Here is a 55282-nt window from a genome sequence, read left to right as displayed (position 1 = left end):
CGCCGATCTGCTGCTGCGAACCGCGCTCCAGCAGCTCGATGAACGGGTCGCCCGCGATCTGCGCGGAGAACCGCGTGCAGCGCTGGCACAGCACGCACCGCTCGCGGTCGAGCAGGACCTGGGTGGAGATCGGGATCGGCTTGGGGAACGTCCGCTTGTGCTCGTGGAACCGGGAGTCCGCGCGGCCGTGCGCCAACGCCTGGTTCTGCAGCGGGCACTCGCCGCCCTTGTCGCAGATCGGGCAGTCCAGCGGGTGGTTGATGAGCAGCAGCTCCATCACGCCCTGCTGCGCCTTGTCCGCCACCGGCGAGCTCAGCTGGGTCTTGACGACCATGCCGTCGGCGACCGTCATGGTGCAGGAGGCCTGCGGCTTCGGCATCGGCCGGCCGCCCATCTCCACCTCGACCAGGCACTGCCGGCAGGCGCCCGCGGGCTCCAGCAACGGGTGGTCGCAGAAGCGCGGGATGACGGTGCCGAGCCGCTCCGCGGTGCGGATCAGCAGCTCGCCCTTGGGCGCGACGACCTCCACGCCGTCGATGACGAGCTTCACGTGGCCCTCGGGGACCACGAGCTCGGCTTTCTGTTCAGGGGCGGTGGCTTCGATTGTCATGCGCTAGCTCCCGCCAACACGGTGCCCGACTCATTCTTGGGTGAGTTCTGGTCGCACAAGGCCAGGAACTCGTGCTTGAAGTACTTGATGCCGCTGGTGATCGGGCTGACCGCGCCGTCACCGAGGGCGCAGAACGAGCGGCCCAGGATGTTGTCGCAGACGTCCAGCAGCGTGTCGATGTCGCCTGCCGTGCCGTTGCCCGCGACCATCCGCTGGAGGATCTGCACGAGCCAGTAGGTGCCCTCGCGGCACGGCGTGCACTTGCCGCACGACTCGTGCTTGTAGAACTCGGTCCACTTCATGACCGCCCAGGGCACGGACACCGTCTCGTTGAAGATCTGCAACGCGGTGGTGCCGAGCATCGAGCCCGCCTCGGCCGCGCCCTCGAAGTCCAGCGGCACGTCCAGGTGGTCGGCGGTGAACAGCGGGGTGGACGAGCCGCCCGGCGTCCAGAACTTCAGCGGGACGCCGTCCTTCATGCCGCCCGCCAGGTCGAGCAGCTCCCGCAGCGTGACGCCCATCGGCGCCTCGTACTGGCCGGGGCGCTCCACGTGACCGGACAGCGAGAAGATCTTCGGGCCCGGCGAGCGCTCGCGGCCCATGGTGCGGAACCAGTCCGCGCCGCCGTTGACGATGTAGGGCACGCTGGCGATCGTCTCGACGTTGTTCACCACGGTCGGCGAGGCGTACAGGCCCGCGGTCGCCGGGAACGGCGGCTTGAGCCGGGGCTGGCCGCGCTTGCCCTCCAGCGAGTCCAGCAGCGCCGTCTCCTCGCCGCAGATGTAGGCGCCCGCGCCGGCGTGCACCACCACGTCGAGGTCGAAGCCCGAGCCGAGGATGTCCTTGCCCAGGTAGCCCGCCTCGTACGCCTCGCGCACGGCCGCGTGCAGCCGGCGGATCACGTGCAGCACCTCGCCGCGCACGTAGATCGCGGCGAAGTTCGCCCGGATCGCGTACGAGGTGATGATGATGCCCTCGATCAGCGAGTGCGGGTCCGCCATCATCAGCGGGATGTCCTTGCAGGTGCCCGGCTCGCCCTCGTCGGCGTTGATGACGAGGTAGTGCGGCTTGCCGTCGCCCTGCGGGATGAAGCCCCACTTCATGCCGGTGGGGAAGCCCGCGCCGCCGCGACCGCGCAGCCCGGAGTCCTTGCACTGCTGGATCAGCTGGTCCGGGTGCGCCTTGAGCGCCTTGCGCAGCGCCGTGTACCCCTCCAGCTGTTCGTAGGTCTTCAGCGTCCACGAGCGCGGCGACAGCCAGCGCTTCGTCAGGACGGGAGTCAGGTTGTCGACCACGTCAGCTCCCCCTACCTACTTCTTCTCCGGCAGTGGCGGGAACTCCGCGTTGTCCGGCATGGCCGGCGCGGTCCACCCGCGTTCCGCGGCGACCTTGGCCCCGCGCACCGTCTCCGGCGCGGCCGACGGGCCGTCCAGGTCCGCGTCGCGGCCCTCGAAGAACCCGGCCAGCTGGAGCTCGGCCTGGCGGAAGTCGGTCAACGGCGCGCCGCGCGTCGGGTGGGGCTTGTCCCCCGCCTGCAACGACTTCACCAGCTCCAGCGCGCCGTCGGGCGTCTGGTTGTCGAAGTACTCGTAGTTGACCTGGAGCACCGGGCCGAGGTCGCAGGCCGCCAGGCACTCGGCGTGCTCCAGCGTGATCGAGCCCGGCGTGCCCGGCTCGCCCGCGGTCTCCTCGTGGCCGACGTCGAGGTGGTCCTTGAGCTTGGCGTAGATCGCGTCACCGCCGAGCGCCGCGCACAGCGTGTTCGTGCAGACGCTGACCAGGTGCTCGCCGCACGGGCGGCGCTTGTACATGGTGTAGAACGTCGCGACCGCGCTGACCTCGGCGTTGGTCAGGTCGAGCTGGCCGGCGCAGAAGGTGATCCCCGCCTGGCTGACGTACCCCTCGACCGACTGCACCAGGTGCAGCATCGGCAGCAGCGCCGACCGCGCCTGCGGGTAGCGGGCGATGATCGCCTGCGCCTTCGCCGCGATCGACTCGTCGAACACGCTGGTGTCGACCGCGTTCTCGGTCACCAGCCGGTGGGTCTCGACGGGGTCCAGCGGCGAGGCCGCGTAGACCTCTTCGGAAGTGCTCATCGGTCACAACCACCCATCACCGGGTCGATAGAGGCCACCGACGCGATGACGTCGGCGACCATGCCGCCCTCGCACATCGCGGGCATCGACTGGAGGTTCACGAAGCTGGGTTCGCGCACGTGCACGCGCATCGGGCGGGTGCCGCCGTCGGAGACGATGTGGTAGCCCAGCTCGCCGCGCGGCGACTCGATCGGCACGTACACCTGGCCCGCCGGGACCGCGAAGCCCTCGGTGACCAGCTTGAAGTGGTGGATCAGGGACTCCATGGACTGGCCCATGATCTTGCGCACGTGCTCCAGCGAGTTGCCCATGCCGTCCGCGCCGATGGTCAGCTGCGCGGGCCAGGCGATCTTGGCGTCGGAGACCATGACCGGGCCGGGCGTCAGGTTGTCCACGGCCTGCCGCACGATCCGCAGCGACTGGTGCATCTCCTCCAGCCGCAGCAGGTAGCGGGCGTAGGAGTCGGCGGCGTTCGACGTGGGCACGTCGAACTCGTAGTTCTCGTAGCCGCAGTAGGGCTCGACCTTGCGCAGGTCCCACGGCAGGCCCGCGGAGCGCAGGATCGGGCCGGTGATGCCCAGCGCGAGGCACGCGTCCACCGGCAGGTAGCCGACGCCCGCGAGCCGGTTGCGCCAGATCGGCTGGCCGGACAGCAGCTTGTCGTAGTCGGGCAGCCGGGAGTCCATCACCTTGATGAAGTCCTTGATCTTCTGCTCGGCGCCCTCGGGCAGGTCCTGCGCCAGGCCGCCGGGCCGGATGAACGCGTGGTTCATCCGCAGACCGGTCAGGAACTCCAGCAGGTGCAGGACCTCCTCGCGCTCGCGGAAGCCCGCGGTCATGCCGGTCAGCGCGCCCAGCTCCATGCCGCCGGTGGCCAGCGCCACCAGGTGCGAGCTGATCCGGTTGAGCTCCATGAGCAGCACGCGGATCGTCTGCGCCCGCTGCGGGACGGTCACGCCGAGCAGCTTCTCGACCGCCATGCAGTACGCGGCCTCGTTGTGCAGCGGGGCCAGGTAGTCCATGCGCGTCACGAACGTGACGCCCTGGGTCCAGTTGCGGTACTCGACGTTCTTCTCGATGCCGGTGTGCAGGTAGCCGATGACGCTGCGGGCCTGGGTGACCGTCTCGCCCTCCAGCTCCAGCACCAGGCGCAGCACGCCGTGCGTGGAGGGGTGCTGCGGACCCAGGTTCATGACGATGCGCTCGTCACCCGCGGCCTCGGCCAGCACCTCGTCCCAGTCGCCGCCGGTCACCGTGTAGACGGTGCCCTCGGTCGTCTGGCGGGAACCCGCGTACGCGTCGGGGTTCGACGTCGTGCGGTTGGCGTCGTGGGAGTCGCTGCCTTGGGAAACGCTGTCGCGGCCGGCTGTGCCCGATCCTGCTGTGCCCGATCCTGTTGGGCCCGATCCTGTTGGGCCCGATCCTGTTGGGCCGGTGGCGGTGCCGGTGGTCACGTCGGAAAGTCGCTCGGTCATGAGTAGGACCGCCTCTGGTCTGGCGGGGGGATCTCCGCGCCCTTGTACTCCACCGGGATGCCGCCGAGCGGGTAGTCCTTGCGCTGCGGGTGGCCGTCCCAGTCGTCCGGCATGAGGATCCGGGTGAGCCCCGGGTGGCCGTCGTAGACGATGCCGAACATGTCCCAGGTCTCGCGCTCCTGCCAGTCCGCGGTCGGGTAGACCGAGACCACGCTGGGGATGTGCGCGTCGTCCACGTCGACCGCGACCTCCAGCCGGATGCGCCGGCGGTAGGTCATCGACGTCAGGTGGTACACCGAGTGCAGCCGCTGCGCCGCGTCGACGCCGTAGTCCACACCGGACACGGAGCTGCACAGCTCGAAGCGCAGCGCCGGGTCGTCGCGCAGGATCCGCGCCACCTCGACCAGGTTGTCCCGGCGCAGGTAGAACGTGATCTCGCCGCGGTCGACGGTGATCTGCTGCACGGTGTCGGCGGGCAGGCCCTGCTCCCGGATCGCGGCCAGCAGCTCGTCGGCGACCTCGTCGAACCAGCCGCCGTAGGGCCGCTCGGACGGCGCGGCGACGTGGGCGGGCAGCCGCAGGCCGCCGAAGCCGGAGGTGTCGCCGGAGCCGGAGATGCCGAACATGCCCTCGCGCGCCTTGCCCGCGACCATGCCGCCGCGCGCGAGGTACTCCTCGTGCTGGGCCTCGTTCATGCTCGCCGAGCTGAGCGCCTCGTCGTTGCCCGGAGTGCCGGCGCCAGGGGTCTGGTCGACCTCTTTGTTCCCGCCCGAGCCGGTCTCATTTGGGCTGGTCTCATTTGGCATTGCCGCTCACTTCTTCGCAAAGCGCTCGGAGGACGGGATCAGCGCCGTCTGGTGGCCCTGCTCGGCCAGCAACGCGGCCCGGTTCGCTCCGAGCGGCTCGTCCATGATCTTCGCGTGGATCTTGAGGATCGCGTCGATCAGCATCTCCGGCCGCGGCGGGCAGCCCGGCAGGTACATGTCGACCGGCACGACGTGGTCCACGCCCTGCACGACCGCGTAGTTGTTGAACATGCCGCCGCTGGAGGCGCACACGCCCATGGCCAGCACCCAGCGCGGCTCGGGCATCTGGTCGTAGATCTGCCGCAGCACCGGCGCCATCTTGTTGGTCACCCGGCCCGCGACGATCATCAGGTCGGCCTGGCGCGGCGAGGCGCGGAAGACCTCCATGCCGAACCGCGCGAGGTCGTAGCGCGGGCCGCCGGTGGTCATCATCTCGATCGCGCAGCAGGCCAGGCCGAAGGTGGCGGGCCACAGCGAGGACTTGCGGGTCCAGTTGACCAGCTTCTCCACGCTGGCGAGCAGGATGCCGTTCGGGAGCTTCTCTTCGAGACCCACTTCGATCTTCCCCCTCAGTTCCAGTCGAGGCCGCCGCGACGCCACACGTAGGCGTACGCGAAGCCGACCGTCGCGACGAACAGGGCGATCTCCACCAGGCCGAACAGGCCGAGCCGGTCCGCGGAGACCGCGAAGGGGTAGAGGAACACCATTTCGATGTCGAACAGGATGAACAGCATCGCCGTGAGGTAGTAGGCGACCGGCATCCGGCCACCGCCCACCACGGGGTGCGGCGACGGCTCGATGCCGCACTCGTAGGCGTCGAGCTTCGCGCGGTTGTAGCGGCGGGGACCGATGTACGGAGCGGCCGTCACCGAGAACAGCGCGAAGGCCCCGGCGAGGACGAACATCAATACGAGGGGGAGGTAAGGGTCCAGCACTCTCCGTCGTCCTTTCCTCGCTGTCGCGGTGGTGGTGCACCGCCGACCGTTGCGCACCCTAAAGGGTGTTCTTGCGGCCTCCGGAGGTTAGGCGGGCCTAACAATCCGCAGGTCGCTTGTGAAACACTTCACAAGGCATCTCAGCCGGTTGTGAACTGATTCACAAGACCTGCGGCTCAGTGTAGAACGTCACACAGCGGCGTCACGGGCACCCCCGACATAGGCTGTGACCAGGCCTTTTGCCACGCAGATCAACAGTTGGGCGACCCGTCCGTGAACGGGGGCACACCGAAAACGAAACAGCGCCGTCCCGGAGGACGGCGCTGCGTCGTTTAGCGGAGCCGTTTTAGGCCGTTGGGGCCAACTTCGTCGCGGCGGTGATGATGCGGTCGAACGAGTCGCCGTCCTTGGGGTCGTAAAGCCCCGCGAGCAGCTTCAGGACCAGCTTCATCAGGGTCTTGCGCGGCAGCCCGTACTTGGTCGCGGTGCGCATGACGGTGGGGTTGCCGATGAGCTTGCTGAACACGTTGCCGAGGCGGTAGTAGCTGCCCAGGGCCTGTTCGATGCGCACCGGGTAGCCGTGCAGCGCGCGTTCACGGCTCGCGCCCTGGCGGGCCAGCGCCTGCACCACGGTCTCCGCCGCGATCCGGGCCGACTCCATGGCGTAACCGATGCCCTCGCCGTTGAACGGGTTGACCATGCCGCCCGCGTCACCGACCAGCAGCAGGCCGTCGCGGTAGTGCGGCTTGCGGTTCAGGCCCATGGGCAGGGCCGCGCCGCCGATCTTGCCGGTGGCGTTCTCCTCGCGGAAACCCCACTCCTCGGGGGTGCCGTCGAGCCAGCTCTTGAGCAGCGCGCGGTAGTCCGTGGTGCCGTAGGCCTTGGAGGTGCTGAGGATGCCGAGGCCGACGTTCACCGTGCCGTCGCCCATGCCGAAGATCCAGCCGTAGCCGGGCAGCAGCACGTCGTTGGCCCGGTCCCACAGCTCCAGGTGCGACTCCAGGTAGTCGTCCTTGGTGCGGGGGCTGGCGTAGTAGCGGCGGACCGCGACGCCCATCGGCTTGGCGTCGTCCTTCTGGATGCCGACGCTGAGGGCCAGGCGCGCGCTCACGCCGTCGCAGGCCAGCACGAGCGGGGCGCGGTAGGTGACCGGGGTCTTGTCCGGGCCCTGCTTGGCCTCGACGCCGACGACCCGGCCGTTCTCCACGAGGGCACCGGTGACGGTGGTCTGCTGGTGCATCCGGGCGCCCGCCGAGACGGCGGTCTGCGCCAGCATCTCGTCGAAGTCCTGCCGCGGCCGGACCAGGCCGTAGGGCGGGAACGTGGCCAGCTCGGGCCAGTCGAGTTCGAGCGTGACGCCGCCGCCGACCACCCGCAGGCCGCGGTTGTGCAGCCAGCCGGCTTCCTCGCGGGTGTCGATGCCCAGGTCGATGAGCTGCTTGACCCCGCGCGGGGTCAGGCCGTCGCCGCACACCTTCTCGCGGGGGAAGGTGCTCTTCTCCAGCAGCACCACGTCCAGGCCCGCGCGTGCCAGGTAGGTGGCCGCGGTGGAACCCGCGGGCCCCGCCCCGACCACGATCACCTCGGCGTCCTCGCCTGCCTTGCGGCGGCTTGGAGTCGTCATCCCCGCTCCTTGTGCCCGTGTTCACAAAGTCCGGCGCGAGTCTACTTGCGCGTTGCTGAGGACTTGGCCGGCGCGAGGACCGGGCGGTCCCGGTGACTCAGGCGGGTGGGGCGGGCTTGGTGCCGCGGTGCAGGGCGACCATGCCGCCGGTGAGGTTCATCCAGGCGACGTCCTCCCAGCCGGCGCGGGCCACGATCTCGCCGAGTGCGCGCTGGTCGGGCCAGGTGCGCATGGACTCGGCGAGGTAGGAGTACGCGGCCGGGTTGGAGGACACGAACCGGGCGATGAGCGGGAGGAGGCGCAGCAGGTAGCGCATGTAGACGAAGCGGAACGGGCGGAACGCGGGCGTGGAGACCTCGCACACCACGAGCCGTCCGCCGGGCTTGACCACGCGGGCCATCTCGCGCAGGGCGGCCTCGGTGTCGTTGAAGTTGCGCAGGCCGAAGGACACCGTGACGGCGTCGAAGGAGTCGTCGGCGAACGGCAGGCGCAGGGCGTCGGCGGCGACCTTGGGCACGGGCCGGTGCGCGCCGCCCAGCAGCATCCCCAGGGAGAAGTCGGCCGCCACGCACCAGGCGCCCGAGGCCGCGTACTCGACCGTCGACACCGCCGTGCCGGCCGCCAGGTCGAGCACCTTCTCGCCGGACTTGGCGTCCAGCACCCGCCTGCTCCACTCCCGCCAGCGCCGGTCGAACCCCAGGGTCATGACCGAGTTCGTCCGGTCGTAGCCCTTGGCCACGCCGTCGAACATCTCGGCGACCTCGCGGGGGTTCTTGTCCAGACCTGCACGCGACATGCGGGCAGCCTAACTCCCACCCTCCCCACCCCGCCGCCGCGCGTGTCCTCCCCCCAGACCCCGCGAGTCGAACCCTCAAGACCCGCGAGTCCCACGTTCAGGTCCCGCGTGTCGAACGTTCAGGACCCCCGAGTTCAACGCTCAGGATCGGCTGCCGATGCGCGAATGTTGAATTCGGAGGACCTGGAGGTTCGACTCGCGGGTCGCGGAGGTTCGACTCGCGGGACCTGGAGGTTCGACTCGCGTGGGGGTCAGGTGGCGCGGAGGGCGGTGAGCATGCCGGTCACGGCGGTGTGCCAGGGGTATTGCTCGGCGCGGGCCCTGGCGGCGGAGCGGCGGGTCGGCTCGGGGTGGTCCAGCAGGGTGGTCACGGCGCCGGCGAACGCCGGGGCGTGGTCGGGCACGGCGGCGCCGCAGTCCGGGTGGACGATCTCCCGCAGCGCCGAGGAGGCGGAGACGATCACGGGCGTGCCGGAGGCCAGGGCCTCCAGGGCGGCCAGGCCGAACGTCTCGTGCGGGCCGGGGGCCAGCGAGACGTCGGCGGTGGCCAGGAGGGTCGCCACCTCGCCGCGGCCGGACAGGAAGCCCAGGAAGGTGACGGGGAGGCCGGCGGCACGGCGTTCCAGCGCCTCGCGGCGGGGCCCGTCACCGGCGATGACCAGCCGCACGTTGTGCCCGGACGCGTGCAGCTCGGCCGCCGTGTCCACGCTGCGCTCGACGTGCTTCTCCGGCGACAACCGCCCGCAGTGCACGAGCAGCGCGTCGGCGCCCTGCGCGAGCGACGCCCGCAACGACCGGTCGTGCCTGGTCGGCGTGAACGTGCGCAGGTCGACGCCCAGCGGCACGCGGACGACGTTGCGCGCCCCGATCCGGTCGAACTCCTCCCGCGCGAACTCCGTCGTGCACACGACCGTGTCGTAGGACGCGGCCATCCGCGCGTTCGCCCAGTCCGCACCCCGCCGAGCCAACGCCCTCGGCAGCAGGAACTGCTCCAGCAGCCGGTCCAGCCGCTCGTGCGAGATCACCACGCTCGGCACGCCGCGCGCCGCCGCCCACCGGCCCATCCCGCGCAACGTCAGCCGGTCCGACACCTCCAGCCGGTCGGGTGACAGGTGGTCCAGCAACGCGCGCACGCGCCACGGGTCCACCGCCCGGTACCCGCCGGTGCCGGGGATGCGCGGCGCGGGCAGCGTGATGCGCCGCACGCCCGGCGACAGCTCCTCGTCGGCGTGCGCGGCACCGGGCACGACCAGCGTGACCTGGTGACCGCTCGCCGCGTAACCGCTGCCGAGGTGGTGCAACGCCGTGCGCAGGCCACCGGACCGCGGGCCGTAGAAGTTGGCCAGCTGCACGATCCTCATGCGTGCACGTTCCACGCGCGCCCGATCCTGGATGCCCGCCCGATCCTCACGCCTGCACGATCCTCACGCCTGCCCGGACCCTCATGCCTGCCCGGACCCTCGTGCCTGCCCGGACCCTCGTGCCTGCCCGGACCCTCGTGCCTGCCCGGATCCTCATGCCGCACGGCGCACCGGAACGTCGAGCACGGCCGCGTAGTGGCCGAGCAGTTCGTCGCACACGGCCGACCAGGTCCGCCCGCGCACCCACCGCCTGGCCGCGTGGCCGAACTGCCGGCGGCGCAGCGGGTCGCCCAGCTCCACCACCGCCCGCCGGAGCTGCGCGTCGTCGGCGAACAGGTAGCCGGTGTTGGGTTGCACCAGGTCACGCGGCCCGCCCGCGTCCGGCGCGACCACCGGCACACCACTGGCCAACGCCTCCTGCACCGCCTGGCAGAACGTCTCGTGCGGCCCGGTGTGCACGAACACGTCCAGGCTCGCGTAGGCCGCGGCCAGGTCCGCGCCGCTCTTGAACCCGAGGAACGCGGCGCCGGGCAGGTCCCGCCGCAACCGCGCCTCCTCCGGCCCCTCCCCGACCACGACCAGCCGCACGCCGGGCAGGTCGGCGAGCGCGGCCAGCCGGTCCACCCGCTTCTCCGGCGACAACCGGCCGACGTACCCGACCAGCAGCTCACCGCCCGGCGCCAGTGAGGCGCGCAACGCGTCGTCCCGGCGGGAAGGGTGGAACAGCTCCACGTCCACACCCCGCCCCCACCGGTGCACGCGCGGCACGCCGTGCTCTCGGAGCGCGTCGACGGCCCACGTCGACGGCGCGAGCGTGCGGTCGGCCTGGGCGTGCAGCCGACGCGTCCACCGCCAGGCGGCACGGGCGGTGAGGCCGAGGCCGTAGTGACCGGCGAACCCGGCGATGTCGGTCTGGTAGACCGCGACGGTCGGGATGCCCAGCCTGCGCGCCGCGGACAGCCCGCGCGCGCCCATCACGAACGGGCTGGCCAGGTGCACGACGTCGGGCCGGAACTCGGCCAACGCGGTCAGCACCTTGCGCGTGGGCACCCCGACGGGCAGCGAGCTGAACCTCGGCAGGTCCACCGACGGCACGCGCACGACCGGCGTGCCGCGGTGGTGGTCGGCACCCGCGCCGGGCGCGACGACCAACGCCTGGTGGCCGTGCGCCCTCAGGTGCTCCAAGACCCGCAGGACGGAGTTGGTCACGCCGTTGACCTGGGGCAGAAAGCTCTCGGTGACGATCGCTACGCGCACGCCGATCACCATGCGGTGCCAAGGACACGGCGGCGTGACACTTCCGCGAACGCACGCCGAACTCCTCGCGTCGCGGTTGACGTTGGCCCCGGGTTCACCTGGAGTATGTGACGCGGTCACTCTGTGCGCCGACACTAGGTCGGCATGACCGTCTTGTCGTCCCGACCCGCGCAGCCCGTCGATCCCGGCCTGGTGTCGATCGCGCTGGAGATAGCGGGGCGACTCGCCAACGACGCGTCCGACGTCATCATGGCGACCGCGGGCCGCGGCGCGCGACCCGACGACGAGGCGTCGCCGTTCGACTGGGTGACCGACACCGACCGGACGTTGGAGCGGCACACGCGGCGGGTGCTGACGGCCGAGTTCCCCGACATCCCGGTGTTCTGCGAGGACACCGATTCCGACGTGGTGAGCGACGCGGAGTTCCGCTGGGTCGTGGACCCGGTCGACGGCACCGCGAACTACGTCGCCGGTGTGCCGTGGTGCGCGTACAGCCTCGCGCTGGTCGACCGGTGGGGGCCGGTCGTCGGGGTGGTCGCGGACCCGTACCGGGCCCAGATCTACGCCGCGGCACGGGGGCGCGGGATGCGGGCGAACGGCACGCCGGTGCGGCTGGGCGGCCAGGCGGTGAGCTCGATCGTGTGCACGGAGATGACGCGGACCGGCCCGTGGCCGGGGATGGGCGGGTTCATCTCCCGGGCGGCGGTGGCGGGCACGGGCGTGCGCGTGCTGGGTTCGAAGGCCCTGGCGGTGGCCCAGGTGGCCCTCGGCCACGCCGCGGCCGCGGTGCTGGACAGCTACCACGAGTGGGACGTGGCCGGCGCGGTGGCGCTGGCGGTCGAGTCGGGCGCCGCGGTGCTGGACCGCCGGGGCGAGGACGACCCGTTGCCGGTGGACGGCCTGCTGGTGGCCATGCCGGAGGTGGCGGAGGAAGTCCTGGCCTGGTGGCAGGCCGCGACGTCCCAGGGCTGAGAACTTCCCAGGGCTGAGAACGTCAACAGGTTGAGGAACGTCGCAGAGTGAGGACGCCCGGCAGGGTGAGGACGCCGGCAGGGTGAGGCGGCCTAGGCGGTGCCCAGGTGCGGCAACTGCTGTTCGAGCACTTCCAGGTGGGCGCGGACGGCGTCCAGGGACGTCTGGTTGAGCAGTTGGAGCGCCACCCGGCCCACTTCGTCCTCGAACGCGGTGAAGTCGCGGACCGCGGCGTGGAGCCGCCCAGTCACCGGGTGGTTCTGGTCGGCGCCCAGGGCGCGGCCCAGGTCGGCGATGCGCCGCACGTCCGACAGCTCGTTGGCGAACTGCGCGGCGATCCGCTCCAGCCAGTCCCTGGCCGGTGAGACGGGCACCGTCGCGACCGCCGCGTACACCCGCCGCACGGCCAGTTCGCACCGGCCGACCATCGCCGACCACCGGTCGTTCACCGGGGGCAGGGGTGGCGGGGGCGGTGGGGGCGGTGGGAGGACCGGGCGGGAACGGCGGCGCACGGCACCGACCACCAGGCCGATGAAGGTGCCGGGCACGCCGCCCATGACCGCGCCGAGCATCCCCGAGGCGATGAAGCTCACGACGACGGACGGGCCCGGCTCGTCATCGGCCGAGGACGGCAACGCGATGCCGAACATGATCAGAGCGGTCATCAGCACCGTGCCGATGAGCAGTCCCCACAGCGCGCCCCGTCCCATGCGCACAATGTGCCAGATCAGGCGTCGTAATCCACGGTGATCAGCGGAGTCAGGGCAACCGATTGGCACGTCAGCACGAACCCGGCCGCCACCTCGTGCGGCTCCAACGCGTAGTTCCGGCGCATCTCCACCTCACCGGACACGACCAGCGCACGGCACGTCCCGCACACACCGCCCTTGCACGCGAACGGCAGGTCGGCGCGCACCCGTTGGGCCGCGTCCAGGATCGGCACGTCGGCCGGGAGCGGCACCTCGGTGCTCCGCCCGTCCAGGACGACGGTGGCCGTCGCCGACGCGGCCGGGGAGGACTCCTCCCGGCGCGGCGGGGGCGGCGGCTCGTCCACGTAGAACAGCTCGTGGTGCACGGACGACGCGGGAACGCCCAGGGACGCGAGCACGTCCTCCGCGTCCCGCACCATCCCGTACGGCCCACACACCCACCACTGGTCCACGTCCGCCCACGGCACCACCGTCGCGAACAACGCCCGCAGCTTCGCCGCGTCCAACCGGCCGGTGAACAGCTCGACGTCCCGGGGCTCCCGCGACAGCACGTGCAACAGCTGCAACCGCGCCGGGTACCGGTCCTTCAGGTCCGCCAGCTCCTCGGCGAACATCACCGTGTCCGCGCGCCGGTTGCCGTAGACCATCGTCACCCGCGCACCGTCCGCCAGCACCGACGCGGCGATCGACAGCGCGGGCGTGATGCCGGACCCGGCGACCAGCAGCGCGTGGTGCGCGCCACCGGACGGCGTGAAGCCACCCAGCGGCGGCAGGACTTCCAGCACGTCACCGCGCTGGACCCGGTCGACCAGCAGCGTGGAGAACAGCCCGCCGTCCACCCGTCGCACGCCGATCCGCAGCGGACCGCCGGCGGGCGCGCAGATCGAGTACGACCGCCGCTCGTCGCCGTTGCGCAGGGTCAGGTACTGCCCCGGCGCGAACGCGAACTCGGCCGCCAGCGACGCGGGCACCTCGAACGTCACCGCGACGGCGTCCGAGCACAACCGCTCGACCGACGCCACGGTCAGCTTGTGGAACACCGGCCGCGCCATCAGATCTCCTTCACGTGCTCGAACGGCTCGGCGCAGTCCGCGCACCGGCGCAACGCCTTGCACGCCGTCGACCCGAACCGCGACAGCTCCGCGGTCCGCGGCGACCCGCAGCGCGGGCACAGCACCCTCCGCGACGGCGGCGCCAGGTTCAGCGGCACCGGGCCGACCGCGCGCGGCCCCAGCCGGGACGGCGGCGCGATGCCCGCCTCCCGCAGCTTGCGCAGCCCGTCCTCGCTGATCCAGTCCGTGGTCCAGGCGGGCGAGAGCGACAACCGCACGTCCACCGCCGCGTACCCGGCCGCCAGCAACGACCGGCGCAGGTCGGCGGCCATCTCGTCCAGCGCGGGACACCCCGAGTAGGTGGGCGTGATCGTCACCGACACCCGCCCGCCGGACTCGGTCACGTCGCGCAGCACGCCGAGGTCGGCCAGCGTCAGCACGGGCAGTTCCGGGTCGCGGACCCGGGCCGCGACCTCCAGCGCGGTGCTCACCACGTCGCTCCCGGCATCGACCGGTGCAGGTGCTGCATCTCGGCCAGCAGGTAGCCGAACGCCTCGGTGTGCACGCCGTCGCGCCCGGCCAGTCCGTTGACCCGGGCCGCGGGCACGTCCGCGGGCCTGGTCAGCCCGGCGGCGGGCAGCACCGCGGCCAGCACGCCGTCCACCTCGGACCTCAGCTCGGCCGGGTCGACCGCGACACCGGTCAACCGCCGCTCCACGGCGTGCGCGGTGAACAGCTCGTCCACGAACGGCCACACCCGGTCCAGCCCGGCCTGCATCCGCCGGTGCGACTCGTCGGTGCCGTCACCGAGCCGCACGACCCACTGGGCCGCGTGGTCCCGGTGGTAGGCCAGCTCCTTGAGCCCCTTGGCCGCCACCGCCGCGAGCACCGGGTCGGCGCTGCCGCGCAACCGCGAGTACTGGGCGAGCTTCCACGACGAGAACACCAGCAGCCGGGCCATGGTGGTGGCGAAGTCACCGCCCGCGAACGGCCCGCACTCGATCTCCGCCAGGTGCACGTTGCGGAAGTCGCGCTCGTCGCGCAGGTAGGCCAACGCGTCCTCGTCCCGGCCCGCGCCCTCCACCTCGCCGGCCCGGGTCAGCAGCATCCTGGCCTGGCCGAGCAGGTCGAGCGCGATGTTGGCCAGCGCGACGTCCTCCTCCAGCTCCGGCGCGCGGGAGCACCACTCGGCCAGCCGCTGGGACAGCACGAGCGCGTCGTCGCCGAGCATCAGGCAGTACGCGGTCAGGTCGGCGCGGTCGACGTCGGGCACCTGGCGGTCGACCCCGGCCAGCGCCTCGGTGAACCCGGTGCCGAACGCCCAATGCGCGTCCTCGTGGTCGATCAGGGACTCGTACGCATTGTCGAAGCTCATAGGTGCGGCACGTCCTCGGGGATCTCGTAGAACGTCGGGTGCCGGTAGACCTTGTCGCCGCTGGGCTCGAAGAACGGGTCCTTCTCGTCCGGCGACGACGCGGTGATCGCCGTCGCGGGCACCACCCAGATCGACACGCCCTCGTTGCGGCGGGTGTAGACGTCGCGCGCGTTGCGGAGGGCCATCTCGGCGTCCGGCGCGTGCAGCGACCCCACGTGCACGTGGTTCAAGCCGCGCTTGCCGCGCACGAACACTTCCCACAGCGGCCAGGACGAACTCATGCCACACCTTCCTCGGCGGCACGGCGGGAGGCGTGTGCCGCGGCCGCCGCACGAACCCACTCGCCGTCCTCGTGCGCCTTGCGCCGGTGCGCGATGCGCTGCGCGTTCGTCGGCCCGTTGCCGCCGACGACCTGCCAGAACTCGTCCCAGTCGGGCCGGCCGAAGTCGTGGTGCCCGCGCTCGGCGTTCCACCGCAGCTCGGGGTCGGGCAGCGTCACGCCCAGCTTCTCCGCCTGCGGCACGGTCATGTCGACGAACTTCTGCCGCAGCTCGTCGTTGGTGTTGCGCTTGATGCGCCACTTCATCGACTGCTCGGTGTTGGACGACTCCGCGTCCGGCGGGCCGAACATCATCAGCGACGGCCACCACCAGCGGTTCACCGACTCCTGCACCATCGCGCGCTGGGCGTCGGTGCCGGACATCATCGTCAGCAGCAGCTCGTAGCCCTGCCGCTGGTGGAAGGACTCTTCCTTGCAGATGCGGATCATCGCCCGCCCGTACGGACCGTACGAGGTGCGGCACAGCGGCACCTGGTTGCAGATCGCGGCGCCGTCCACCAGCCAGCCGATCACGCCGACGTCGGCGTAGGACAGCGTCGGGTAGTTGAAGATCGAGGAGTACTTCTGCCTGCCCGAGATCAGCTTCTCGGTCAGCTCGCCCCGGTCCGCGCCCAGGGTCTCGGTCGCGGCGTAGAGGTACAGGCCGTGCCCGGCCTCGTCCTGGACCTTGGCCAGCAGGATCGCCTTGCGGCGCAGCGACGGCGCGCGGCTGATCCAGTTGCCCTCCGGCTGCATGCCGATGATCTCGGAGTGCGCGTGCTGCGCGATCTGCCGGATCAGCGTCTTGCGGTAGCCGTCGGGCATCCAGTCGCGCGGCTCGACGCGCTGCTCGGCCGCGACGGTGCGCTCGAACTGCGCCTCCAGGTCCATACGACCGATGTTACACCTGGAGGACGTTTATGGGCAGAACTGTCACAACCGCGGTCGGGCCGTCACGGCCGCGGCCACCACCCCTTGCGCTTGTCCTTCCGGCCCAGCCACCAGATCAGCGGGGCCAGCACCGCCCACACCGCGAGCAGGAAGGTGCCGATCGGCAGCAGCGCGAGCAGCGCGGTGCGCCCGGCGACCCGCACCACCTCGGGATCGGCCGTGTCGTACTCGATGCGCACCAGCTGACCCGGTTCCAGCCCTTCCGGGTAGAGCAGGCCCTGGGACGGGCTGTGCACGGCGCCGTCCGGCGTGGCGAAGCGCACGACCGTGCGCTGGAACGAGACGGACACCACCTCCGCGGTGGCCTTGCCCAGCCGCTCCTCGATCATCAGGTCGTCGCGCCAGCACGCCGCGAGCAGGATCACGCCGATCAGCGTCACCACCGCGCCCAACACCACCAACGCCCGGCTGACGAGGAGCCGAACCTTGGGGCCGGCACCTGTTCGCACTGCGTCGTCCACCACAACTGAGGAGTCTAGGGCGGCCTCCGCTGGAGGATCTCAGCGACGAGTCCATACCCTCGACGCCGTGACCTCAGCTCCTGCCTCGCGGACCCGACAACGGCTGCGCGTGCACACCAGGCGCGTCGTGGGCGACAACCTGCTGGGCAGGCTCCCCGCGCCGACCGGTGCGCTGAGCTGGGTGAGGGACGGAACGGGCCTGGTCGGGTGGGGTGAGGCGGCCCGCTTCGAGGTCTCGGGTCCGGACCGGTTCGCGGCGGCCGACCGGTGGTGGCGCGAGTTCACCGACGACCTCGACGTCGAGGACGGGGTCGACGTGCCGGGCACGGGCCCGGTCGCGTTCGTCAGCATGGCGTTCTCCGACCGGCCCGGCCGCTCGGTGCTCGTGGTGCCGGAGGTCGTGGTGGGCCGCCGCAACGGGCACAGCTGGCTCACCACCATCGGCGACAGCGGCAAGCGGCGGGTCGAGCCGGTGCGCAAGCCGTCGGAGGTGCGCTACAGCGACGGGCAGGTGTCGGTCACCGGCTACCGCGAGGCCGTGCGCGCCGCGGTCGAGCGGATGCGCGCCGGCGAGCTGGACAAGGTCGTGCTGGCGCACGACCTGCTGGCGGTCGCGGACATCGGCATCGACCACCGGTTCGTGCTCGAAGGCCTGGCCCGCCGGTACCCCGAGTGCTGGGTGTACGCGGTCGACGGCCTCATCGGCGCCACGCCGGAACTGCTGCTGCGGCGCAGCGGGTCCGTGGTCGACTCACGGGTGCTCGCGGGCACGACGTGGCCGCACGACGGGATGTCCGACGACGAGCTGGCGGCCGCGCTGCTGTCGTCGGGCAAGAACCGCGACGAGCACGAGTACGCGGTGACGTCGCTGGTGGAGACGCTGAAGCCGTTCTGCGACACCATGTCGGTGGAGGGTCCGTCGGTGCTGCGGCTGCCGAACGTCTCGCACCTGTCCAGCGACGTCATCGGCACGCTCAGCGACACGCCGTCGTTGCTCGCGCTCGGCGAGGCGCTGCACCCCACGGCGGCCGTCGGCGGCACGCCGCGCGCGGACGCCATCGCGATGATCGAGGAGCTGGAGGGCATGGACCGGGGCCGCTACTCCGGTCCGGTCGGCTGGATCGACGGCAACGGCGACGGCGAGCTCGGCATCGCGTTGCGCTGCGCGCAGGTGGACGGCCGCACGGCCCGCCTCTACGCCGGCTGCGGCCTGGTCGCCGAGTCGGACCCGGACTCCGAGGTCCACGAGGCGCACGCCAAGATGCTGCCCTTTCGCGAAGCCCTCGAAGGCATGTGACGCACCTCACCGGAACGCCAGGGGGCACTTCGGCCAACCGGTACGTGACCACAGCACTGGACAAACCACCCGACCTGCGCGGGCCGGACGTCACGGCCGCGTTCGCCGAGCTGTTCGACGCGCACGCGCGGCGGCTGCGCGGTTACCTGGCCGGCCGGGTCGGCGACGCCGCGGCCGACGACCTGGTCGCCGAGACGTTCCTGGTGGCGTTGAAGCGGCGGCACAGCTACGACCCGGACCGCGCGCCGGTGAAGGGCTGGCTCTACGGGATCGCCACGAACCTCGTGCGCGAGCACATCCGCCGCGAGACCAGGGGGCACCGCGCGCGGCTGCGGCTGGTCGGCCGCCCCGAACCCGACCACGGCGGCGCGGTCGCCGACCGGGTGGACGCCCAGCGCCGCACCGAGGTGCTCGCCCGCGCCCTGGCCGGCCTGCGCGACGAGGACCGGGACGCGCTCCTGCTCACGTCGTGGGCCGGGCTGAGCCCGACCGAGGTCGCCGCCGCGCTCGGCGAGCCCGCCGGCACCGTCCGCTCCCGGCTGCACCGGGTCCGCACCCGGCTCCAGGCCCTGCTCACCGAGGAGAACCGCGATGCGTGAACTCGACGACGCACTCGACCGCCTGCACCACGACGTCCGCACCGCCGACGTCCCGCTCGACGCCGTGCGCACCCGCGTGCTGACCGCCGCCGCGGACTCGGTGACCCCCAAGCGCCGCAGCCGCGCCCGGTGGCTCGCACCCGTCGCGGTCGCCGCAGCGGCGGCCCTGGTCACCGGCGTGGTCGTGCTCGACAACCGGACCGGGCAGCAGCCACCCGAGGCCGGCACGTCCTCCGACGCGCCGCCGAGCGTCGAGCTGCTGTCGGCGCGGGATTACCTGACGCGGGCCGCCGACGCAATCACCGCCGTCGACCAGCCGCTCGCACCCGGCCAGTACCGCTACGTCGCGGCGCACGAGTGGAACTCGCGCGGCGTGGGGACGGCGCCACCCGCCGACCGGCCCGACGCGGTCGCCTCCGGCTACACCTACCTGGTCGAGTCCCGCACCGAGACGTGGATCCCGCACGACGTGACCCAGGAGTGGCTGAACCGGCGCACCCCGTTGGAGGGGGCGAAGTGGCTCGGCGGCACCGTGCCGCAGTCCGAGGCGCCGGTGCCCGAGCCGGACGAGACCGCGAAGGGCGAACGTCGCGGCAGGTGCGGCGACTTCTTCCCCCGGTCGCAGCCGCAGAAGGTGTGCGGCGACCCGGAGGACTGGGACAACCCGGACTTCTACGCGCCGCTGCCGCGTGACCCGCAGGCCCTGCTCGGGTGGTTGCGCGACCTCACCGCCAACCGCAGCGGCCCGTCGGGCACGGTGTTCCACTGGGCCGTGCAGCTGCTGCGCACCGGGCTCGTGCCGGCCGACCTGCGCGCCTCGCTCTACCGGGCCCTCGCGCTGCTCGACGGCGTCACGGTGACCGACGGCAAGGCCAACCTCGACGGCCGCGTCGGCGTCGCGGTCACCATCGAGGACGTGCACGAGCGGCGCGAGCTGATCGTGGACCCGGCCACCGGCGACTTCATCGGCGAGCGCACCGTCACCGGCCCGCAGCCCCACGAGGCCTACATCGAGCCGGGCACCGTGACGAGCCTCAGCGCCATCACCACCAAGGTGGTCGACGGCATCGGCCGGACCGGCTGACGCGCGAAGGGCCGCCCCCACCGCGGGGGCGGCCCTCCCGCTCGTTCAGTGCTGGTGACCCGCGAGCAGCTCGCGCGTCTCCTGGATCTTCTTGAACGACTTCGGCTCGCTCACCGCGGCGGCACGCGCCGAGAAGTCGCCCGCGCCCGGTGCGGCGGCCGGCTTGCCCGGCGTGAACAGCCAGGTCTGGAACAGCTCGTCGAGCTGCTTGCCGGACAGCCGCTCGGCGAACGCGATGAACTCGTCGGTCGTGGCGTTGCCGTTGCGCTTGGCGGCGGGCCACTCCTTCAGCAGCCGGAAGAACGCCTCGTCGCCGATCTCGCCGCGCAACGCGTGCACGGTCAGCGCGCCCCGGTCGTACACGGCGCCGTGGAACTGGTTCGAGGCCCCCGGGTCACCGGGCAGCACCTGCCAGAACGGGCTGTCGTCCGGGTAGGACGCGTAGACGAAGTCCGAGTTCTCCTGGACCGTGCCCTCGCCGACGTGCTCCGACCACAGCCACTCGGCGTAGCTGGCGAAGCCCTCGTTCAGCCAGATGTCCTTCCACCCCTGCACCGACACCGAGTCGCCGAACCACTGGTGCGCGACCTCGTGCGCCACCACGTAGGTGTTCGAGCCGCGGCGGAAGAACGCGGTGTCGTAGGTCGAGCGGGTCTGGTTCTCCAGCGCGAAGCCGATGCCCGGCGTCACCACGCCGCCCTGCGCCTCGAACGGGTAGGTGCCGAACTGCGACTCCAGGAACTCGGTCACCTCGGGCGTGCGCTCGATGCTCGCCACCGACGCGCCGTAGTCCGCGCCCAGCCGCTCCGAGTAGGCGTTGAGCACCGGCTGGCCGTTCGGCGCGGTCGACTGGCGGATCTCGAACTGGCCGATGGCGATGAACGCCAGGTACGTGGCCTGCGGCTGCAGGCTGCGGTAACGCCACCTGGTCCAGCCGTTGATCTGCTGGGTGGTGCCGTTGAACAGGCCGTTGGAGATGACCTCGACGCCGCTGGGCACGGCCACCGACACGTCGAACCTGGCCTTGTCGGTCGGGTGGTTGTTGCTCGGGAACCACCACGGCGCGATGTCGGGTTGGTCGATCGCGAGCGCGCCGTCCGGGGTCCGCTTCCACGACGTGTAGCCGTCCACCGCGTGGGTGGAGGGCGCGTCGGAATAGGTGACCACGACCGTCACGTCCGAGCCCTTGCGCAACGTGCCGCGCGGGTCGACCACGAGTTCGCCGCCGGACTGCGTGAACTGGGCGACCTTGTTGTTGACCCGGACCGAGCTGACCTTGAGCAGGAAGTCGAGGTTGAACCGACTCAGGTCCTGAGTGGTTTTGGCCAGGATCGTCGTGGTGCCGGAAAGGTTGTCGTTCGCCGGCTGGTAGTTGAGCCTGATGTCGTAATGGGAAACGTCGTACCCGCCGTTACCCGCATTCGGGTAGTAGGGGTCGCCGATGCCCGGTGCTCCTGGCTGGTCCGCCGTCGCCGTGCCGGCGAGCAGGAGCAGGGACGCCGCGGCGGCGGTACCGAGGGTCAGCTTCGCTCTCAGGGACATGCCGAGAAGCTAGTCGCGGCTCCCGGCGCGCTGTACCCCCGTCGGTAGGATTCCCACTATTGGAATGCGGTTGACACCGCCGCCTTCAAGCGTGCGTGCAGATCACGCAATTCGTGGCGTTGCGCCCGGATTTCCACCACCCGGATTCCGCTCGGCCGGTCGAGCGCCCGTCTCAATTGGTCCGGTGTGCGCACCTCGGTGTGCGGCACGTGGTGCGCCGCGCACAAGGCCGCCAGGTCGACGCCGTGCGGCGTGCCGAACACCCGCTCGAAGGTCCGCTGGTGCTCCTTGGCGCCCTGCTCCAGCAACGCGAAGATGCCGCCGCCGTCGTCGTTGAGGACGACGACCGTCAGGTCGGGGCGCGGCTCGCCGGGGCCGATGAGCATCCCGTTGGCGTCGTGCAGGAACGTCAGGTCGCCGATCAGGGCGTAGGTCGGGCCGCGGGTGAGCGCGATGCCCGCGGCGGTGGACACGCTGCCGTCGATGCCGGCCACGCCCCGGTTGGCGAAGGTGCGCACGTCCAGGCGCGGCTCGGCGACGAGGTCGACGTCGCGGACCGGGTTGGACGAGCCGAGGAACAGGTTGGCGCCGCCGGGCAGCGCCGCGACCAGGTCTCGGGCCACGTGCAGGCCGGTCGGCCAGGGCTGCTTGGCCAGCAGGTCGTCCACCACGTCGGCGACCGCCTTGTCCGCGTGCTGCCAGGCGGTGAGCCAGTCGTCGTCGACCTCGTGCTCGCCCAGGACCAGGTCGGTGGACGTGTGCGTGGCGGCGAACTGCGGGTCCGGCCAGTCGAGCTCGTCGGACAGCACGTGCACGACCGGGGTGCGGGCGATCAGCTTCTGCACGCCCCGGGAGAGGGTTGCGCGGCCGACCACGACCACGGCGTCGGGCTTGAGGTGGTCGGGGAGCTCGCCCGCGTTGAGCACGAGCGTGCCGTGGCGCAGGCCGTGCCCGGTCGGTTCGGCGATCACCGGCCAACCGGCGCGTTCGGCCAGGTCGGACAGGTCGTGCTCGGTGTCGCCGACGAGCACCAGGGTGCGCGGGCCGAGGTGGTCGGCCGGGTGCAGGGAGGTGGTGGTGCGGCGAGCCGTGCGCGTCCACGGCATGTCGAACGGACGGCCGTCGAGGCTCTCCGGCCAGTCGTCGATCCCGTCGGGCACCAAGGGCTCCCGGAACGGGACGTTGACGTGCACCGGGCCCTGGTCGCGCGCGGTGGCGACGGCGCGGCACACCAGGGAGCGCCACAGTCCGTTCTGGCTCTCCCGGCGCTCGGCGACGGGGAACTGGAGGGTGTCGACGCCGAAGACGCGGTGCTGGTCCACGGTCTGGCTGGCGCCGGTGCGGTAGAGCTCGACCGGGCGGTCGGCGGTGACGGCGACCAGCGGCACGCCCGCGTGCCTGGCCTCCAGCATCGCGGGGTGCAGGTTCGCCACGGCGGTGCCGGACGTGCAGGTGACGGCGGTGACCTCGGCGCCGCCCTTGGCCAGGCCCAGGGCGAGGAAGCCGGCGGTGCGCTCGTCCACGCGGACGTGCAGCGTGATGCGCCCGGCCGCGGCGGCCTCGTGCAGGGCGAACGACAGCGGCGCGTTGCGCGACCCGGGGCTCAGCACGACGTGCCGGACGTCGTTGCGGATCAGCTCGTCGACGAGCACCGTGGCCTGGGCGGTGGACGGGTTCACCCCGACATTGTCGCTCAGCGCGCGACCAGGTGATTCCCGGCGCTGAGCCGGACCGGGGCCGGTCTCAGCCGCGGTGCGGGCATATTGTCCCTGCCGTGGCAGACCAGGACGTTTCCGAGCTGTTCGACCCCACCCGCTGGAAGCAGGTCGAGGGGTTCGACTTCACCGACATCACCTACCACCGGGCGGTCGACCAGGGCACGGTGCGCATCGCGTTCCACCGGCCCGAGGTGCGCAACGCGTTCCGGCCGCACACCGTCGACGAGCTGTACCGCGCGCTGGACCACGCCCGGATGAGCTCGGACGTCGGGTGCGTGCTGCTCACCGGCAACGGCCCGTCGCCGCGTGACGGCGGCTGGGCGTTCTGCTCGGGCGGCGACCAGCGCATCCGCGGCCGCAGCGGCTACCAGTACGCGTCGGGCGAGACCGCCGAGACGATCGACCCGGCCAGGGCGGGCAGGCTGCACATCCTGGAGTGCCAGCGCCTGATCCGGTTCATGCCGAAGGTCGTCATCGCGGTCGTCCCCGGCTGGGCGGCCGGCGGCGGGCACAGCCTGCACGTGGTGTGCGACCTCACGCTGGCCAGCGCCGAGCACGCCAGGTTCAAGCAGACCGACGCCGACGTCGGCAGCTTCGACGGCGGCTACGGCTCGGCGTACCTGGCCAGGCAGGTCGGCCAGAAGTTCGCCCGCGAGATCTTCTTCCTCGGCCGGGCCTACACCGCCGAGGACATGCACCGGATGGGCGCGGTGAACGCGGTCGTGCCGCACGCCGAGCTGGAGTCGACGGCGCTGGAGTGGGCGAAGGAGGTCAACGGCAAGTCGCCGACGGCCCAGCGGATGCTGAAGTACTCCTTCAACCTGATCGACGACGGCCTGGTCGGGCAGCAGATCTTCGCGGGCGAGGCCACGCGCCTGGCGTACATGACCGACGAGGCGGTGGAGGGTCGGGACGCCTTCCTGGAGAAGCGCCCGCCGGACTGGTCCGACTACCCCTACCACTACTGACCCGCGATGATCACCTTCGATCGACTCCGCGACGCGCTGGCTGCTCCGGGCGGCCTGCTGGTGGCCCAGCCCGGCGACTCGGCGCCGTTGCGCGGCTGGGAGACCGAGGCCGTGCTCGCGGTCGGGACCTCGGGCTCCACGGGTGAGCCGAAGACCGTGCTGCTCGGCGCGGACGCGCTCACCACGTCCGCCGAGCTGACCCACGCCCGCCTCGGCGGGCCCGGCACGTGGCTGCTCGCCCTGCCGACCACGCACATCGCGGGCATCCAGGTGCTCGTCCGGTCGGTCGTGGCGGGCACCGAGCCGGAGGTGATGGACCTCGCCACCGGTTTCCGCGCCTCCGGCTTCGCCGCCGCGGCCCGTCCGGTCCTGGCCGGTCCCGGCCGCCACTACACCGCCCTCGTGCCGACCCAGTTGGCCCGCCTGGTCGCCGCGGACGGCCCGGGGCTGGCCGCGGTGCGGCAGTTCGACGCCGTGCTGATCGGCGGCGCGGCCACCCCGCCGGCCCTGCTCGAACGGTCGCGGGAGCTCGGCGTCCGGGTGGTCACCACCTACGGCATGAGCGAGACCTCCGGCGGCTGCGTCTACGACGGGATGCCGCTGGACGGTGTGCGGGTGCGACTGGCCGACGGCCGGATCGAGGTCGGCGGCCCGGTGCTGGCGCTGGGCTACCAGGGCGGCGAGCGGTTCGGCGAGTGGTTCCGCACCGGTGACCTGGGGCGCGTCCGCGCCGACGGCACGCTGGAGGTGCTGGGCCGGGCCGACGACGTGATCATCAGCGGCGGGGAGAACGTCGTGCCCGCCAGGGTCGAACGCGCGCTGGCGGCACAGGCGGGCGTGCGGGAGGCGTGCGTCGTGGGGCTGGCCGACCCCGAGTGGGGTCAAGTGGTGGCCGCGGCCGTGGTGCCGGAAGATCCGGGTGACCCGCCCGACGCGGACGAGCTGTGCGCGGCGGTCGGCGAGGTGGTGGGGCGGTTCGCCATGCCGAAGCGGGTCGTCTTCGTGCCGGAACTGCCGTTGCGCGGGCCCGGCAAGGTCGACAGGAGAGCGGTCGCTAGCTCGTTTGGGTGAGTTTCTGCCTAGCTAGCCGTGTTGTTGGTTGACAGCTAACCACGCCAGGCGATTGGCTCGGCAGCGCCGAGACGCGCGGCCCTGCCGCGGTCACCTCCGCACCGCGCGCCCGGACGAGGAGTGCTGCGATGAACAGGCGCTACCTGGTACCGCTCGCCCTTGCCACCGTGCTGACCGCAGGGTTGGCCGCACCGGCCGCCGCCGCGGGTGAGGCGCGGTGGCGAGCGGACCTGTCCACCGTGGACGCCGACGGCAACGGCGTCACCACGCACGACGGGACGGTGCGGCTGGACCGCGCCGCACCGACGCCCGCCAGTGCGCGGGCGGCCATCCGCACCGGGTTCCTGCAACTCGACCCGCGTACGTTCGACACCCCCGTCAACGCCGTCTCCGCGGCCGTGCGCAGCACCGTCCCGGCGGGCGCGGAGGTCGCGGTGGACGTGCGCGGCGCGCTCGGCGACGAGCAGTGGACCGAGTGGGTCGAGGCGCGCCCCGACGCGCCGGCCGTGCTGCCGACCGCGGTCACCACCGTGCAGGTCCGGCTGGCGCTCACGGCCGAGAAGGCGTCGCCCGAGGTGAGCCAGGTCGACCTCCGGGCGTTCACCGCGCCCGAGGGTTCCGGTGTCGTCGCGGAGGCCGCGGGCCTGTCCTACCGGGTCTACGCGACCCGCGAGGGCCTGGTCGGCGGCACGACCGCGAACGGGCACGTGATCGTCAGCCGGGACCACTTCGCCGCCCTGCCGTCGCGGCGCGGGCTGTCCGCCAAGGCGACCGGCACCTACAGCGTCCGGGTGTGCGCGTCCAACGGCCGCTGCGAGTGGGCGCCGGTCTGGGACGTCGGCCCGTGGAACACCAAGGACGACTACTGGAACCCGGCGGCGACCCGGGAGATGTGGAAGGACCTGCCGCAGGGCAAGCCCGAGGCCCAGGCCGCCTACCAGGACGGGTACAACGGCGGGAAGGACCAGTTCGGCCGCACCGTGGCCAACCCGGCGGGCATCGACCTGGCCGACGGCACGTTCTGGGACGGCCTGAAGCTGACCGACAACGCCTGGGTCACCGTCACCTACCAGTGGACCGGTTCCGGCCCGGCCGGGTTCGTCCGGACCGCGGGCGACCCGCTCAACGTGCGCGGCGGCGCGACGTCCACGGCCGCGCAGGTCGGCCTGGCCGCGAACTACGCGCAGGTGCGGGTCGAGTGCCAGGTCACCGGCCAGTCGGTGACGGGCTCGCAGGGCACGTCGAACATCTGGTTCCGGATCGCGGCGGGCAAGTTCATCGCCCGCGCGTACGTGGCCGGCGTGTCGGGCGCCACTGCCTGCTGATCACGCGGCCACCCGGGAGCGGGTCCCCGTTCACCATGTCGGAGGATGTCCGGCATGGCCACAGTCGCCCAGTGGGTATCGGGGACCCGCCCCCGCACGCTGCCGAACTCGATCGCGCCGGTGCTGGTCGGCGCGGGTGCCGCGCACCACATCGACGGCTTCACCCTGGTGTGGGCGGTGCTCGCCCTCGTGGTGTCGGTGGCGTTGCAGGTGGGCGTGAACTACGCCAACGACTACTCCGACGGCATCCGGGGCACCGACGCGCACCGCGTCGGCCCGTTCCGGCTGGTCGGCTCGGGTGCGGCCGACCCGAAGGCGGTGCGCGCGGCGGCGTTCGCGGCGTTGGGCGTGGCCGCGCTGGCGGGCTTGGCGCTGGTGGTGCTGTCGGGGCGGTACTGGATGGTCGCGTTCGGCGCGGTGTGCATCGCGGCGGCGTGGTTCTACACCGGCGGCCGCAAGCCGTACGGGTACTCGGGCCTGGGCGAGCTGGCCGTGTTCGTGTTCTTCGGGCCGGCGGCGGTGCTGGGCACGCTGTACGTGCTGACCGGGGAGGTCACCGGCATCGGCATCGGTGGTGCGGTCGCGATGGGCTCGTTCTCGACCGGCGTGATGATCGCGAACAGCCTGCGCGACATCCCGACGGACGTCCAGGCGGGCAAGCGCACGCTGGCGTCCACCCTGGGCGACCGCGACTCCCGCCGGTTGTACCTGGCGCTCGTCGCCATCCCGTTCGTGATCACGTTGGCGATCGGCCTGCGCGTGCCACTGGCCCTGATCGGCTTCCTGGCCCTGCCCCTGGCGGTCCTCGGCGCCCGGCGGGTGGTGACCGGCAGCAAGGGCCGCGACCTCATCCCCGTGCTGCGGGACACGGGCCTGGCCATGCTGGTGTGGGGCATCGCCGTACCGGCCGCGCTGGTGCTCGGCTGATCAACGATCGGCATCGGACCGCGGTGACGCCGGTGGGGGCGAGCGACGAGGCCGAGTGCGCGTTCCCCACCCCGGCCGACGACCTACCAGGCGTCCTCGGTGAACGTCACCGGCTCGTCGTCGTCGCGCGGCTCCGGCTTCGGGGGTTCGACGACGCGGGGCTCCTCGCCGCGGCACAGCGCGGCCAGGGCTTCGCGGTCGGCCTCCAGCGCCGCCTTCACGCCCCGGTCCTGCGCGGCCTCACCCATGAGCACCTGCCGCCAGCTCAGGTAACCGCCCGCGATCCGGCGCTGCAACGCCCGCAGTTCCGGTGACGCGGCGTTCGACTTCGCGTACTGCATCACGCGCCGCAGGTCGTCGGCGGAGGGTTCGCGCTGCGGGTACCGCAGCTTCGCCGCCTCACGCATCGCCTTGTCGGCATCGGCGACCGTCCGGGCCAGCACGTCCTCGGCCGTGAGCACCTCCGCCGTCCGCCACGCGCCCACCGCAAACCCCTTCCGACGCCGATCCCGCTGCGACGCACGGGACGCGCCGCGCGTTCCCATGAAAGCAGGATTCACCCGGCCCACGTACCGGTGGCGCGGAACCGCGTCAACGTGGCCAGGTGCGGCTCCAGGTCCATCCCCTGCGCGGCCACCCACCCGTCGTCGTAGTACGTGCGCGCGTACCGCTCGCCGCCGTCGCACAGCAACGTCACGACGCTGCCGCGCAATCGCGACGCCCGCATCTCCGCGATCAGCTGGAACGCGCCCCACAGGTTCGTGCCGGTCGACCCGCCCACGCGCCGCCCCAGGACGTCCTCGACGTGGCGGATCGTCGCCAGCGACGCCGCGTCCGGCACCTTGATCATCCGGTCGATGACGTCCCCGATGAACGACGGCTCCACCCGCGGCCTGCCGATGCCCTCGATCCGCGAGCCGCGCGTCCCGACCAGCGACGCGTCCCGGTCCCGCCAGGCGTCGAAGAACACCGAGTGCTCCGGGTCCACCACGGCCAACCGGGTGCGCAGCCTGCGGTAGTGGATGAACCGGCCGATGGTGGCGCTCGTGCCGCCGGTGCCCGCGCCGACCACGACCCACTCCGGCTCCGGCTTGGCCTCCAGCGCCATCTGCTGGAACACCGACTCGGCGATGTTGTTGTTGCCACGCCAGTCGGTGGCCCGCTCGGCGTGCGTGAACTGGTCCATGAAGTGACCGCCCAGTTCCGCCGCGAGCCGCCGGGACTCGTCGTAGATCGCGCCCGGCTCGTCCACGAAGTGGCACTGCCCGCCCTGGCGCTCGATCAGCGCCACCTTCTCCTGGCTGGTCGAGCGGGGCATCACGGCGATGAACGGCAGCCCGAGCAACCGCGCGAAGTACGCCTCGGACACCGCCGTCGACCCGGACGACGCCTCGATCACGGGCGTGCCGCCGACGACCCAGCCGTTGCAGATCGCGTACAGGAACAGCGAACGCGCCAGCCGGTGCTTGAGCGAGCCGGTGGGGTGGGTCGACTCGTCCTTCAGGTACAGGTCGATGCCCCACTCCGGGGGGAGCGGGAAGGTCAGCAGGTGCGTGTCGGCGCTGCGGTTGGCGTCCGCTTCGATGATGCGGACGGCCTCGCACACCCACTCCCGGGTCCGGGAGCTACATCGGTCTACCGAAGTGGTCACGCCGGCACGATAACTTCTGCGACGTGAACTCACTTCTGAGCGGCTCCCTGCGCGCCAGCCTCCTCGCCGGTGCCGTCGGCGACGCGCTCGGCGGTTCGATCGAGTTCGACCGGATCGACCGCATCCGGGGCCGCTTCGGCCCCTCGGGTCTCACCGACTACGCGCCCGCCTACGGCAGGCTCGGCGCGATCACCGACGACACCCAGATGACCCTGTTCACGCTGGAGGGCCTGGTGCTGGCCCGCCAACGCGGCAGCGACCCGGTGCACGAGGTGCGGGTGGCGTACGCGCGGTGGCTGCGCACGCAGGGCGGGCCGGAGGTCAGACCGGACGGGTGGCTGCTGGACGTGCCGGAGCTGCACGAGCGCCGCGCACCCGGCAACACGTGCCTGACCGCGCTGCGCTCGGGCGTGCTGGGCACGGTGGACACCCCGATCAACGACTCCAAGGGCTGCGGCGCGGTGATGCGTGCGGCACCGGTGGCGTTGTGGTCCGACGATGTGCACGAGGTGTTCGACCTGGCCGCCGCCACCGGCGCGCTGACCCACGGCCACCCCAGCGGCTACCTGTCGGCGGGCGTGCTGGCGGTGCTGGTGCAGCAGGTGCTGGCGGGCGTGCCGCTGCTGCCCGCGATCGAGGTGGCGCGGGCCGAGCTGGTCGGGTGGGACGGCCACGAGGAGCAGCTGGCCCTGCTGGACCTCGCGGTGGAGCTGGGCGTGGGCGGTGTGCGGCCGACGCCCGAGGTGATCGAGACCGCGTTGGGCGGCGGCTGGGTCGGCGAGGAGGCGTTGGCGATCGCGGTGCTGACCGCGTTGGCGGCGCGCGACCTGGCGGACGGGTTGCTGCTCGCGGTCAACCACTCCGGCGACAGCGACTCGACGGGCGCGCTGTGCGGGAACCTCCTCGGCGCGCGTGACGGCGTCGAGGCGATCCCCGGGCACTGGCTGGAGTCGCTGGAGCTGCGGGACGTGGTGGAGAGCCTGGTGGACCGGGCGCAGGCCGCGTTCGGCCGGTGACGCGGGCGCCACGGTCCGAGCGGCCCGGTCCGAGCGGCCCGGTCCGAGCGGCCCGGTCCGAGCGGCCCGGTCCGAGCGGCGCGGTATCCCGGCGGGCACGCGTTGGACACGCTTAATCTACATAGGTAGCCTTGCGGTGTGGAGCCACTCGGACGCATCGGACGGGCCACGGTCGACGTGCTGGAAGTGCTGCTCGCGAGCGACCAGCCGCGCTGGGGCCTGGAGATCATCAAGCTGACCGGACGCCCGTCCGGCAGCGTCTACCCGCTGCTCGACCGCCTGGAACGGGCCGGGTGGGCAACGTCGTCCTGGGACGACGACAGCGAACGCCGCGGCCCGCGCCGCCGCATGTACGTGCTCACGCCGGGAGGCGCCCAGGAGGCGGTCAAGGTGTGCGCGAAGGCCGCCGGCCGAGCCGGTGACCGGACCAGGGCCAGGCCCGTGCCCGTCACCCGACCGGAGGTCGCCCGATGACCCGACTCGCCCTGGCCGTGGTCCGAGCGGCCGCCGTGCTGCTGCCCCGCGGGCAAAGGGACCGTTACCTGGAGCAGTGGCGGGCCGACGTGGACGGCGCACGAGAACTGGGTTTGAGCCCGCTGGGCGTGGCGTTCGGCGCCGTCCGCATCGCGCGGCGCGAACACCGGCCGGTGCTGCTGCCCGTCGGCCCGCTGACGCTGGCCCTGCGGCTGCGCGAGAGCACGAACATCGGCGCGGTGCTGGCCGTGATGGTGCTGGCCAACCTCGGCGGGGCGATCCTGCTGGTCGTCTAGGGCCGGTGGGTCAGGAGGCGTCGCCGCGCAGCTGGGCGCGCAGCTTCTCGCGTTCGGCGCGGCGCGCGGCCTGCTTCTCCTCCAGCCCCTGCGCGACGCGCGTGCGCAGACCGCTGAACACGAACAGCGACAGCGGCAGCGCCACCACCACGCCCACCGCGAGGGCGACCAGCAGCGGCACGTTGACCAGCACGAGCAGCGCGGTGACCGCGGCGACCATGCCCAGGCGCGCGCCGACGTACAGCGTCACATCACGACTCAGGTGCACGGTCGACCAGGTTACGCCCCCCGCCGGGTCAGTCCGTCGCGGAGCCGGCCGCCGCGGTGTTCGGGCGGCCCTCGAAGCGGGTGGACAGCACGACCGTGGTGCGCGTGCGCGCGACGCCCTGGATGCGCCGCAACCGGCCGAGCGAGCGCTCCAGGTCGTCCACGGTGGCGACCCGCACCTTCACGATGAACGACTCGTCGCCCGCCACCCGGTAGCACGACTCGACCTCGACCAGCTCGGCCAGCGACAGGGCCAGCTCGTCGTCGTCCGCGGTGTCGGTCGGGTGGATGCTGACCAGCGCGGTCACCCCCAGGCCGACGGCACTCGGGTCGACCACGGCGTGGTAGCCGACGATGACGCCGGTGGCTTCCAGCTTGCCGACCCGCTCGTGCACCGCGGAGGCCGACAGGCCCACCTTGCGGCCCAGGTCGGCGTAGGTGGCCCGGCCGTTCTCCCGCAGGGCGGCGATGATCTGGCGATCAAGAGCGTCCACCGGTCACAGCGTAGGCCCACCGGCCTCGATGTCCGAACCGCACGCTTCGTCCCTTACTACCTCTTTACCATCACCCAAGCGTTCGAGTACCCGATGGGTGGGGTGCCACGATGCGTCCGGAACGTCTGTTCGCCATCGGGGAGGATGCCGTGACCGTGACGCAGGGACACCAGGGGGAACGCCTGCTGACGCCGGGTGAGGTCGCGAACCTGTTCCGGGTCGACCCGAAGACGGTCACCCGCTGGGCCACCGCGGGCCGGATCGGCTCGATCCGCACGCCGGGTGGTCACCGCAGGTTCCGCGAGTCCGAGGTGCAGCAGCTGTTGTCCCAGCTGACCACGGAGGCGACCGAGCCGGTCCGGCACTGACGACGGGCACCTCCCGGACGCGAGTAATCTCGTGGCAAAGGAGGTGGCGACCATGCTCTACCTGCTCGCGGTGATCGGTGCACTCACCATCGCCGTGCTGCTGTGGCGTGCGTTCGGACCGGACCGGGTCGATACCGCCCCCAGCCGTCGTTTCGTGGCGCCGGACGACGACCCGGACTTCCTGCGCAAGCTCGGTGAGCAGCCCAGGAAGAAGCCGGACGACGAAGAGTGACACCGCGGAGGGGCCTCGCACCGAGGCCCCCTCGTCAGGGTGCCGACCGACCAGGCGCCGACCGACCCCGCGCCAACCGATCCTGCGCCAACCGATCCGGCGCGAACCGATCCGGCGCCGCCCCGGTCGACCGGTAGTGCGTCGAACGGGGCGCGGCCGGTACGGCTAGTTGTTCGGGAAGTCGTCGGCCACCGTGGCGGCGAGTTCCAGCAGGGCCAACCGGGTGTCCGGGGCGAGCTTGTCCAGCTCGATCTCCGCGCCCTCTTCCAGGTGCGTGTCGAACGGGATCCGCACCACGGCGCGGCAGCGCCTGGCGAAGTGCTCGGCCAGCTTGTCCAGGTCGACCTTGCCCGAGCCCGGCCGCACCGAGTTGATCACCGCGACGGACTTCGCGACCAAGTCGCGGTAGCCGTGGGCGTCCAGCCAGTCCAGCGTCGCCGCCGAGGTCTGCGCGCCGTCGACCGAGCCGGACGAGACCAGCACCAGCGAGTCGGCTTGGTCGAGCACGCCCTTCATGGCCGAGTGCATCAAACCGGTGCCGCAGTCGGTGAGCACGATGTTGTAGAACAGCTCCAGCAACGCCATCGTGCGCAGGTAGTCCTGGTCGCTGAACGCCTCCGACACGGCCGGGTCCTGCTCGGACGCCAGCACTTCGAGGCGGCTCGGCGACTGCGAGGTGTACGCGCGCACATCGCTGTACCGGGTGATCTTCGAGGCGTCGCGCAGCAGGTGCCGCACGGTCGCCGTGGTCTCCCTGGGCACCTTCAGCGCCAGCGTGCCGCGGTCGGGGTTGGCGTCCACCGCGATGACCCGGTCGCCGCGCAGCGAGGAGAACGTCGAGCCGAGCGTGGTGGTCGTCGTGGTCTTGCCGACGCCGCCCTTGAGGCTCAGCATCGCGATCTTGTAGCAACCGCGCAGCGGCTGGTTGATCCGACCGATCAGCTCACGCCTGCGGATGTCGGCCGGGCTCTCGCCGAGGTTGACCAGACCGCCGGTGACCGAGTGCAGGGTCTTGCGCCAGCCGGACTGCGGGCGGCGCTTCGCGCGCTTGATCAGCTGCTGCGAGGACACGTCGCTGGCGTTGGCGGGCCGCGGGGGCTGCGGCTGGTGCGGCGGTTGCGGCTGGACGCTCTGCGGGAAGTTGTTGGGGAACCCGCCCTGGTACTGGTGCGGTCCCGACTGGCCGGGCGCCGGGTACGGGCCGGACTGACCGCCCGAGACCTGGTACTGCCCCGACTGACCGCCGGAGACCTGGTACTGGCCGGACTGCCCGCCGGAGACCTGGTACTGGCCCGACTGACCACCCGAGACCTGGTACTGACCGGACTGACCACCCGAGACCTGATACTGGCCCGACTGACCACCCGAGACCTGGTACTGACCGGACTGACCACCCGAGACCTGATACTGGCCCGACTGCCCGCCGGAGACCTGGTACGGACCCGACTGCTGGCCCTGGACCTGGTACGGACCGGACTGCTGACCCTGGGCCGGGTGGGGACCGGACTGCTGACCGGCCACCGGGTACGGACCCGACTGCGCCGGGAAGCCGCCCGACGGCGGGCCAGCCACCGGGCCGGACGCCGACGGGTCGAGGTAGACGGTCTGGGGGTCGACGTAGTGGGCTCCGGATCCCGGCTCGACCTGGTGGCCGCCGGACTGGTTCGGGTTGGGCTGCTGCCCTTCCGCGCCGCCCTGCTGCGGCCACGACGGCTCAGGATTCTCGTAGCGACCGGTCACCGCGGGGTCCTCCCTGAGCGAAGCGGATCGAGACCTCCCCGACCCCACGCGTCCGACGGTAGTCGGCGACCAGTGGTTCCACGACACTGGGTGTGCGCTCACCCGAGTGCCCCAAAACGGCCGGCGAACACCGCGCTACCCCGTGGTCTACGGGATCAGCCGACTCCGGCGTACGAGTGCAACCCAGTCGTTACGAGGTTGATGAAGAACAGGTTGAACACGGTCATCGCGAAGCCGACCGAGTTGATCCACGCGGCGGGCCTGCCGCGCCACCCCGCCGTCGCACGCGCGTGCAGGTACGCCGCGTAGACGACCCACGAGACGAACGCGACGGTCTCCTTGGGGTCCCAGCCCCAGAACCGGCCCCACGCCGCCTCGGCCCAGATCGCGCCGCAGATGATGCCGATGGTGAACAGCGGGAACGCGAACACCGTGCTGCGGTAGGCGAGCCGGTCCAGCACGTCGGCGTCGGGCAGCTTGCCGAACCGGGCGCGGCCCGAGGACTTCAGCAGGTACAGCACGCTGGCCACACCGGGCACCAGCAGCACGCCGCTGGACACCGAGATCACCGACACGTGCACCACGAGCCAGTACGACTGCAACGCGGGCTGCACGGGCGCGGCGTCGGCGTAGAGCACGGTGCCGCCGAGGAACATCAGGATCACGATCGGCACGAGCACGAACCCGCCGAGCCTGCGCACCGGGAACATCCTGGACAGCACCAGCCAGGTCACCACGGCGGCGAGCGTCAGCAACGAGCCGTACTCGTACATGTTGCCCCACGGCGCGCGTTCGGTCGCGAACCCGCGCAGCACCAGCGAAGCCGCCTGCAGCACCACGCCGAGGACGGTGAGCGCCACGCCCATCCGGCCGAGGCGCTCGACGCGCGACCGCTCCGGCCTGGTGACCCGGCCCGGCGCCCACGTGCCGTCGGCCTGCGTGCCGCCGGCCGCGACCGCGCCGGCCAGTTCACGTTCCCTGGCCTTCGCGGGCCGCGCGAACGCCGCCTCGCACAGGTACAGCACGGCGGCGAAGAAGTAGATCGCCACGGCCGCGCCGTAGGTCCAGTCGCTGTAGGTCGCCAGGGTCGCGTTGACCGGCATCAGCTGTCCTCCTTGTCGGCGAGCGGGTCGCGGGAGATGTCCGGGACGCGGGAGATGTCCGGGTCACGGACCGCACCCGGGTCACGAACGGCGCCCAGGTCACGGACGAGGACCGAGAACTCCTCGCCGTAACCCGCTTGATCGGTGCGCGCGAGACCGCCGACCTCGACCACCGTACGCCCGTCCTCCCGCGGCGTCGCCCGCACCCAGACGCGACGCCGCTTGATGCTCAGCGAGACGGCCAGACCCAGGATGACCAGCACCGAGAACACCAGCACCCACACCTGCGTCGGGTCGTGCGACACCTGCAACGACACCCAGTCGCGGACGCCGTCGAAGCGGATCACGGTGCCGTCGTCGAGGGTCAACTGCTCGCCCTGCCGGAGGTTCTGCCGGGCGACCTTGTTCAGCTTCCCGTCCTGCACCATCTTCTGGTCGATCGAGAAGATGGACTGGCCGCGACCGGAGTCGGTGCCGAGGTCGCCGCGGTAGACGTCGATCGCGACCGCCGGGTCGTTCGCGGCGGGGAACGCGGAGTCGAGCAGCTCGCCCCGGAAGGCGGCGGTCGGCGCGAGCAGGCCGGTGATGGCGAGCTGGCTCTTGCGGCGCTGCTCGGCGTCGGGCACGTTCGGCGGGTCGAACTTCGTCGCGCCCTCGGACGCCAGCGTGACCTGGTCGACCGGCCGCCACTGGGTGGTGCCGGTGCGGGTCTCGCCGTTGGGGAAGGTGACAGTGAACAGCGGCGTGTAGCCGTGGCCGAGCAGGTAGAGGCGGTCGCCGGCGGTGCGCAGCGGGCTGTTGACCTCCAGCGGGTACGGCCGCCAGGTGCCGGTCTCCAGGTCCGCGCCGGACTGGTACTGGATGGCCGCGTGGAAGCTCTCGGCCTGGCCGTTGTGCAGGTACGTGGCCTCGAAGTCGTCGACCCGCACGCAGAACTGGTTGAGCCGCGTGCCGTCCACCCGCAGGCCGGGGCGGAACGTGTCGTAGTTGTAGACGCCCGAGTTGCAGAACTGGCCGCCGCCCGACTGCACGATGACCTGGCCCTCGTAGCCGAACATCTTGCCCAGCGCGAACGCGATCAGCAGGCCGAGCAGGGAGAAGTGGAACACCAGGTTGCCGGTCTCGCGCAGGAAGCCGCGCTCGGCGCTGATCGTGCGGACGCCGTCGGGCTCCTCGCGGGACACCGCGCGCCAGCCCTTGAGCCGGCGTTCCGCGTGCTCGATGACGGCCTGCGGGGTCGCGGCCGTGTCGGTCGACGCGTGGTGCGGCATCCGGGCCAGGTTGCGCGGTGTCAGCACCGGCTTGGCCCGCATCTGCTTGAAGTACTCCCACGTGCGCGGCATCAGGCAGCCGACCAGCGACACGAACAGCAGCACGTAGACCGCGGAGAACCAGAAGCTGGCGTAGACGTCGAAGAACTGCGCCTGGTCCAGGAACCGACCCCACCAGCCGTGCTCGGCGATGTACTCGTCGACCTTCAGGGAGTTCAGCGAGCGCTGCGGCAGCAGCGCGCCCGGCATCGCGCCGAGGGCGAGCAGGAACAGCAGGGTCAACGCGGTGCGCATGGCGGTCAGGCCGCGCCACGTGTTGCGCAGGAAGGCGAGGAGGGTGCGCACTACAACGGCAGTTCTAGGTCGTTGATGACGGCGTCGCGCAGCCAGCCGACGAATTCGCCCCACAGGCCCGTGACCAGGGCGACGCCGACGGCGATCAGCAGCACGCCGCCGAAGACCTGCACCTGGCGGACGTGCGAGCGCAGCCAGCCGGTCGTGCGGACCGCCCAGCGCGCGCCGACCGCGATGAGGATGAAGGGCAGGCCGAGGCCGAGGCAGTAGGCCAGGACGAGGACCGCGCCGCGCACGGAGACCGGACCGACCTCGGTGCTGCGGGCCAGCGCCATCACGCCGGTGAGCGTCGGGCCGAGGCACGGCGTCCAGCCGAGCGCGAACACGCCGCCCAGCAGCGGTGCGCCGACCAGGCCGGCCCGGGGCGTGCGGTGCAGGCGGACGTCGCGCTGGAGGGCGGGGACGAGGCCGATGAACACCAGGCCCATGGCGATCGTGATGACGCCGCCGACGCGCTGGAGCAGGTCGCCCTGGATCAGGAACAGGTCGGTCAGCCCGAGCACCACGAACGACATCAACGCGAACACGATCGTGAAGCCGAGCACGAACAGCAGCGCGGCGCCCGCGACCCGCCAGCGGCCGGTCTTCCTCGCCTCGTCGCCCTGGATCGCCGGTGCTTCGGCGCCGACCAGGCCCGCGAGGTACGCCAGGTAGCCGGGGACCAGCGGGACGACGCACGGCGACGCGAACGAGATCACACCGGCCAGCACCGCCACCGCGGTCGCGAGCAGGATCGGGCCGGAGGTGGCCAGATCGGTCGGGTTCACGGGTTCAGCGTAAGTAGTTGCCCTTGACGGCTTGCACCGGCGTCCCTTATGGGCGACCCACGTCACAGGCCGGGAGGGGCCCGGTCGGATCCGGACAACGTGATCTCGTTGGCTCGGTTACCCGTCCCAGTGAATGTTTAACGCGACCATCAACCCTTGTGGGTGAGCGACCAACTCCATAGCGTGACCGTATGTACGCACACCGGCTCGCCCTGCCCGTGCTGGCCGTCGCCTTCGCCGTCGTCGCCGCTCCCCTGCCCGGCGGCGCCGCGGAGTCCGCCGCGCCGGACGGGCCCGGCGTGGAGTGGGTCGAGGTCTTCTCCCCCGACGGCACGATCTCGCGGACCGCCGTGCCGGTCGCCGTGGAGACGCGGGCCGCACCGGCGGAGGTGGCCGCCGCGGTGGTGCCGATCCAGGAGACCGGCCCGTCCGACCAGCGGTTCGACCTGGTCTTCGTCGGCGACGGCTACACCTCCGCCGAACTCGGCGTCTTCCACGACCACGTGGTGGGCAAGTGGACCGAGCTGGCCGCGGTGGAGCCGTTCAAGTCCTACCGCCAGTACTTCAACGTGTGGCAGGTCGACGTCGTGTCGGCCCAGTCCGGCGTGGACCACGACCCCACCCTCGGCACGGACCGCGACACCGCCCTCGACATGGGGTTCTGGTGCCAGGGCCGCGACACCCAGACCGAACGCCTGCTGTGCGTGAACCAGACCAAGGCCGCCCAGTTCGCCGCGCTCGCGCCGCAGGCCGACCAGGTCATCGCGCTCGGCAACACGGCCAAGTACGGCGGTGCGGGCGGTGGCGTGGCGACCGCCGCGGGCGCGAACGACCAGGCAGGCCAGATCGCCGTGCACGAGCTGGGTCACTCGATCGGCAAGCTGGCCGACGAGTACGACTACCCGTACGACCGGTACAGCGGCGAGGAGCCGACCGAGGTCAACGTGACCGCGGACGCCACCGGCGCGAAGTGGTCGGCCTACCTGGGCCAGGCGTCACCGGACGGTGGCGTGGTCGGCGCGTTCGAGGGGGCGCGGTACCACCGGCTCGGCCTGTACCGGCCCACCGAGAACTCGATCATGCGCACGCTCGGTCGCGAGTTCAACCTCATCGGCCGGGACGCGATGATCGCCGCGTTCAAGGCGAAGGTGCCCGAGCTGCGGTGACGCCCGACGACGGTGACGCCCGGGGTCGGCGGTGATGGTGAGGGGCGGCGGTGATGCCCTGGGTCGGCGGTGATGTCGGGGGTCAGGATTCCGCGGCCAGGCCCTTGACCAGCGGCACGAGGTCGGTGGCGATCACCGCGCCCAGGAACGCCGCCGCCACCCGGTGCTGCTTGTCCAGCACGAACGTGGACGGCACGGCGTTGGGCGGCACCCCGCGGAACGCCAGCATCGCCCGCCCGGACTCGTCGTAGATCGACGGGTAGGACAGGTCGCGGTTGGCCATGAAGTCGCGGGGCGACTCGGTCGAGGTCTCCTTGACGTTCACCCCGAGCACCTGCACGCCCAGCGGCCCGGTCTCGTCCTGCACCTTCTGCAGCTCCGGCGCCTCGGTCCGGCACGGCCCGCACCACGCGCCCCAGATGTTGACGATCACGACCTTGCCCGCGTAGTCGTCCAGCGAGACGGTCTTGCCGTCCTCCATCAGGCTCGGCCCGGTCAGCCCCTTGACGCTCTTGCGCTCGTCGCCGTCGTAGCGCAGCTTCGTCTCGCCGTTGGGCGCGACGAGCTGGAACTCCGAACCGGCCACCACCGCGTCGTCGCCGGACGTGCAGCCCGTGAGCAGCAGGAACGCGGTGGTGAGCCCGGCGAGTGCGGATCGAGCCCTCATGCCCCGGTCACCCTCGGGTTCGTCGCGCCGGCCGGCTCGGTGTAGACCACCCGCACCAGCTGCTCCCCCTCGAACACCAGGCTGGTCAGCGACGCCAGCGAGCACTCGCGGCGGCGCGGGTCGTGCCACATCCGCTTGCCCTCCAGGAACCGCCGCAGCGTCCAGATCGGCAGCTGGTGCGACACGCACACCGCCTCGTGGCCCTCGGCCGCCGACCGGGCCCGCTGCACCGCGCCGAGCATCCGGTGCGCGATACCCAGGTACGGCTCGCCCCACGACGGCCGGAACGGGTTGACCAGCTTCGGCCAGTGCTTCGGCGAGCGCAGCGCGCCGTCGCCGACGGCCACCTTCAGGCCCTCGAACCGGTTGTCCGCCTCGATCAGCCGCTCGTCGGTGTCCAGTTCCAGCCGGTGCGAGTCGGCGATCGGCGACGCGGTCTGCTGCGCCCGGTCCAGCGGCGAGGCCACGACGTGCACGATGTCGTGGTCGGCCAGGTGCTCGGCCACGGTCAGCGCCTGCTGCTGGCCGCGTTCGGACAGCTTGAACCCGGGCAGGCGGCCGTAGAGGATGCCCGTCGGGTTGTGCACCTCGCCGTGCCGGAGCATGTGGACGATGGTCCGGTTTCCGCCGCGGGCGGGGGTGTTCCCGCTCACTTCGTCGCCTCCGCGGCGGCGCGCGCGGCGTGCGGCAGGGCGGCGGCGATGACCTCGAAGTCGTCGTCGGTCATAGCCGCGTTGACGAACCACGCCTCGAACGCGCTCGGCGGCGCGTACACGCCCCGGTCGAGCAGGGCGTGGAAGAACGGTGGGAACCGCCACGTCTCGGCGGCCTGCGCGCCCGCGTAGTCGGTGACCTCGGCGTCGGTGAAGAACACGCTGACCAGGTTGCCGGCGAACTGCACGCGGTGCGCGACGCCGGCCTCGGTGAGCGCGGTGGTGAACAGCGCGCCCAGGCGCGTGGCGTTGGCGTTCAACGTCCGGTAGACGTCGTCGGTGGCGGCACGCAGGGTGGCCAGGCCCGCGGCCACCGCGACCGGGTTACCGGACAGCGTGCCCGCCTGGTAGACCGGGCCGGACGGGGCGAGCCTCGACATCACGTCGGACCGGCCGCCGAACGCCGCCGCGGGCAGCCCGCCGGACATGACCTTGCCGAACGTGTAGAGGTCGCCCTCGACGTTCTCCAGGCCGTACCAGCCGGCCCGGGACACCCGGAAGCCGGTCATCACCTCGTCCATGACCAGCAGCGCGCCGTTGTCCCGGCACAGCTGCTTCAGCTCGGCGTTGTGCTTGGGCGCGATCGCGCCCATGTTGCCCGCCGCCGCCTCGGTGATCACGCACGCGATCTCGTCGGGGTTCGCGGCGAACGCCTCCCGGACGGCCTCGACGTCGTTGTAGGGCAGCACCAGGGTGTCGGCCGCCTGCGCGCCGGTGACGCCCGGCGAGGTGGGCAGGCCCAGCGTGGCCACCCCGGAGCCCGCCTGCGCGAGCAGCGCGTCCACGTGGCCGTGGTAGCAGCCCGCGAACTTGACGATCTTGCGGCGCCCGGTGAAGCCGCGGGCCAGCCGGATCGCGCTCATGGTGGCCTCGGTGCCCGAGTTGACCAGGCGGACCTGGTGCACCGGGGCGACCCGGTCGATGATCTCCTCGGCCAGCTCGATCTCGCCCTCGGTGGGCGTGCCGAACGACAGGCCGTGCACGGCCGCCTCGCGGACCGCGTGGACCACGTCGGGGTGGGCGTGCCCGAGGATCATCGGACCCCACGACGACACCAGGTCCACGTACCGGTTGCCGTCGGCGTCCCACAGGTGCGGACCCTCGCCGCGGACCATGAACCTCGGCGTGCCGCCGACCGAGTGGAAAGCCCGGACCGGGGAGTTCACGCCACCGGGGATCACCGCCGCCGCGCGCTCGAACAGTGCCTGGGATCGCGTCGCTGTCACGTGGTCCAGTCTCACACGTCGGGTTCTTCGACCTGCTCGCGACCACGGGTGCGCACGGCGAGCAGGGTCTGTCGCACCGCGTCGAGCAGCAGGACGCCCGCGATGGTGACGAGGCCGACGGACGCGCCGATCCAGTTGCCCTTGAACCGGGTCGATTCGAGCGGCGGCCGGTCGGGCACGGGGTAGCTGTAGTGCACGACACCCCGGTTCCAGCACCACACGGCGGCCGCCACGAGCAGCGCGATGAGCACCACCTCGCCGACCGCGATGAACGCCCGCTTCGGCTGGTGCAGCGTGGGCGCGTCGGGTCCCGGTTCCGGCTCGGGGGTGGTCGGCGCGGTGGTGCTCGTGGGACCGGGGTCTTGGCCCGGGTCTGGGTCGGTCGTGGCCGCGGTCACGCCGGTCAGCTTCTCACGCCGGCGTCGCACCGTGCCCGCCACCACGCGTGGTCAACAGCTTCGCGATCCCGGTGCGCAGCGCGTCGGCGTCGCGCGCCCAGCCCGTCACCACGGTGCCGTCGGTGAGTCGGATGGGTACCGCCTCGGTGCCCCGGGGCAGGGTCCAGCCGCCACCCAGGACCCTGGCGCCGGCCCTCGGCTCGACGCCCTCGACGGCCTCGACGTCGCGGATCGGCAGCTCCTCGCGGCCCTGGTGCAGGGCGACGGGTGTGAGGCGGACCTCGTAGATGCGGCGGCGGCCGTTCACCCAGAGCGCGGTGGGCACGAACAGCAGCAGCACGACGAAGAGCCACAGCAACGGGCGCGTCGCGCCGGTCATCGCCTCGACGCCCAGCCCGAGCGCGGCGAACACCGGGCCCCACAGCAGCGGCCACCAGGTCGCGCCGCGTTCGGTGTACAAGGTCGGTTGGTCCACGGTCTCGGTCTCGGTTCGGGTGTGGGACGGGTGGGTGGTCGGGTCCTCAGCGGGAGAAGTACTGGCGGGTGCCGGGGAGGAAGCTCGCGACCGCGGCGGCCGCCGGCAGCACCAGCCGCAGCACGATCACCACCCACGAGAGCGCCTCGGTGTCGCCGTCCCGGGAGGCGATGATCGCGGCGGCCAGGGCCAGGATGCCGATCACCAGCGAACCGCCGCACAGGCCCAGCCGCGCGTGGTAGCTGCCGTTCAGCAGCATCACCGCGCCCCACACACCGGCGACGGCGAGGCACGCACCGGTGAACAACGCCATCACCGGGCCGAACCCGGCGATCGCCCCGTCCTCGGCGAGGGTGCGCACGACCGAGCCCACCGGCCACGAGAGCGACGCCAACACCCACAGGACGAACGACACGACGACGGCGGTCGGCCGGTAGACCGCGGCGGTGTGCTGGTCGACGTCGCGCATCGCGCCGGGGAACGGGACGTGCGGCTGGGGCCCCGCCTGCGGGTAGTCGACCGGACGCATCGACTGGCCGTAGGGGTCGACCGGGCGCATCGACTGGCCGTAGGGGTCGAACGGCCCGTTCGGCGGCTGGGTCATCTCGTCACCGACCTCGTGTAGGCGTTGGACGCCGGCAGGTACATCGCCACGAGGCCCTGCGCGCAGATCCCGAAGAACACGCACGACCACGCCACGCCCAGGCCCCAGTGCACGTAGGGCATGGACCCGGAGACGAACACCAGCAGCATGACGATCCCGAACGCCGCACTGGGCATGGCGAGCACCGTGAGCACGATGCGCGCCCAGCCGCGGCCGGACCGCAGCTTCACCGCGGCGATCAGGTAGGGCACGGACAGCACCGCGAACGCGAGCGCGAACAACGCCGGCGTGATCCGCGCACCCAGTTCCGCCGCCGTCCTGGCCGCGGGGTCGTCCGCGTCCGCCGAGTCGCGCAGGATCTCGGCGGTCAGCCCGTCGACCCCGGTGTAGACCAGGCCGGGCAGCACGATCACCACCAGCACGGCGGCGGCGATCCAGCACCAGGACGCGACGGTCGTGGTGACCGGGCGGCGCGGTCCGACGTCGCGCGGGTCGACCGGCGGCATCGGGACGGGCGGGTGGTAGCCGGGCGGTAGGGGCGCGGGAGGGTGGTGGTGGGGCGCGTTCGCCTGCCCCGGTAGGTCTACCCGGTGGTAGGGCGAGGCGAACGGATCCGGTTCGGACATGGGTTCTCCGCAGGGGTCAGTGCTGCTTCACCCACTGTGCCGTACCGGGGAGCCAGGTGAACGCCAAACCGACACCGATCAGCAGCAACGTCACCAAGTTCACCGCGCTGGCCCCGGGCAGCACGATCCACAGCACGTGCAGCACGGCCACTGCGGTGAGCACACCACGTGCCCACCGCCTGCCGCCGCGCAGCAACCAGCCGAACAGGCCGTAGCCGATCGCGAGGCCCACCGCGACGAGGGTCAGCTGCACGAGCAGTCGGGTGACCTCCGCCGGGTCGTCACCGGCACGGGTGGCGGCCTGCTCCAGCTCGGCCCGTCGCAGCCAGAGCACCAGGTTCTCCAGCAGCAGGAACGCGCCGAGGGCGAACCAGACCGCCACCGCACCGCGCACCACAGGGGGCGGCTGCCCGGTCATCCGGCGCGCTTCACCGCGTCGAAGTAGGCCTTCGAAGCGGGCAGGTACATCGTCACGACGGCGGCGGCCACGACGAGCACGATGACCAGGCCCACCAGGGAGAAGCCGAACAGGTGGTAGAGCAGGACGGCCGCGCCGAGCACCGTCAGCGTGATCCGCGCCCAGTTGCGGCCCGCGCGGGCCTTGAACGCGAACAGCACCATCAGGGCGGCCATCACCACGCCGATGATCACCAGGACGACCAGCACCGCGGTCACCGCGGATTCGAGCTGCTCGGGCGTGACGCCGGGGGTCGGCGGCTGGCGGCGGGCCTCTTCCAGGGCCGCCTCGCGCTGGGTCAGCACCAGCAGGGACGACACGACGAGCAGTACCGCGCCCGCGATCCACAAGAAGAAGGAGAGGCGGACTTCCTTGGGCTCGGCCACGGTCGGCGCGTGCCCGCCGTGGCCCGACAGCTCCGACTCGCTCAGCGGCGGCGGGGCGGGGGTGTAGGGCTGCTGCTGGTACGGCTGCTGCGACTGCTGCGGGTAGGGCTGCGGCGGCTGCTGCTCGTACGGCTGCTGCGCAGGCCGGTTCTCGGGGTCCTGTGGGGTGGTCACGCTCGGGAACGCTAGGGCGACCAGGGGTTGCTGTCCACCGCGACAGGCGGTGGACAGCAACCGGTGACCTTGAGGTCAGCTCAAGGTCAGCTGGCCTTGAAGTAGTGGTTCGAGTCGGACTTGAACATGAAGATGATGGCGCCGATGATCGTCACCAGCGACACCAGCACGAACAGCGCCGAGATCACGCCGAGGAAGCCCAGCGAGAACAGCAGGCCGATGGCGAACAGGCTGAGCAGGTTGCCGATGACCGACAGGCCGCCCAGCACGGTCAGCAGGATGCGGGCCCAGTTGGCGCCCTTGCGCATCTGCATCACGACCAGGATCCACACGACCTGGAGGACCAGGCCGAAGATCGTCGCGCCGTAGCTCGGCTGCGCGGCCGCGCCCGACACGCCCAGTGCCGCCGCGGTCTCGCGCGCGATGTCCTCGGCGAGGATGAAGCTGATGAGGCTGCCCAGGATCCCGACGCCGGCCGCGATCAGCCACAGCATGTACGCGGTGTCCACGGACTTCGGGCGGACGGGGGCGCGGAGCTCGCTCTCGTTCAGCGGCGGCGCCTGCGGCGGGTACCCGGGCTGCTGCGGGTAACCGCCCTGGGGGTTCCCGCCTTGGTTGTTAGGATCGTTCGGAATGGTCATGCGACGGACCGTAGGAGTGATGGTCGGTTCCGTCGACCGGAAATCACAATCCGTTAGCTACCTGTGGTGGCTTTCCGCTGACCGTTCGCACTGATCTGAAGTAACCGGAGACTGACGTCTGGAACATCAGCACCACGGCGGCCGCGTCGACGAGCATCGTGACCACGCCGAACGCCAGGTCGACGCCGCTGACCGACAGGCCGCTCGCGGCCGTGAAGCCGGAGCCGACCGCGACCAGCCGCAGCACGCCGATGACGATGCCGATGCCCGCCAGCACGGTCAGCAGGACCCGCGCCCAGTTCCGGCCGTGCGCCATCCGGTTCGCCAGCAGCGTGTAGACCAGGACCACGCCTGCGGCCAGGAACAGGCCGAACGTGATGCCTCCGGTCACCACCGCGTCCAACTCGTCCTGGCCGAGCTTCGGCTGGGTCGACCCGGGCCTGGCCTGTTCCGCGCGCAGCCAGCCGATCAGCATCTGGCGGTCGGCCAGCTGCACCATGAACCGGGCCATGCCGATCACGGCGCTGAGGATGAACAGCCACCTGGCCAGGTCGACCAGCTTGGGCGGCGTCGGCTTGGGCGCCTTCGGCTTGCGGGCGCGGGCGGGCGTCGGGCGGGTCATTCCCGGTCCAGCCAGGTCGCCGCTTCCGCGGCCCAGTAGGTGAGCACGATGTCCGCGCCGGCCCGGCGGATCGACGTCAGCATCTCCAGCACGGTCCGCTCGCGGTCGATCCAGCCGTTGCGGGCGGCGGCCTCGACCATCGCGTACTCGCCGGAGATCTGGTACGCCGCAACGGGGACGTCGGAGATCTCGGCGACCGCCCTGACGACGTCGAGGTAGGGCAGCGCGGGCTTGACCATGACCATGTCGGCGCCCTCGGCGAGGTCGAGGGTCACCTCGCGGAGCGCTTCACGGACGTTGGCCGTGTCCTGCTGGTAGGTCTTGCGGTCGCCCTTGAGCTGCGACTCGACGGCTTCGCGGAACGGGCCGTAGAGGGCGGAGGAGTACTTGGCGCTGTAGGCGAGGACGCCGGTGTCGGTGTGGCCGGCTTCGTCGAGGGCGTTGCGGATGAACCCGATCTGGCCGTCCATCATGCCGCTCGGGCCGACGACGTGGGCGCCTGCCTCGGCTTGGGCCACGGCCATCTCGCCGTAGATCTCGAGCGTGGCGTCGTTGTCCACGGCGCCGTCGGGGGTGAGCACGCCGCAGTGGCCGTGGTCGGTGAACTCGTCCAGGCAGCAGTCGGACATCAGGACGGTGGTGTCACCGAGTTCGTGGCGGAGGTCGCGCAGGGCGGCGTTGAGGATGCCGTCGGGGTCCGTCGCGCCGGAGCCGACGGCATCGCGCTCGGCGGGGACGCCGAACAGCATGATCCCGCCCACGCCCGCCTGCACCGCTTCCGCGGCGGCTTTGCGCAACGACTCGCGGGTGTGCTGGACGACGCCCGGCATGCTCTTGATCTCGACCGGGGCTGCCGCGCCTTCCTTGACGAACATGGGCAGCACCAGTTGGCGCGGGCGCACGGTGGTCTCGCTGACCAGGCGGCGCATGGCCTGGGTGGTGCGCAGGCGGCGGGGGCGGTGGGCTGGGAACACTGCGGGTACTCCCTGGCTGGCGGGTGCTGCTCTGGGTCTGTTTGTCGGCTGATCTGTTTTGTCGGTGCCCTGTGGTTCGGTATGTGCAAGGGGTGCTGCGAGCGGGGGTACGCCTGGTTTGGCTTGCCCTGGTCCGGGAGTGCTCGGTGCAGGTCCGGCTCGATTTGACATGGGGCCCTTACGAGCACCCCAGGCAGGCCGCAGCCGGCAGGCGTGGCGGGGAAGAGCGTCCCGCCAAGCCTGCCGGCTCCGACCAGCCTATGGCACTCGAACCCATGTCAAATCGGGCCTCGGTGCATCAGTGCCGGGTCCGTTGTCGGTCCTGTTGGGCCCCTGTGGGTCCGTGTCAGGAGCGGCGGAGGCGCTTGGTCTTGCGAGGTGGGGGTAGGGCGCCTTCTGCCCGCAGGCGCGCTGCGTGCTGTGCGAGGGCGTCCACGAGGGCGGGGACGTTGGCGTCTTCCGGTTGGACGTCGACCCGGAGGCCGAACTCGCGGGCCGTTTCGGCGGTCTGGGGGCCGATGCAGGCCACCAGGGTGCGGGCGTGGGGCTTGCCCGCGATGCCGACCAGGTTGCGGACCGTGGAGGACGAGGTGAAGCAGACGGCGTCGAAGCCGCCCGACTTGATCATCTCGCGGGTGTCCGCGGGCGGCGGGGCGGCGCGGACGGTGCGGTAGGCGGTGACGTCGTCGATCTCCCAGCCCCGTTCGCGCAGGCCCGCCGCGAGGGTCTCGGTGGCGATGTCGGCCCGCGGGAGCAGGACGCGGTCCACCGGGTCGAGGATGTCGTCGTAGGGCGGGAAGTCGGCGAGGAGGCCCTCGGACGACTGCTCGCCGGACGGCACGAGCTCCGGGATGATGCCGAAGCTGCGGACCTTGGCGGCGGTGGACTCGCCGACGCAGGCGATCTTGACGCCGGAGAAGGCGCGGGCGTCCAGGCCGAACTCGCGGAACTTCTCCCAGACCGCGCGGACGGCGTTGGTCGAGGTGAAGACGACCCACTGGTAGCGGCCGTCGACCAGGCCCTTCACCGACCGCTCCATCTGGGCGGGGCTGCGCGGGGGCTCGACGGAGATCGTGGGGACCTCGACCGGGATCGCGCCGTGGGAGTGGAGGCGGTCGCTCATCGCGCCCGCCTGCTCCTTGGTGCGCGGGACGAGGACCCGCCAGCCGTAGAGGGCGCGCGACTCCCACCAGGAGAGCTTGGTGCGGCCGGCCACCGCTTGGCCGACGGTGACGACCAGGGGGCCACCCAGGTCACCCGCGTCGGCGGCGAGGGAGGCCAGGGTGGTGTCGACGGTGCGCTGGCCGAAGCCGGTGCCGTCACAGGTGACGGCCACCGGTGTCTGCGGGGCCACGCCGTTCTCCACCAGGGAGGACGCGGCTTCGGCCAGGTGGCCGCCGGTCGCGTGGAGCACGAGGGTTCCGGGTGCGGCGGCGAGGCCGGACCAGTCCACGGCGCCGCGGACGTCGGCCTCGGTGTGGACGGCGCCCAGTGCGACGCCCGCGTAGGCGGGCACCGCGGTGCCGGCGGGGACGCCGGGCACCACGTCGAAGGCGATCGTGGTCTTGGAGACGGCCTGCGCCTCCTTCACCACCGAGTCCAGGGTCAGCGGGTCGCCCGCCACCAGGCGGACCACGGCGTGACCGTTCTTCGCCTCGGCGACCAGGTCCTTCGCCACGTCGGCGGGATCGCCCACGGCGGGTCGCACCTCGACGCCGTCGGGTACCAGCGCCACCACCTCGGCCGGGACGTCCGGATCCGTGACCACGAGCTCCGCCTTGTGGAGCAGGTCGCGGGCCCGGACCGTGAGCAGCCCGGTGTCGCCCGGACCTGAGCCGACGAACGCGACTCGGCCGGGGGTCTTGCGTGCGCGGGTCATCAGGGCACTCCCCATCAACTACGCCCCGCCGGCGACGCGGTGGCGTGGCCGGAGAGGTCGAGCAACTCGGCGGCCAGCGCGCGGCCGAGTTCCTCTGCTGCGGTCAAGTCACCGGTGGCGGACGCACGGAGGAGGTCGCCGTCCTCCGTCGCCATGACCCCGCGAAGGGACAGGCGGAGAACCACGGCCCCATCGTCGCTGAGGTCTTCCACCACATCGGCCAGTGCGCCGACCGGCGCGCTGCAGCCTGCTTCGAGCGCGGCCAGGAGGGCACGCTCGGCAGCGACAGCGGCCCTGCTGGCCGAGTCGTCCAAAGTGGACTGGAGGAGGTGTTCGGCGTCGACGTCGTCGACCCGGCACTCCACTGCGAGGGCGCCCTGTGCGGGCGCGGGGAGCATCTGGATGGGCTCCAAGGTCTCGGTGATCTCGGCGGCACGGCCGAGGCGGGCGATGCCGGCGCGCGCGAGCACGACGCCGTCCAGCTCGCCGTCGGCGACCTTCCGGATGCGGGTGTCCACGTTGCCCCGCAGGGGAACGACCTCGATGCCGAGGCCGAGCGCGTTGAGCTGCGCGGCGCGGCGGGGTGAGCCGGTGCCCACCTTCGCACCGGTGGGCAGCTCGCCCAGGGTCAGGCCGTCGCGGGCGACGAGCGCGTCCCGCGGGTCCTCGCGGGGCGGGACGGCGGCCAGCGACAGGCGCGGGTCGCGCGCCGTGGGCAGGTCCTTGTACGAGTGCACGGCGACGTCGATCTCGTTGTTCGCGAGCGCGTCGCGCAGCGCCGAGGTGAACACCCCGATGCCGATCTCGGCGATGGGTGCGGACGAGCGGTCACCCGGCGTGGAGATCGTGATGATCTCCACGTCCGCGCCTGCCGCGCGCAGCGCGTCGGCCACGTGGCCGGTCTGCGCGAGCGCGAGGGCGCTGCCGCGGGTGCCGATCCTCAGGGTGCGGTTCACCGCTTCTCACCTTTGGGTTGCGTCGAATGGGGGGTGCTGACGGCGGACGGCGCCTGCGGGTCGAGCCCGAACAGCTCGCGCAGCGCTTCGGCGTACCCGGCCCCACCGGGCGCCGCGGCCAGCTCCTTCACCCGCACGGTGGGGGTGTGCAGGAGCTTGTCCACCACCCGGCGGACGGTCTTGGCCAGCTCGTCGCGGACCGGGCCGGGCAGCTCGGGCAGCCGCGAGTCCAGCCGCAGCAGCTCGGCGTCCACGACCTCGGCGGCGCGCTTGCGCAGCGCCGTCACGGTGGGCGTGACCCCGGCCGAGCGCTGCCCGGCCAGGTAGGCGCGGACCTCCTCGGCCACGATCTCCGCCGCGCGCAGCGTGCCCTGCCCGGTCGGGGCGTCGGACAGCCTGCGCTGGAGGGTCTCCAGGTCGACCACGCGGACGCCGTCGAGCAGCGCCGCGGCCGGGTCGACGTCCTTGGGCAGACCGAGGTCGCAGACGACCAGCGGTCGGTCCGGGGCGCGGTCGCCGATGTGCTCCGCGCCGACGACCGTGCCGACCGAGCCGGTGCAGGCGAACAGCACGTCGGCCTTGGCGATCTCGTCGGTCAGGGTGTCCAGGCCGGTCGAGGTGGCGTGGACGCCGTCCGCGCGCAGGGCCGTGGCCAGGCGTTCGCCGTTGGCCGGGGTCCGGTTGGCGATGACGACCTCGCCGATGCCCGCGCGGCGCAGGTGGGCGGCGGCCAGGCCGCCCATGGAGCCCGCGCCGACGATCAGGGCCTTGCGGTGTTCGAGGCCTTCGAGGGCCGCCGCGGCGTCCGCGAGGGCCTCGGAGACGACGGACGCGCCCGCGTGGTCGATGTCGGTCTCGGTGTGCACGCGCTTGCCGACCCGCAGGGCGTGCTGGATCAGCTCGTGCAGCGTGCGGCCGACCACGCCCTGGTCGTCGGCGGTGTTGTAGGAGTTGCGCAGCTGGCCCAGGATCTGGGCCTCGCCCACGACCATCGAGTCCAGCCCGCCGGCCACCGAGAACAGGTGCTCGACCGCGGCGGCGGAGTAGTGCACGTAGAGGTGTTCGAACAGGTCGGCGGGCTCTGCTCCGGCTTGGCGGGCGAGCACCTCCACGACCTCGTTCATGCCGCCGTGGAACGTCTCGACGACCGCGTAGACCTCGACCCGGTTGCAGGTCGACAGCAGCACGGCCTCGGACACGCTGGGCGCCGTCAGCAGCTGGTCGAGGACCTTGCCGCGATCGGCGTCGGCGACCGCGACGCGCTCCAGCACGGGAACCGGGGTGGTCCGGTGGGAAAGACCGACGACGAGCACGCTCATGAGCGCACCACCGACCGGCGCACTACCCGCACGATCACGGGCGAATCACCACCCCGTCCACACCGATGCCGTTGACCACGTCACCGGCGGCCTCGTCAGCCCGTCGCGCGACGTGGAACGACAGGATCTGCATCTCGACCGCCAGGTCGACCTTGCGCACTTCGACGTAGTCCGGCACTTGGAGCACGACGGGTGCGAAGTTCAGGATGCACTGGACTCCGGCGGATACCAAACGGTCGCAGACGGCCTGAGCTGCCTGCGGCGGTGTCGCGATGACCCCGATCGAGACCTCGCGCTCGGCGCAGACGGTCGTGATGTCGTCGATGTGGTTGACAGGTATGCCGCCTACCGGCACTCCCGTCAGGTCCGGGTCGATGTCGAACAGCGCGGCGACCGGGAACCCGCGGCTGGGAAAACCGCCGTAGTTGGCCAGCGCGTGACCAAGATTACCGATGCCGACGACCGCCACCGAGTGCTTGCGGGTGAGGCCGAGGATCCGCTCGATGTGGCTCACGAGCACCTCGACGTCGTAACCGACGCCACGCGTGCCGTAGGAGCCGATGTAGGACAGGTCCTTGCGGAGCTTGGCCGAGTTGACCCCGGCGGCGCCCGCCAGTTCCTCGCTGGAGATGGTCGTCACGCCCTGCTCGACCATGCCCGAGAGGACGCGGAGGTAGACCGCGAGCCGCGCCACCGCCGCCTCGGGAATCGCGCGTGCCCGCTCCCGGACGTCCACGGGCGCTTCGCCTGGGCGGGTCACGACACCGTCACCCTCGCCCCGCTGAGCCGCCACGCTGGAACTCCTCGACATCCGTCGCACTGACCCGCCGGGTATCGCCACCAGCGGAGTGATGCACCCACCGTACCGCTTGTGAACGCTTGCACAAAGTTGGCGGATCGGACCTCGACCCCCTGGGGGAAAGGTGGGCCGCGCCTCCCCGTGGATACGAGGAGGCGCGGCCCACCTTGGGGTGAATCCGGCTGACCGGCGTGTCAGGTCACATCGCGGGCGGGGTGAGCACCTTGCCGATGACGAACACGGTGGCGTTGGCGGTCGGGATGTTGCCGCACAGGACCGGGGCGCCGTTGACGGTCATCGAGTCGCCCGAGCCGGCGATGGTGAGCTCCTGGCCGAGCAGGCTGTCGACCTTGCCCGCGTCCTGCAGGCCCTTGGCGTCGTAGCGCTCGGCGACCACGTGGTACTTCAGGATGTCCCCGAGCACGGCGGGCTGACCTGCGAGTTCGGCGAACTTCGCGTCACCGAGCTCGGCGAACGCGCCGTCGTAGGGCGCGAAGACGGTGATCGCCTTCTGGCCGTTGAGCGTGTCGCCGAGGCCGGCCGCGCCGACCGCCGCGACGAGCTTGGTCAGCAGCGGGTTGTTGGACGCGGCGGTAGCGACCGGGTCGGTCACCATCCCTTCGAGCGAACCCTTGTTCGACGGGTCGCTGGGCACCTGGGCGCAGCCGGCGCCGAACACGTCGGACGTCTTGGTCACGCCGTCGGCCATGGCCTCGGCCTCGGTGGTCGTGGTGGCCCCGCCGGTGGTCGTGGTGGCGTTCCCGCCGGACGACGCGGTGTCGGTGCCGCCGCAGGCGGCGAGGGACAGGGTGGCCGCGGCGATGGCGCCGACGATGGCGATCTTGCGGTTCCGCACTGGGATCACTCCTCGGTGTTTACCTTTTCGGTAGTCACTAAGGCATTCGATGTGACTGACGATCCGGTTCGCCCTCTTTCGAGTGATCTAGGCGACCGTGAAGAAGATCGAGTGCCAGCCGGTCGCGCCGTCCGGGATCGGGGCGACGCGGGCCTGCGGCTGGGTGGAGCCCGACTTGTCGGTGGCGCGTGACTCGATCGTGTGACCGCCGGGCGGCAGGTCCAGCTCGATGCGCCACATGCGCCAGGTCGAGCCGTTCACGTCCTCGGACAGCGTGGTGGTGCGCCACGGGCCGTTGTCGACCCGGACCTCGACCCGCTCGACGCCGGTGGGCTGGGCCCACGCCACGCCGGTGGCGACGACCCGGCCGGACACCGTGGCCAGGCCTTCCGGGCGGTCGATCCGGGACATCACCTTGACCGGCGCCCTGCGCGCCCACTCGCGGTCCAGCCAGTAGCCGCGCTTGGCGTCGAACGTGGTCAGCTCCAGGTCGACGACCCACTTGGTGGCCGAGACGTACCCGTAGAGGCCGGGCACGACCAGGCGGGCCGGGAAGCCGTGCTCCAGCGGCAGCGGCTCGCCGTTCATGCCCAGCGCGATCAGCGCGCCCCGCTCCTGCTCCAGCACGACGTCGACCGGCGAGCCCGCGGTCCACCCGTCGGCGCTGGTGGAGAACAGCTGGTCGGCGCCCGGCCGGACACCGGCTTCCAGCAGCACGTCGCGCAGGGGCACGCCGACGAAGTTCGCGGTGGAGATGTAGGGACCGCCGACCTCGTTGGAGACGCAGACCATCGTGATGGTGCGTTCGACCAGGTCACGTCGCCGCAGGTCGTCGTAGCGGAGGGTGAGCTCCCGGTCGACCATGCCGTGCACCCGCAGCACCCAGTCCTCGGCCCGGATGCGCGGCACGCTCAGCGCCGTGTCGATCCGGTAGAAGTCCGCGTTCGGGGTGATGAAGGTGGGTGTGCCCTCGGCGGCGAAGTCGGCGCCCGCCGGGATGGCCGGCGCGGGGGTGGTCGGCTTGAGCCCGCCGACGGCCTTGCGGGACGCCTCGACGTCCACGCGGCCGCTCGCGAACTGGCCGACCAGTGCCGACAGGCCCGCGCCGACGGCCGTCGCGCCCGAGGCGACGAGGAACGCGCGGCGGCCGTCCGCGGTCGAGGGCGCGGTGGTCGGAGGTGTGGTTGCCGGGGACGCGGTGGCCGGGAGCGCGGTGGCCGACGCCTTGGCGTGCAGCCACCGGAAGACCACGACGCCGACGACCAGGCTCGCGATCGGCGCGAGGACGCCGAGCTGACCGAGGTCCGGCCGGTACAGCACGGCGGCCACGCCCAGGAGGCCGAGCGCGGCGGCGAGCACCGTGCCGGGCAGCGGCGAACGGCGGGACAGCAGGCCCGCGACGGCGGCCGCGGCGAGCAGCACGACCGCCATCCCGAGCAGCAGCACGAGCTTGTCGTTGGTGCCGAACGTGCGGACCGCGAAGTCCTTCAGCGGGCTCGGCGTGAAGTCGATCGCGGTGTTGCCCACCGCCAGGAACGGTGAGGCCGGAGGCCCGACCACGCCGGCGACGAGGTGTCCGGCCGCGAGCGCGGCGGCCACGCCGAGGAGTCCGACGAGGGCGGCGGTCAGGCGTGTCATAGGGGTAATTCGACACCCTGCGCGATCCGGTTCACCCAATCCGTAAGCGGCCGGTAATCGTCGGCCCGGAGTCGTCGGCCAGGGGACGTCAGCGCGGGATCGTCAGCGCGGGATCGTCAGCGCGGGATCGTCAGCGCGGGATCGTCAGCGCGGGATCGTCAGCGCGGGATCGTCAGCGCGGGGACGTCAGCGCAGGGCGGCGCGCAACCGGTCCTCCTCGACCGACCAGTACCCGTGCTCCTCGCCGTCGACCAGGATCACCGGCACCCGGTCCCCGTACTCGGCGCGCAGCTCGCGGTCGGAGTCGACGTCGCGCACGTCCCACGGCACGCCCAGCTCGCCGCAGATCCGCTCCAGGTCGGTCTTGGCCTGCTCGCAGGCGTGGCAGTCGACCCGGCTCATCAAGGTGACGTGGTGGCTCACACCGTTCAGGCTAGGGGTAGCCGCAGCCGTGCTCGCGCCAGCTTGCCGGTCGGCGAGTGCGGCAGCGTGGTGGCGAACTCGACCACGGTCGGCACCTTGAACTTCGCCAGCCGCCCCGCGCAGTGGTCCTTCACCGCGTCCTCGGTGAGCTCCGCGCCCTCGCTGGGCACGACCACGACCTTCACCGACTCGCCGGTCCGCTCGTCCGGCACGCCGACCGCCGCCGCCTCGGCCACCCCGTCCAGCTCGCCGAGCACCTGCTCGACCTCGTGCGGGTAGACGTTGAAGCCGTTGACGATGATCAGGTCGCCCGCCCGGTCCACCAGGTGCAGGTCGCCGTCGGCGTCGAGGTAGCCGACGTCACCGGTGCGGAACCAGCCCTCCGCGTCCGGCCCGTGCGCGCCGTCGGGCCAGTAGCCGCTGAACAGGTTGTCGCCCTTGGCCGCGACCAGGCCGGTGCCCGGCTCGTCCTCGTCCTGGTCCAGCGGCCGGCCGTCGGTGTCGACCAGCCGGATCTGCACGCCGGGCAGCGCCCGACCGACCGAACCCGCCTTGGGCACGCCGCCGGCCAGGGTCGTGGTCAGCACCGGCCCGGTCTCGGTCAGCCCGTAGCCCTCGTAGACGGGCAGGCCCACGGCGTCGCGCACGGCGCCGAGCAGGCCGGCCGACAGCGGTGCGGCGCCGGAGGTGAACAGGCGGACCGTGGCGAGGTCCTCGCGCAGCCGTTCGACGGGCTGGGCCAGGATCGCCGCGTACATCGGCGGCACGCCGACCAGCGTGCTCACCCGGTGCTCGCGGATGGCGGCCAACGCCAGGTCGGCGTCGAACCGCTCCAGCAGCACGGCCGTCGCGCCCGCGCCCGCCACCTGGAGCAGGCCGGGACCGAGCCCGTAGACGTGGAACAGCGGCAGCGCCAGCA

At 72.0% G+C, this 55282-nt stretch carries 62 protein-coding genes (2 of these 62 running past the window's edge); 14 read left to right on the top strand and 48 right to left on the bottom strand.

Annotated features, from left to right (window positions below):
- From AB0K14_RS18945 to AB0K14_RS18895, 11 genes are all read right to left on the bottom strand, one after another.
- Window positions 1-610, bottom strand: the 5' portion of a protein-coding gene (locus AB0K14_RS18945) for an NADH-quinone oxidoreductase subunit G (RefSeq protein ID WP_360452763.1). Its footprint begins 1943 nt before the window's first position; only the first 610 of its 2553 coding nucleotides appear in the window; the start codon lies at window positions 608-610; its stop codon lies beyond the left edge, outside the window.
- Window positions 607-1905: an NADH-quinone oxidoreductase subunit NuoF gene (gene nuoF / locus AB0K14_RS18940; RefSeq protein WP_360452761.1), complete on the bottom strand. Its 1299-nt coding sequence runs from the start codon at window positions 1903-1905 to the stop codon at window positions 607-609. Before nuoF ends, AB0K14_RS18945 begins: the two co-directional genes overlap by 4 nt.
- Window positions 1906-1920: 15 nt before the next feature.
- Complete coding sequence (gene nuoE / locus AB0K14_RS18935) at window positions 1921-2706, bottom strand: NADH-quinone oxidoreductase subunit NuoE (protein WP_360452759.1); 786 nt, start codon at window positions 2704-2706, stop codon at window positions 1921-1923.
- Window positions 2703-4181, bottom strand: coding sequence for an NADH-quinone oxidoreductase subunit D (locus AB0K14_RS18930; RefSeq protein ID WP_360452757.1), 1479 nt, complete (start codon window positions 4179-4181; stop codon window positions 2703-2705). The genes nuoE and AB0K14_RS18930 overlap by 4 nt, the downstream gene beginning before the upstream one ends.
- A complete protein-coding gene (locus AB0K14_RS18925) occupies window positions 4178-4876 on the bottom strand; it encodes an NADH-quinone oxidoreductase subunit C (RefSeq protein ID WP_360452862.1) in 699 nt (232 codons plus the stop codon). The genes AB0K14_RS18930 and AB0K14_RS18925 overlap by 4 nt, the downstream gene beginning before the upstream one ends.
- A 117-nt stretch (window positions 4877-4993) precedes the next feature.
- On the bottom strand, window positions 4994-5542 hold the full coding sequence (locus AB0K14_RS18920; RefSeq protein WP_360452755.1) for an NADH-quinone oxidoreductase subunit B family protein: 549 nt from the start codon (window positions 5540-5542) through the stop codon (window positions 4994-4996).
- A gap of 14 nt (window positions 5543-5556) precedes the next feature.
- Window positions 5557-5922: an NADH-quinone oxidoreductase subunit A gene (locus AB0K14_RS18915; protein ID WP_360452753.1), complete on the bottom strand. Its 366-nt coding sequence runs from the start codon at window positions 5920-5922 to the stop codon at window positions 5557-5559.
- A 346-nt stretch (window positions 5923-6268) separates the two neighbouring features.
- Window positions 6269-7546 carry a geranylgeranyl reductase family protein gene (locus AB0K14_RS18910; protein WP_360452751.1) on the bottom strand — a complete coding sequence of 426 codons (1278 nt, stop codon included), beginning with the start codon at window positions 7544-7546 and terminating at the stop codon, window positions 6269-6271.
- Between the two features lie 97 nt (window positions 7547-7643).
- A complete protein-coding gene (locus AB0K14_RS18905; protein ID WP_360452749.1) occupies window positions 7644-8342 on the bottom strand; it encodes a demethylmenaquinone methyltransferase in 699 nt (232 codons plus the stop codon).
- Between the two features lie 251 nt (window positions 8343-8593).
- Window positions 8594-9703 carry a glycosyltransferase gene (locus tag AB0K14_RS18900; protein WP_360452747.1) on the bottom strand — a complete coding sequence of 370 codons (1110 nt, stop codon included), beginning with the start codon at window positions 9701-9703 and terminating at the stop codon, window positions 8594-8596.
- A gap of 153 nt (window positions 9704-9856) precedes the next feature.
- Entirely contained in the window at window positions 9857-10960 is a 1104-nt protein-coding gene (locus tag AB0K14_RS18895) for a glycosyltransferase family 1 protein (RefSeq protein ID WP_360452745.1), read from the bottom strand.
- A 144-nt stretch (window positions 10961-11104) separates the two neighbouring features.
- Between AB0K14_RS18895 and AB0K14_RS18890 the strand changes: the two genes are divergently transcribed.
- Window positions 11105-11932 carry an inositol monophosphatase gene (locus AB0K14_RS18890; RefSeq protein WP_360452743.1) on the top strand — a complete coding sequence of 276 codons (828 nt, stop codon included), beginning with the start codon at window positions 11105-11107 and terminating at the stop codon, window positions 11930-11932.
- 92 nt (window positions 11933-12024) lie between these two features.
- Here AB0K14_RS18890 and AB0K14_RS18885 read toward each other — a convergent pair whose 3' ends face one another.
- From AB0K14_RS18885 to AB0K14_RS18855, 7 genes are all read right to left on the bottom strand, one after another.
- A complete protein-coding gene (locus AB0K14_RS18885; RefSeq protein ID WP_360452741.1) occupies window positions 12025-12642 on the bottom strand; it encodes a hypothetical protein in 618 nt (205 codons plus the stop codon).
- A gap of 17 nt (window positions 12643-12659) precedes the next feature.
- Window positions 12660-13694: a 1,2-phenylacetyl-CoA epoxidase subunit PaaE gene (paaE, locus tag AB0K14_RS18880; RefSeq protein WP_360452739.1), complete on the bottom strand. Its 1035-nt coding sequence runs from the start codon at window positions 13692-13694 to the stop codon at window positions 12660-12662.
- Entirely contained in the window at window positions 13694-14185 is a 492-nt protein-coding gene (gene paaD, locus AB0K14_RS18875) for a 1,2-phenylacetyl-CoA epoxidase subunit PaaD (RefSeq protein WP_360452737.1), read from the bottom strand. The genes paaE and paaD overlap by 1 nt, the downstream gene beginning before the upstream one ends.
- Window positions 14182-15069, bottom strand: a complete 888-nt coding sequence (gene paaC / locus AB0K14_RS18870) for a 1,2-phenylacetyl-CoA epoxidase subunit PaaC (RefSeq protein WP_360452735.1) — start codon at window positions 15067-15069, stop codon at window positions 14182-14184. The genes paaD and paaC overlap by 4 nt, the downstream gene beginning before the upstream one ends.
- A complete protein-coding gene (gene paaB, locus AB0K14_RS18865; protein WP_158845120.1) occupies window positions 15066-15350 on the bottom strand; it encodes a 1,2-phenylacetyl-CoA epoxidase subunit PaaB in 285 nt (94 codons plus the stop codon). Before paaB ends, paaC begins: the two co-directional genes overlap by 4 nt.
- Window positions 15347-16279: a 1,2-phenylacetyl-CoA epoxidase subunit PaaA gene (paaA, locus tag AB0K14_RS18860; protein WP_360452733.1), complete on the bottom strand. Its 933-nt coding sequence runs from the start codon at window positions 16277-16279 to the stop codon at window positions 15347-15349. Before paaA ends, paaB begins: the two co-directional genes overlap by 4 nt.
- Window positions 16280-16341: 62 nt before the next feature.
- Window positions 16342-16788: a DUF3592 domain-containing protein gene (locus AB0K14_RS18855; RefSeq protein ID WP_360452731.1), complete on the bottom strand. Its 447-nt coding sequence runs from the start codon at window positions 16786-16788 to the stop codon at window positions 16342-16344.
- A 79-nt stretch (window positions 16789-16867) separates the two neighbouring features.
- On the opposite strand from AB0K14_RS18855, the gene AB0K14_RS18850 reads away from it, so the two are divergent.
- Genes AB0K14_RS18850 through AB0K14_RS18840 form a run of 3 tightly spaced genes read left to right on the top strand, consistent with a single transcriptional unit; the run spans window position 16868 to window position 19780 of the window.
- Window positions 16868-18097, top strand: coding sequence for a chorismate-binding protein (locus tag AB0K14_RS18850; RefSeq protein ID WP_360452729.1), 1230 nt, complete (start codon window positions 16868-16870; stop codon window positions 18095-18097).
- A 44-nt stretch (window positions 18098-18141) separates the two neighbouring features.
- A complete protein-coding gene (locus AB0K14_RS18845) occupies window positions 18142-18696 on the top strand; it encodes a sigma-70 family RNA polymerase sigma factor (protein ID WP_360452727.1) in 555 nt (184 codons plus the stop codon).
- Window positions 18689-19780, top strand: coding sequence for a CU044_5270 family protein (locus AB0K14_RS18840; protein WP_360452725.1), 1092 nt, complete (start codon window positions 18689-18691; stop codon window positions 19778-19780). The genes AB0K14_RS18845 and AB0K14_RS18840 overlap by 8 nt, the downstream gene beginning before the upstream one ends.
- A gap of 45 nt (window positions 19781-19825) precedes the next feature.
- On the opposite strand, the gene AB0K14_RS18835 is transcribed toward AB0K14_RS18840, so the two are convergent.
- Both AB0K14_RS18835 and menD read right to left on the bottom strand, forming a co-directional pair.
- On the bottom strand, window positions 19826-21322 hold the full coding sequence (locus AB0K14_RS18835; protein WP_360452723.1) for a M1 family metallopeptidase: 1497 nt from the start codon (window positions 21320-21322) through the stop codon (window positions 19826-19828).
- A 56-nt stretch (window positions 21323-21378) separates the two neighbouring features.
- Window positions 21379-23001 (bottom strand): 2-succinyl-5-enolpyruvyl-6-hydroxy-3-cyclohexene-1-carboxylic-acid synthase, encoded by a 1623-nt coding sequence (menD, locus tag AB0K14_RS18830; protein ID WP_360452721.1) that lies wholly within the window; start codon window positions 22999-23001, stop codon window positions 21379-21381.
- A gap of 95 nt (window positions 23002-23096) precedes the next feature.
- Between menD and AB0K14_RS18825 the strand changes: the two genes are divergently transcribed.
- The 4 genes from AB0K14_RS18825 (at window position 23097) to AB0K14_RS18810 (ending at window position 27331) form a co-directional block, all read left to right on the top strand.
- Window positions 23097-24008, top strand: coding sequence for a 1,4-dihydroxy-2-naphthoyl-CoA synthase (locus tag AB0K14_RS18825; RefSeq protein ID WP_360452719.1), 912 nt, complete (start codon window positions 23097-23099; stop codon window positions 24006-24008).
- Window positions 24009-24014: 6 nt separating this feature from the next.
- Window positions 24015-25079, top strand: a complete 1065-nt coding sequence (gene menE, locus AB0K14_RS18820; protein ID WP_360452717.1) for an o-succinylbenzoate--CoA ligase — start codon at window positions 24015-24017, stop codon at window positions 25077-25079.
- Window positions 25080-25207: 128 nt separating this feature from the next.
- Complete coding sequence (locus tag AB0K14_RS18815; RefSeq protein WP_360452715.1) at window positions 25208-26404, top strand: hypothetical protein; 1197 nt, start codon at window positions 25208-25210, stop codon at window positions 26402-26404.
- 54 nt (window positions 26405-26458) lie between these two features.
- A complete protein-coding gene (locus AB0K14_RS18810; protein ID WP_360452713.1) occupies window positions 26459-27331 on the top strand; it encodes a 1,4-dihydroxy-2-naphthoate polyprenyltransferase in 873 nt (290 codons plus the stop codon).
- An 83-nt stretch (window positions 27332-27414) separates the two neighbouring features.
- Here AB0K14_RS18810 and AB0K14_RS18805 read toward each other — a convergent pair whose 3' ends face one another.
- Together AB0K14_RS18805 and AB0K14_RS18800 are read right to left on the bottom strand one after the other, a co-directional pair.
- Window positions 27415-27816, bottom strand: a complete 402-nt coding sequence (locus tag AB0K14_RS18805) for a hypothetical protein (protein ID WP_360452711.1) — start codon at window positions 27814-27816, stop codon at window positions 27415-27417.
- A gap of 71 nt (window positions 27817-27887) precedes the next feature.
- Window positions 27888-28937, bottom strand: a complete 1050-nt coding sequence (locus AB0K14_RS18800; protein WP_360452710.1) for a PLP-dependent cysteine synthase family protein — start codon at window positions 28935-28937, stop codon at window positions 27888-27890.
- Between the two features lie 68 nt (window positions 28938-29005).
- Here AB0K14_RS18800 and AB0K14_RS18795 point away from each other — a divergent pair, with 68 nt between their 5' ends.
- The 3 genes from AB0K14_RS18795 (at window position 29006) to AB0K14_RS18785 (ending at window position 30768) form a co-directional block, all read left to right on the top strand.
- The gene (locus AB0K14_RS18795; RefSeq protein ID WP_360452708.1) at window positions 29006-29998 is read left to right on the top strand and encodes an ADP-ribosylglycohydrolase family protein; all 993 of its coding nucleotides are present in this window, start codon (window positions 29006-29008) and stop codon (window positions 29996-29998) included.
- A 138-nt stretch (window positions 29999-30136) separates the two neighbouring features.
- Window positions 30137-30472 carry a PadR family transcriptional regulator gene (locus tag AB0K14_RS18790; RefSeq protein ID WP_360452706.1) on the top strand — a complete coding sequence of 112 codons (336 nt, stop codon included), beginning with the start codon at window positions 30137-30139 and terminating at the stop codon, window positions 30470-30472.
- Window positions 30469-30768, top strand: a complete 300-nt coding sequence (locus AB0K14_RS18785; protein ID WP_360452704.1) for a hypothetical protein — start codon at window positions 30469-30471, stop codon at window positions 30766-30768. The genes AB0K14_RS18790 and AB0K14_RS18785 overlap by 4 nt, the downstream gene beginning before the upstream one ends.
- Window positions 30769-30778: 10 nt before the next feature.
- Here AB0K14_RS18785 and AB0K14_RS18780 read toward each other — a convergent pair whose 3' ends face one another.
- Together AB0K14_RS18780 and AB0K14_RS18775 are read right to left on the bottom strand one after the other, a co-directional pair.
- A complete protein-coding gene (locus tag AB0K14_RS18780; RefSeq protein WP_360452702.1) occupies window positions 30779-31036 on the bottom strand; it encodes a DUF4229 domain-containing protein in 258 nt (85 codons plus the stop codon).
- Window positions 31037-31064: 28 nt separating this feature from the next.
- Window positions 31065-31529, bottom strand: coding sequence for an Lrp/AsnC family transcriptional regulator (locus AB0K14_RS18775; protein WP_360452700.1), 465 nt, complete (start codon window positions 31527-31529; stop codon window positions 31065-31067).
- Between the two features lie 110 nt (window positions 31530-31639).
- Here AB0K14_RS18775 and AB0K14_RS18770 point away from each other — a divergent pair, with 110 nt between their 5' ends.
- Both AB0K14_RS18770 and AB0K14_RS18765 read left to right on the top strand, forming a co-directional pair.
- Complete coding sequence (locus AB0K14_RS18770; RefSeq protein WP_360452698.1) at window positions 31640-31897, top strand: BldC family transcriptional regulator; 258 nt, start codon at window positions 31640-31642, stop codon at window positions 31895-31897.
- 52 nt (window positions 31898-31949) lie between these two features.
- Complete coding sequence (locus AB0K14_RS18765; RefSeq protein WP_360452696.1) at window positions 31950-32129, top strand: hypothetical protein; 180 nt, start codon at window positions 31950-31952, stop codon at window positions 32127-32129.
- A 165-nt stretch (window positions 32130-32294) separates the two neighbouring features.
- Here the strand turns inward: AB0K14_RS18765 and AB0K14_RS18760 are convergent, their stop codons facing one another.
- From AB0K14_RS18760 to AB0K14_RS18745, 4 genes are all read right to left on the bottom strand, one after another.
- The gene (locus tag AB0K14_RS18760) at window positions 32295-33869 is read right to left on the bottom strand and encodes an AAA family ATPase (protein ID WP_360452694.1); all 1575 of its coding nucleotides are present in this window, start codon (window positions 33867-33869) and stop codon (window positions 32295-32297) included.
- Window positions 33870-34024: 155 nt separating this feature from the next.
- Window positions 34025-34972 carry a c-type cytochrome biogenesis protein CcsB gene (gene ccsB / locus AB0K14_RS18755; protein WP_360452692.1) on the bottom strand — a complete coding sequence of 316 codons (948 nt, stop codon included), beginning with the start codon at window positions 34970-34972 and terminating at the stop codon, window positions 34025-34027.
- Window positions 34972-36537 (bottom strand): cytochrome c biogenesis protein ResB, encoded by a 1566-nt coding sequence (locus tag AB0K14_RS18750; protein WP_360452860.1) that lies wholly within the window; start codon window positions 36535-36537, stop codon window positions 34972-34974. The genes ccsB and AB0K14_RS18750 overlap by 1 nt, the downstream gene beginning before the upstream one ends.
- Before the next feature lie 50 nt (window positions 36538-36587).
- The gene (locus tag AB0K14_RS18745; protein ID WP_360452690.1) at window positions 36588-37364 is read right to left on the bottom strand and encodes a cytochrome c biogenesis CcdA family protein; all 777 of its coding nucleotides are present in this window, start codon (window positions 37362-37364) and stop codon (window positions 36588-36590) included.
- Window positions 37365-37555: 191 nt separating this feature from the next.
- On the opposite strand from AB0K14_RS18745, the gene AB0K14_RS18740 reads away from it, so the two are divergent.
- Window positions 37556-38530, top strand: coding sequence for a M64 family metallopeptidase (locus tag AB0K14_RS18740; protein ID WP_360452688.1), 975 nt, complete (start codon window positions 37556-37558; stop codon window positions 38528-38530).
- An 82-nt stretch (window positions 38531-38612) separates the two neighbouring features.
- On the opposite strand, the gene AB0K14_RS18735 is transcribed toward AB0K14_RS18740, so the two are convergent.
- The 20 genes from AB0K14_RS18735 to AB0K14_RS18640 form a co-directional block, all read right to left on the bottom strand.
- Entirely contained in the window at window positions 38613-39197 is a 585-nt protein-coding gene (locus AB0K14_RS18735) for a TlpA disulfide reductase family protein (RefSeq protein ID WP_360452686.1), read from the bottom strand.
- A complete protein-coding gene (locus tag AB0K14_RS18730; protein WP_360452684.1) occupies window positions 39194-39802 on the bottom strand; it encodes a histidine phosphatase family protein in 609 nt (202 codons plus the stop codon). The genes AB0K14_RS18735 and AB0K14_RS18730 overlap by 4 nt, the downstream gene beginning before the upstream one ends.
- Before the next feature lie 44 nt (window positions 39803-39846).
- A complete protein-coding gene (gene hemL, locus AB0K14_RS18725; RefSeq protein ID WP_360452682.1) occupies window positions 39847-41136 on the bottom strand; it encodes a glutamate-1-semialdehyde 2,1-aminomutase in 1290 nt (429 codons plus the stop codon).
- An 11-nt stretch (window positions 41137-41147) separates the two neighbouring features.
- Window positions 41148-41564 (bottom strand): hypothetical protein, encoded by a 417-nt coding sequence (locus AB0K14_RS18720; protein ID WP_360452680.1) that lies wholly within the window; start codon window positions 41562-41564, stop codon window positions 41148-41150.
- Window positions 41548-42009, bottom strand: a complete 462-nt coding sequence (locus AB0K14_RS18715; RefSeq protein WP_360452678.1) for a hypothetical protein — start codon at window positions 42007-42009, stop codon at window positions 41548-41550. Before AB0K14_RS18715 ends, AB0K14_RS18720 begins: the two co-directional genes overlap by 17 nt.
- Before the next feature lie 46 nt (window positions 42010-42055).
- Window positions 42056-42613: a hypothetical protein gene (locus AB0K14_RS18710; RefSeq protein ID WP_360452676.1), complete on the bottom strand. Its 558-nt coding sequence runs from the start codon at window positions 42611-42613 to the stop codon at window positions 42056-42058.
- Window positions 42610-43239, bottom strand: coding sequence for a hypothetical protein (locus AB0K14_RS18705; protein WP_360452674.1), 630 nt, complete (start codon window positions 43237-43239; stop codon window positions 42610-42612). Before AB0K14_RS18705 ends, AB0K14_RS18710 begins: the two co-directional genes overlap by 4 nt.
- A 16-nt stretch (window positions 43240-43255) precedes the next feature.
- The gene (locus AB0K14_RS18700) at window positions 43256-43657 is read right to left on the bottom strand and encodes a hypothetical protein (RefSeq protein ID WP_360452672.1); all 402 of its coding nucleotides are present in this window, start codon (window positions 43655-43657) and stop codon (window positions 43256-43258) included.
- The gene (locus tag AB0K14_RS18695) at window positions 43654-44256 is read right to left on the bottom strand and encodes a hypothetical protein (protein ID WP_360452670.1); all 603 of its coding nucleotides are present in this window, start codon (window positions 44254-44256) and stop codon (window positions 43654-43656) included. Before AB0K14_RS18695 ends, AB0K14_RS18700 begins: the two co-directional genes overlap by 4 nt.
- An 86-nt stretch (window positions 44257-44342) precedes the next feature.
- Entirely contained in the window at window positions 44343-44897 is a 555-nt protein-coding gene (locus tag AB0K14_RS18690; protein WP_360452668.1) for a hypothetical protein, read from the bottom strand.
- A gap of 43 nt (window positions 44898-44940) precedes the next feature.
- On the bottom strand, window positions 44941-45519 hold the full coding sequence (locus AB0K14_RS18685) for a hypothetical protein (protein ID WP_360452666.1): 579 nt from the start codon (window positions 45517-45519) through the stop codon (window positions 44941-44943).
- Window positions 45516-46493 carry a porphobilinogen synthase gene (gene hemB, locus AB0K14_RS18680; RefSeq protein ID WP_360452664.1) on the bottom strand — a complete coding sequence of 326 codons (978 nt, stop codon included), beginning with the start codon at window positions 46491-46493 and terminating at the stop codon, window positions 45516-45518. The genes AB0K14_RS18685 and hemB overlap by 4 nt, the downstream gene beginning before the upstream one ends.
- A gap of 346 nt (window positions 46494-46839) precedes the next feature.
- Window positions 46840-48372: a bifunctional uroporphyrinogen-III C-methyltransferase/uroporphyrinogen-III synthase gene (locus AB0K14_RS18675; RefSeq protein WP_360452662.1), complete on the bottom strand. Its 1533-nt coding sequence runs from the start codon at window positions 48370-48372 to the stop codon at window positions 46840-46842.
- Between the two features lie 14 nt (window positions 48373-48386).
- Window positions 48387-49328, bottom strand: a complete 942-nt coding sequence (gene hemC / locus AB0K14_RS18670) for a hydroxymethylbilane synthase (RefSeq protein WP_360452660.1) — start codon at window positions 49326-49328, stop codon at window positions 48387-48389.
- Window positions 49325-50647, bottom strand: a complete 1323-nt coding sequence (locus AB0K14_RS18665) for a glutamyl-tRNA reductase (RefSeq protein ID WP_360452658.1) — start codon at window positions 50645-50647, stop codon at window positions 49325-49327. The genes hemC and AB0K14_RS18665 overlap by 4 nt, the downstream gene beginning before the upstream one ends.
- A 34-nt stretch (window positions 50648-50681) precedes the next feature.
- Window positions 50682-51458, bottom strand: a complete 777-nt coding sequence (locus AB0K14_RS18660) for a redox-sensing transcriptional repressor Rex (RefSeq protein WP_360452656.1) — start codon at window positions 51456-51458, stop codon at window positions 50682-50684.
- A 187-nt stretch (window positions 51459-51645) separates the two neighbouring features.
- Entirely contained in the window at window positions 51646-52302 is a 657-nt protein-coding gene (locus AB0K14_RS18655; RefSeq protein ID WP_360452654.1) for a fasciclin domain-containing protein, read from the bottom strand.
- Between the two features lie 87 nt (window positions 52303-52389).
- Complete coding sequence (locus AB0K14_RS18650; protein WP_360452652.1) at window positions 52390-53940, bottom strand: molybdopterin-dependent oxidoreductase; 1551 nt, start codon at window positions 53938-53940, stop codon at window positions 52390-52392.
- Between the two features lie 186 nt (window positions 53941-54126).
- The gene (locus AB0K14_RS18645) at window positions 54127-54363 is read right to left on the bottom strand and encodes a glutaredoxin family protein (RefSeq protein ID WP_360452650.1); all 237 of its coding nucleotides are present in this window, start codon (window positions 54361-54363) and stop codon (window positions 54127-54129) included.
- 5 nt (window positions 54364-54368) lie between these two features.
- Window positions 54369-55282, bottom strand: the 3' portion of a protein-coding gene (locus tag AB0K14_RS18640; protein ID WP_360452648.1) for an AMP-binding protein. Its footprint extends 583 nt past the window's final position; only the last 914 of its 1497 coding nucleotides appear in the window; the start codon falls outside the window, past its right edge — the gene reads right to left on this strand; the stop codon is at window positions 54369-54371.

The organism is Actinosynnema sp. NPDC050801 (assembly GCF_040673975.1).
Lineage (GTDB): Bacteria > Actinomycetota > Actinomycetes > Mycobacteriales > Pseudonocardiaceae > Actinosynnema.
This window is presented reverse-complemented; position numbering and strand designations above follow the sequence as displayed.

Coding starts and splice junctions, on each gene's coding strand:
- nuoE (WP_360452759.1), bottom strand. CDS start 2,706: ATGAGCACTTCCGAAGAGGTCTACGCGGCCTCGCCGCTGGACCCCGTC.
- AB0K14_RS18930 (WP_360452757.1), bottom strand. CDS start 4,181: ATGACCGAGCGACTTTCCGACGTGACCACCGGCACCGCCACCGGCCCA.
- AB0K14_RS18925 (WP_360452862.1), bottom strand. CDS start 4,876: ATGAACGAGGCCCAGCACGAGGAGTACCTCGCGCGCGGCGGCATGGTC.
- AB0K14_RS18910 (WP_360452751.1), bottom strand. CDS start 7,546: ATGACGACTCCAAGCCGCCGCAAGGCAGGCGAGGACGCCGAGGTGATC.
- AB0K14_RS18905 (WP_360452749.1), bottom strand. CDS start 8,342: ATGTCGCGTGCAGGTCTGGACAAGAACCCCCGCGAGGTCGCCGAGATG.
- AB0K14_RS18900 (WP_360452747.1), bottom strand. CDS start 9,703: ATGAGGATCGTGCAGCTGGCCAACTTCTACGGCCCGCGGTCCGGTGGC.
- AB0K14_RS18890 (WP_360452743.1), top strand. CDS start 11,105: ATGACCGTCTTGTCGTCCCGACCCGCGCAGCCCGTCGATCCCGGCCTG.
- AB0K14_RS18885 (WP_360452741.1), bottom strand. CDS start 12,642: ATGGGACGGGGCGCGCTGTGGGGACTGCTCATCGGCACGGTGCTGATG.
- paaE (WP_360452739.1), bottom strand. CDS start 13,694: ATGGCGCGGCCGGTGTTCCACAAGCTGACCGTGGCGTCGGTCGAGCGG.
- paaC (WP_360452735.1), bottom strand. CDS start 15,069: ATGAGCTTCGACAATGCGTACGAGTCCCTGATCGACCACGAGGACGCG.
- paaB (WP_158845120.1), bottom strand. CDS start 15,350: ATGAGTTCGTCCTGGCCGCTGTGGGAAGTGTTCGTGCGCGGCAAGCGC.
- paaA (WP_360452733.1), bottom strand. CDS start 16,279: ATGGACCTGGAGGCGCAGTTCGAGCGCACCGTCGCGGCCGAGCAGCGC.
- AB0K14_RS18840 (WP_360452725.1), top strand. CDS start 18,689: ATGCGTGAACTCGACGACGCACTCGACCGCCTGCACCACGACGTCCGC.
- AB0K14_RS18835 (WP_360452723.1), bottom strand. CDS start 21,322: ATGTCCCTGAGAGCGAAGCTGACCCTCGGTACCGCCGCCGCGGCGTCC.
- menE (WP_360452717.1), top strand. CDS start 24,015: ATGATCACCTTCGATCGACTCCGCGACGCGCTGGCTGCTCCGGGCGGC.
- AB0K14_RS18815 (WP_360452715.1), top strand. CDS start 25,208: ATGAACAGGCGCTACCTGGTACCGCTCGCCCTTGCCACCGTGCTGACC.
- AB0K14_RS18810 (WP_360452713.1), top strand. CDS start 26,459: ATGGCCACAGTCGCCCAGTGGGTATCGGGGACCCGCCCCCGCACGCTG.
- AB0K14_RS18785 (WP_360452704.1), top strand. CDS start 30,469: ATGACCCGACTCGCCCTGGCCGTGGTCCGAGCGGCCGCCGTGCTGCTG.
- AB0K14_RS18770 (WP_360452698.1), top strand. CDS start 31,640: ATGCGTCCGGAACGTCTGTTCGCCATCGGGGAGGATGCCGTGACCGTG.
- AB0K14_RS18765 (WP_360452696.1), top strand. CDS start 31,950: ATGCTCTACCTGCTCGCGGTGATCGGTGCACTCACCATCGCCGTGCTG.
- ccsB (WP_360452692.1), bottom strand. CDS start 34,972: ATGCCGGTCAACGCGACCCTGGCGACCTACAGCGACTGGACCTACGGC.
- AB0K14_RS18750 (WP_360452860.1), bottom strand. CDS start 36,537: ATGCGCACCGCGTTGACCCTGCTGTTCCTGCTCGCCCTCGGCGCGATG.
- AB0K14_RS18740 (WP_360452688.1), top strand. CDS start 37,556: ATGTACGCACACCGGCTCGCCCTGCCCGTGCTGGCCGTCGCCTTCGCC.
- AB0K14_RS18735 (WP_360452686.1), bottom strand. CDS start 39,197: ATGAGGGCTCGATCCGCACTCGCCGGGCTCACCACCGCGTTCCTGCTG.
- AB0K14_RS18730 (WP_360452684.1), bottom strand. CDS start 39,802: ATGCTCCGGCACGGCGAGGTGCACAACCCGACGGGCATCCTCTACGGC.
- AB0K14_RS18710 (WP_360452676.1), bottom strand. CDS start 42,613: ATGACCCAGCCGCCGAACGGGCCGTTCGACCCCTACGGCCAGTCGATG.
- AB0K14_RS18705 (WP_360452674.1), bottom strand. CDS start 43,239: ATGTCCGAACCGGATCCGTTCGCCTCGCCCTACCACCGGGTAGACCTA.
- AB0K14_RS18700 (WP_360452672.1), bottom strand. CDS start 43,657: ATGACCGGGCAGCCGCCCCCTGTGGTGCGCGGTGCGGTGGCGGTCTGG.
- AB0K14_RS18690 (WP_360452668.1), bottom strand. CDS start 44,897: ATGACCATTCCGAACGATCCTAACAACCAAGGCGGGAACCCCCAGGGC.
- AB0K14_RS18685 (WP_360452666.1), bottom strand. CDS start 45,519: ATGACCCGCCCGACGCCCGCCCGCGCCCGCAAGCCGAAGGCGCCCAAG.
- AB0K14_RS18675 (WP_360452662.1), bottom strand. CDS start 48,372: ATGACCCGCGCACGCAAGACCCCCGGCCGAGTCGCGTTCGTCGGCTCA.
- AB0K14_RS18665 (WP_360452658.1), bottom strand. CDS start 50,647: ATGAGCGTGCTCGTCGTCGGTCTTTCCCACCGGACCACCCCGGTTCCC.
- AB0K14_RS18660 (WP_360452656.1), bottom strand. CDS start 51,458: ATGTCGAGGAGTTCCAGCGTGGCGGCTCAGCGGGGCGAGGGTGACGGT.
- AB0K14_RS18650 (WP_360452652.1), bottom strand. CDS start 53,940: ATGACACGCCTGACCGCCGCCCTCGTCGGACTCCTCGGCGTGGCCGCC.